The sequence below is a fragment of the Acidiferrobacterales bacterium genome (genome assembly GCA_028820695.1).
Classification (GTDB): Bacteria; Pseudomonadota; Gammaproteobacteria; order Arenicellales; family JAJDZL01; genus JAJDZL01.
In genome coordinates, this window is sequence record JAPPIB010000054.1 from 1 (window position 1) to 57,671 (window position 57,671).

The following is a 57,671-nucleotide window of genomic DNA, read 5'->3' on the forward strand; positions in this document are numbered from 1 at the left end:
ACAACCTTTTTTAAAATTCAAAAATTCCACCAACAAATTGGCCTTTGGCCCCCCCCCCCCAATTTTGAGGCGTTTCAAGCTTTCAGTTTCTTCCTCTGCCCAAGACCAAGTATCTTTAAAAGCCATTGCTGGCTTAGCATCTTTCTTGTACTGACCTTTAAATGGCAGGTTGTAATCGCTTTTTGAATTGAAAGGCGGATCAAGATAGATTAAGTCAATGCTCTCATCCGGTAAAGCGTGTGGGTCATTCAGGACTTCAAGACAATCCTTCGCGTAAATAGTTCGATTCATTCATGTCTCCTCCAATGTGTGGTTGCTATGAAGTTAAGTCTTCATAAGACAGGAATTCGCCAACCATACCACACGCTAATTGCGACATTTGCGATTTTGTGTCCATCGGACTGGACATTGTACGTGCCACAATCAGGACACTTTGGACCATCCGGCCAAATCTGTTCTTCAAACCACTTTCTACCAGTGTCATTGTCCGGGAACATTTCGAACAATTCGATTGATGTTGAAACTGCCAACGCTGATCGAGCAAGTATCTGCCAAATTGGTGTTGTGCACGTTCGTGAAGGTAAAATCGTAGATCAGTGGCAGACACTGGTGAACCCGGAAATGTGGTTTGATCCGATGAATAGTTCGATTCATGGAATTGAACCATTGGAGCAACCAACCTGAGTTTCCCTTTGGAAACGTATGAGCCAATTTCCTGTTCAATTGACACTAAAGTCAATTCTTTGAGAATCTGCAAGTAAAGATTTGTTTTCGATAGACAAACAAATCAGAATTAGACTCGATTCCTGTGTTCTGTACCATAAATTGGTTTGCAGTAGGTTTTCGATCACACTGACTTTATTGCCATCGGTTGCCGTTCCCTTCCATAGTACTCCAGATTGTTTCCCGATGGACTGTCGGCAGGGTCCGTGCTGGCTGATACCTATTAATCACATGGGTTGTGCTGTTAAAATACTCACCTCAATTCGCAGAGCGGTTTCGATTGTATCCCCCTATTCCCCGAGCACAGTCAGGTGCTATACAAACTGGTCATTCGGGTAGCTGAGGACCGATCGACTTCGCCTTTGGTGTTCTCAAAGATTTCCGATTTCTAAATTCACATGCTGATTCTTGGACTGCACACAGGGCACAATGCAACCGCCGCGTTGTATGAAGATTACAGAATGATTGCCGCAGTCCACCTGGAGAGACTCACCCGAAAGAAGATAGACGGCGGCAAGGTCCCAGAGGAATCAATCGACGAGTGCCTCAATATCGCAGGCGCTCAACGCGCCGATATCGATGTGGTTGCAATGGGGCGAGGCAAGTTTCCTTCCCGGTGGTACACGCATTTCGGGCCGCATAAGCGCTTTTACGATCAAAAGGTGTATCGGTTGATCCGCGGCAGTGAGAAACGTCGATGGATGCCGACAGAACTGAATCGAGCAGGTCTCGTCAACTCATTGGAAATATTCGATACGCAACAATTCAAAAAGGCATTCGGACTGGCGGAAAAAACTGACATTCAATTCTACAATCATCACTTTGCCCACGCGTTACCCACCCTATTCCACACCAACTGGGATGAAGCACTGCTCTATACATCTGATGGCGGTGGAGACTGCGTCCAGTACAGCCACCGTGTGTTTCGCGACGAAACTATTGAAACTATCTATGGTGGAGATGAGTGCTTGCTTCAAAAACCCAGGGTCGACAGTCTGGGCCTGGCCTATGGATATGCAACCAAGGCACTGGGCTACAAGATCAACCGGCATGAGGGCAAGCTCACAGGACTCGCAGCCTGGGGAGGAGCACGAGGCGAACAAATTCACGATCTTCTCGCAAGTCATTTCTCAGTCAATGAGAAAGGCGAAGTAGTTAGCGACTTCAAGAGCCGAAGGGCGATGAGGCAATACATCTTCAAGATTTCAGACAATGAGGCAAAGGAAGAAGTTGCGGCAGCGGTTCAACAATTACTCGAGTTGAACACCCTGTCGTCGATCCGCAAGTTACTGCACCACTACCCTGCCCGCCGTATCGGACTCGCAGGCGGAGTATTCGGGAATGTACGCCTCAATCAACGAATCGCTGAGGAATGCGACGTTGACGAAGTTTTCGTCTATCCTGCAATGGACGACGGGGGCCTGGCCGCAGGTGGCGTCCTGCACTATCTTCTGCAGCGCGATGGCCTGCGGCACTGGCTCAAGCAGCGTGAAATCATGGAAACGCTGTATCTGGGGCGAGACTATGGTGACCGCGCAGATCTGGAATTTGAACGGGACGATCGTTTGGTCAAAGTCTCAGATCAACCAGTCGGAAAAGCCGCTGAACTGATTGAGCACGGCTCAGTGGTTGCGATTTATACCAATCGTATGGAATATGGTCCCAGAGCTTTGGGCGCCCGCAGTATCATGGCGTCACCGACAGATGCTTCGATCAACGATGAATTGAACCGACGCTTGTCACGCACAGAGTTCATGCCTTTTGCCCCGGTCGTCAACGAAGACGATGCATCCAGGGTGTTCGAACTTTCCGCACTGAATCTGTATGCAGCACGTTTCATGACCATTACCTGCTCAGTTCGTCCGCAATGGCGTGAGCGCATTCCAGCTGTCGTGCATGTGGACAACACCGCTCGACCTCAGGTGATCAGACGCGAATGGAATCCGCTTTATTCTGATATCCTGAATTGCTACAAACGCAATACCGGGATTCCTGTCCTGATCAATACAAGTTTCAACATTCACGAAGAACCCATCATCAACAGTCCTTGCGAGTGTGCCGATGCACTGGCAGACAATCGTGTAGACTATGTTGTCACAGACAACGCTGTTTATGGGCAAGCCAATAGTAATAATTTCTAAAACAATATATTGAAAGCTAATATTGAAGTTATTTCTACTCTATTTTCTACTTCGTTGATTTGTCCGAATTCATACTGTCCGCTATGAGACACAGAATTTCGAACATGATCGAATTGGCAACCAATGATGTGATCTGATTCGGATGATCCTTGGTCGGCATGATGCAAACCACATCCCCTCCGATCACGTTCTTGCCGCGAATACAACGGATCAGGTCCATCACCTGATTGATGTAGAACCCCTCTATTCCGGCTTCCAGATTCGCAACACCCGGCGCTACTGTCGGATCAAGGCAATCGAGATCAAATGTCACGTAAACCGGCCGATCTCCAATCCGTTTGTTGATGATCTCCTTACAAGCATCAGCTCCAAGTTCGTGATACCTTTCGATCGTGATGACCTCATAGCCGAGGTCGTAACTCGGCTCAAGCCAGTCAAGAGTCCGCACATTGCCGCGAATGCCAACCTGAACTGAATGTTCAGGATCAACGTGCCCATCCCTGACCAGATAGCTGGCCCAGTGCGCCGCTGACTTCACTGCACCGAGAAAGTGATCCAAGTTGTGGTAGGCATCAGTGTGGGCGTCAAAATGCAGGAGAACCGCTTTTTCTCCATTCGTCAAGTTGGCGCCTTCCCCGGCAATAGCCTGCAGTATGCCGCCGGTGATGGAATGATCGCCGCCGATCGATACCGGTTTTGCGCCAGCGGTATCAATGTTCCGGTAAAAGTCACAGATGTCTTCGATACACCTTTCGTTGTTGTTGGCTTCAGGCAGTGGCACGTCGCCTAGATCCGCTATCCGGTAATCCGACCATGGATCCAAATGAAATTCCTTGTGGCAGCGTCTTCCAAGTGCCGAAACATTCCTTACGGCCCGTGGCCCGAGATGCTGGTCCCGTTCAGTCGTACCATTTCCAGTTGAGTGCGGGACTCCGACAAGCGCAATGTCACATTCAGTCGGGTCCTGAATGGCAGGACAACGAAAAAAAGTAGGGATGCCCCACCAGTAGAGGCTGTCGATCATCGAATTATGGCGCCGCATGCGCTTTTCGGTATTATTGGATTGGGTAGTCAACGCAGTATCTCCTTAGTATCTGTAATGCCGTGCAATGTTGCATCTTTCGTACCTCGATAAAGATGACGAGCACTTTACGACACCAATTATGTATCAATTTTCTCGCATCAGGCACACCCTGTCCGGGAACGCTGGATGTTGGTTTTTCTTCCCTGATCGCACAGCCGGAATCGACCATTATCAAATTTCAACCAAACGACGCCTGTCTTTCCTATATAAATTGGATTGTCTCAAATTTGGAAAGTTCCAGACCGGTCGTGTTCGTTGACTGTTCGGCCGTATATCAGAAAGTCGAAGTTTCCAGTGTAAGTCCAACATGAAGTGAATGATAAAAATGTCTGAATTGAAACAATATTTGATGCTCATCGATGGTGAATGGGTCGAAGCCTCTGACGGTGGAACTTTTGAAAGTGTCAATCCGACGACGGGGCGTCCGTGGGCTGTTGTTCCGGAAGCGACCGCAGAGGATGTCGACAAGGCGGTTCGCGCCGCATATAGGGCATACAGCACCGGACCTTGGGCTTCGATGTCACCAACCGATCGCGGTCATTGCTTGCGCCGCCTGGCTGAATTGCTGATTGAGAGATCCGAGGAGATTGGCAGCATAGAATGCAAGGATACGGGAAAAATGTTCAAGGAGACCGGATGGCAGGCGAAGTACGTCGCACAGTACTACACCTTCTATGCGGGATGCGCTGACAAGGTCCATGGTGATACCTTGCCGATCGACAAGCCCGACATGTTTGTGTTTACACGACGTGAACCCTTGGGTGTGGTGGCTGGCGTGGTTCCGTGGAACTCCCAATTGTTTCTCAGTTCAATCAAGATCGGCCCTGCCCTCGCAGCAGGAAATGCCATCGTTCTAAAGTTATCCGAATTCGCACCCGCAGCTTTACTGGAATTCGGGAAACTCATAGCGGAGGCCGGAATCCCTCCAGGTGTCGTCAATCTGATCACCGGACACGGGAAACCGTGCGGCAAGTCGCTGACATCGCACCCGCTGGTTTCCCGGATTGCTTTCACTGGCGGCCCGGCAGCTGCACATCAGGTTGTAAGGAATTCCGCGAACAACTTTGCCGAACTATCGCTTGAACTCGGTGGAAAGTCACCGGTTATCGTTTTTGACGATGCGGATTTCGAAAGTGCTGTCAATGGATCGCTTAGTGCCATATTCGGCGCGTCCGGGCAAAGTTGTGTTGCAGGTTCACGCCTGTATCTGCAAAACGGCATCGCCGATAGATTTCTGGAACGCATGGCGACCGAGGCCGAAAATATACTGATCGGCGACCCGATGAATGATGAGACCCAAATGGGACCTTTGTGCACCGTGAATCAATTGGAAAACTGTGAGCGGGAAGTTGCGTACGCCCAGATCCAAGGCGGCCGATTGATCTGTGGTGGCAAACAGCCACAAGGGCTGAGAGGTTATTTCTATGAACCCACCATAATTGACTGTCCTCGCCAGGACCTGAGGATTGTCGACACCGAGCTGTTCGGTCCGGTGCTCAGTGTGCTTCGGTTTGAAAGTGAGGAGGAGGCGATTGAGATGGCGAACGATACCAAGTATGGACTTGCGGCAGGGATATTCACCCAGGACAGCGCTCGCTCACTGCGCATGGCGAATCAGATTAAGGCAGGCATCATCTGGGTCAATACGTATCGCGCAATTTCGCCGATTGTAGAGTGCGGAGGAATGAAATATTCAGGCTACGGGCGCGAAGGTGGTTTTCAGGCCATATACGACTATACCCGGCCCAAGGCGATTTGGATGAATACGTCCAAACAGTCGCTCGGAAGTCAGTTTGTTTCACGATAGACAAGGTTTAACCGGTCGGGAAAATCAGGGCATCGGCTCATAGGTTGGTACTTATCTCATATTTTTCACATGGTAATATTCAATAGAGTAGAATTAAACTGAAACTTACAAGAAAATGATGGAGGACCAGTAGTTTGTCAGAAGTAGTAATTGAACTAAATGATGTTTGGAAGATATTCGGCGAGCGTGCTGATGAGGCAATGGTCGCAATCAAGGAGGAAGGTTTAGGCAAACCTGAGGTCCTTGAAAAATACGGTTGTGTTGTGGGTGTTGCAGATTGTACATTCACAGTCAGCCGAGGCGAGATCTTCTGCGTAATGGGATTGTCTGGCTCAGGTAAGTCGACGATGGTTCGTCATCTGAACCGACTTCTCGAACCAACTGCCGGTGAGATTAAGGTTCTCGGTGTGGACGTGATGGGACTCAGTGATGAGGAATTGCGAAAACTCAGAGCGGCACACATCGGGATGGTTTTTCAACACATGGCATTGTTTCCGCACTTCACAGTACGGGACAATGTGGCATTCCCGTTGCAGGTGCAAGGAGAAGCCCAAAAGAAACGTTGGGATGTCTCTCAAGATTGTCTGCATAAGGTCAATCTGGATGGTTTTGAAGACCGGTTTCCCAGCGAACTATCCGGAGGAATGCAGCAGCGAGTCGGACTGGCGCGAGCTTTGGCGTCTGATCCCGAAGTGTTGCTGATGGACGAGCCGTTCTCCGCACTTGACCCGTTAATTCGACGTCAGTTGCAACAGCAGTTCATGGCATTGTCTACAGACCTCGATAAGACAACGGTGTTCATCACCCATGATCTGGATGAAGCGATTCGTATCGGCAATCGTATCGCGATCATGAAGGATGGCGTCATTGTTCAAATCGGGACTCCGGAAGAAATTGTGACCAACCCGATCGATCAGTACGTGACGGACTTCGTCGAGGGAATTTCTACACTCAAACTGATTTTTGCACATACGATTATGCAAAAAATCGATGAGTATGAGGTGCAACCATATGAGGATTTGTCCTTAGCGCCTCGTACATCACATGAAACCGACCTAAGTGGCCTGATCGACATTTCAGCAGGAACATCTCAACCGGTTGTGATTACAGATGACGGAAAAGATGTCGGTGTAGTGAACAAAGCTACACTGCTGAGAGGAATCAAAGGGGGTAAAGAGTAATGCAAGAAACAGAAAACAATCCACTGAGCAGTTCAGTCGCCGAATTTGCTGGTCAAAATTCAGATTACTATGCCGCTGAATTTGACAAGATTCAGTCGACTACAAAATTCCCATATTCCTGGAATACCATGGCCGCAATCTTTGGTCCGTTCTGGGCGGCTTCGCGCGGCTTATGGGGCTACTTTTGGACATTCACAGTGCTTGAGCTGCTGGCTCTGGTGCAGATCGGCAAGGGCCTGTGGGGCGAGCTCGGTGCTGAGCAACTCGCTCGAATGGAGAAAATGAGGCCAAAGATCGAGGAGTTCATGTCCCAGTATGTGAATACCTTATCGACCAATCCTGAGGAGGCTGCAGGTTTTCTGACTCGTGCAGAAAATCTACAGAAGGTCGCTGACCGGTTGCAGGCTGAGGCGGCAGCTGCGGCTCAGGAATCTCTTTTCTTTCTGATTGTCGGGATCATTGTCTTTGTCGCTTTGCGTGCTTTGCAAGGATTCTATGCCAACATGAGATACGAAAAACAGTATCTGCAGTGGAGAGCAGAACCGGAAAAAACGGTCACGGGAATGACTTGGAACCGGGTGATGTTTTCCATTCTTCTATGGGCGGCCATCGTGCCATTGACACTTTATCGCTTTACGGTTGCGAAAATTGCAGAGGGACTTGAAGCCTATACCTTGGGGTTTCCTGTGGCTAAGAGAGATTATTTCTCACCTACAGCGAACACCATGGAAAAGGGATTTGATTGGCTATCTGTAGCAGGAGCCGACGCCTTCGACAGTGTTGTTTTCAGCATCCGTACCGTTCTCGATGGACTTGAAACGGTGTTCGTCGATACACCTTGGCCTGTCGTCATGACAGTCATTGTCGTGTTGGCGTGGCGTCTGGCAGGTCCGAGAGTGGCAATTTTTACAGTCGCATCCCTGGCCTATCTGGCATTTTTGGGTATGTGGGAAACCAGCATGATCACAGTCGCCTTGTTGGGTGCTGCGGCATTTCTGTGTCTGCTGTTTGGTATTCCACTTGGCGTGTGGTTCGGCAAGAACCAGAAAGCCTATAACGCAGCGTTGCCAGTTCTAGACTTTATGCAGACCATGCCGGCATTTGTGTATCTGATACCCATCATTGCATTTTTTGGTACCGGAAAGCCGCCGGGGGTTCTGGCTACACTTGTTTTCGGTATGCCACCGGTTATCCGCCTTACCGCACTGGGTATTCGCGGTGTGCCTGAAACGACCAAAGAAGCTGCCAGAGCATTCGGTTGTACCAGATGGACTTTGTTGAAAGACATTGAAATTCCTCTGGCGTTGCCGTCCATCATGACCGGTATCAATCAGACAATCCTGATGTGTTTGTCCATGGTTGTGATCGCATCACTGATCGGAGCGAAGGGGCTGGGTCAGGATGTATTGGACGCTCTGCAGTACGCTGCCAAGGGTCAAGGAGTTTTGGCGGGTCTTGCTATTCTGTTCTGTGCGATGGTTATTGATAGAATCATTCAGGGACACTATAAGCAGAAGACTCAGCGCTATTCGAAATAAGTTTGAGATAGCGACACTCGTCTACCTGGCGCGTAGCGAGTTCAACTTCCGCACCAACCGCTCCAGGAATTCACGAATGGATTCCTGGAGCGGTTCTGCGTCGTTCCCCCGAGTTCCCCGGAACCATGTTTGGCGAACATGCTCGCGCCGTGCATTGATTTGATGCGTCTCAAACAGCAGTGACGAGTCGACCTCCAACTCGGATTGCATCGCGGCAAGATGAGTACATAAGAAAGGTGATGTTTCGCAACATCACCTTTCTTGTTATTGATTGAATCGATTCAATCTGATTCGCCCGGTTACCTCAACCAGCTTTCAACGAGATCGGAATGGCCTTCGACCCACTCAACGGCATACTCTGACATATCCCGCTTTTCAACAATGACAGCATAAGTCATTTCGGTCACCAGACCCGTGTCCAATTTCACTTTGGAAAGAAAATTGGCAACTTCCGGTTGGTCCTTTTCGAGATCAGACGCATACATGATGTGAAGTCTGGCAACAGTCCAGGCAACAGGTGCGGACGATTTTTCCAACCAATCCGGATCATCGGTAGGTTGCAGGACGTTCCACTTCGCCGGATCATGCTTCGGCTCGATTAATGGAATCAATTCATGCAACGCAAACATGTGATGGGGTGTATAGCAGAAGAAAACGATATTATCACCCCTGGTTACAGCGGCATCCACCTGTGCCATCGCAAGGGATTCATCCATGACATCGAGATTCATCGTTTCATCATAACCATAACTTTTCGCCCGAACCCGCTCGACATTTGTGGAAGCCCAACCGGCCGCACCGATCCAGATATTTCCCTTGCCATCACCGTCAGTATCAAACAGTGCTGCCGTTTCAGGATCGCTCAGAGACACAAGGTCGGTGATACCAGTTCGTTCTGCTGTGTCCTTGGTGACGCACATACCCTGGAATGCGACAACACCATTCGGATTCATAGTGACCGAACGTTTTTCTGTGACATAAGTATCGTGTAAATTCTGTTGGTTCGGCATCCACACTTCAGGATGGACATGCATGCTGCCTGAGTCCATCGCTTCAAACACAATCGGATTGGTAGCATTCTGAATCTCGACTTCCACACCCAGATTTTCCTCAATGATGTGTTTGAGAATTTCGCCAGTCGCTTTTACGGATGGCCAGTTTGGAACGCCGAGTACCAAGTCCGCAGCGCCAGCGATGCCAGATATTCCGATGCTTGCTGCAAGAATTGAACCCACTATGGTTTTTTTCGTGTTCATAGACTTTATTACTCCACTTCAGATTTGAATTACGAAAACAGTATATAACAACAAAATTGAGGGTTGACTCCAGACTACGCAAACTTGACAGATTTCGTTGCTCCACCCTGTCTGAGTCAAGGTGCCTGTTTCGGACGTCAGGGATTTCTGGAAGTGATTGCGCGACACGCGGAATTTACGAATTCATTCTGTGATGAGATTGCCTCTGAATGGATGCACTGGTCGCTGAAGGTGGAATCGGCAACAGTCAAGGAAATCCAGAAAGATGTGCGATGACAGTTATCAGATTGAGTCATCGCAGCAGCCTGTACAATCCGGTCACCCGCCTCAGGGTCTGTATCACCTCGGTCTGTCTGAAGATGTCTCGTGCCGAATCCTGGTAAGACCGACAAGAAAATTGTGATGTCATATCTTTGCCGACTGCACCCGCCTTCTGACCAATCTGGCGCGTCCGCTCTATACTCCGAAGACCAGCGGACAGGATGTTCAGGAAACTAGATTCGCGCTTGTTTCAATAGCGACACTGACGCAACTGTTTTTGGACTTCGGACACCAGTGTGGACGAATCCAATTCCACAGTGCCGATTCAATCCTGAGAGTGATTGCTGAAGGCAACGCAATGAATACACGGCAAAAAAAGAAGGGTGGTATTTTGCAATACCACCCTTCATTTCAAATATTAGGTATCGTGAAAAACGACTTCGTTTCTACAGCCAGCTTTCCACAAGATCTGAATATTTTTCTGCCCACTCTTTCGCATACTCTGCCGTGTCTACCTTGTCCACGACTATTGCGAAGGTGATTTCGGACACCAGATCCGTTGTGAACTTGACGTTGGACAGAAAGGCAGCAACTTCGGGCTGCTCGTCTACCAGATTCGCCGCATACATGATGTGCAGATGGGCGACGTCCCATGCGATCGGTGCCGAAGACTTGTCCAGCCAGTCCGGATCATCGGTAGGTTGGACAATAACCCACTTATCGGGATCGTAGGCAGGTTCATTAAGAACCACTAATTCATGCAAACCAAACATATGGTGGGGTGTATAGCAGAAGAAAACGATATTTTCATCCTTTGTGACAGCGGAGTCCACATTTGCCATTGCAAGAGTTTCATCCATGACATCAAGATTCATCGTTTCATCATAGCCATAGCTTTTCGCTCGAATTTTCTCGATATTGGTTGACGCCCAACCAGGAGCTCCGATCCAGATATTTCCCTTGCCATCTCCGTCAGTGTCGAACTGCTCGGCATACGAAGGGTCTGCCAACTGCCCCAGGTCTACAATACCGGTACGATCAGATGTACCCTTGGTGACACACATTCCTTGGAATGCGGGGACGCCATGCTCATTTGCGATTACCGATCCTTTGCCTGCTACATATGTGTCATACAAGTTTTGCTGGTTCGGCATCCAAACTTCAGGATGGACATGCATGCTGCCTGAGTCCATTGCTTCAAACACGATCGGATTTGTTCCGTTCTGGAGTTCAACTTCAACTCCATAATTTTCTTCAATGATGTGTTTGAGTATTTCAACAGTCCCTTTGGCAGATGGCCAATTCAGAACGCCAAACACCATATCTGCTGCCGAAGCGGTACCAGATACGCCGATGCTTGCTGCAAGAATTGAACCGATTATGGCTTTCTTCATTTGCATTTTTAATAACTCCGTGTAAGGTTAAATAGATTGAAAAGAGTATATAACAAAAAGATCCGATGCGACTAACCAGACGGACCCGTTTTATCGGTCATTGCCAACGCTGTGAAAGGCCAGACCGAAACTCCACATGAGCGCATATCGGGGATCTCCACTCTCAGTGAATCTTGAACAACTGTAAGAAATTGGCGGTGGTTTTCTCCGCAAATTCCTCAATCTGCATTCCTTTCAGATTCGAAAGAAACTCGGCAGTATGACGCACAAAGGCAGGCTGGTTCTCTTTTCCCCGTTTGGGTACTGGTGCGAGATAAGGTGAGTCAGTCTCAATCAGCATCCGCTCAATCGGAATTTTTCTTGCCACGTCCGCAAGATCCGCCGCGTTCTTGAAGGTGACTATGCCCGAGAATGAAATATAAAACCCAAGGTCCATGGCAGATTTCGCCATTTCATAATCACCGGTAAAGCAGTGCATTACGCCACCAGCTTCACCCGCATCACATTCCTTCATGATTCTGATCGTATCATCCGGAGCATCACGGCTGTGCACGATGATGGGTTTGTCGAGGATTTTCCCGGCTTCGATGTGTCTTGCAAACCGATCCCGTTGCCAGTCCAGCTCACCAGAACTTCTAAAGTAATCCAAGCCAGTTTCGCCGATGGCCACGACATTGGGATCACTGCCCAGTTCAGTCAAACGTGTCACGTCGGGGTCTTCAGCATCGACGGTATTTGGGTGAACACCCATTGACGCATATATCTCGTCGTACTTGTAACTCATCGCCAGAATCCTGGGAAAGTCTTCAATATTGACGGACACGCAGAGCAAGTATCCGACGTCCATATTTCTTGCTTCAGTCAATATCGAGTCGAATTTGTCATCGAATTGCGGAAAATCTATATGACAATGGCTGTCAGCCAGTAACATGATCTTTCAACCTAAAATTTAGAAAAACGAAGTAAATGATTGAATATTGGAGGTTATCCTGTTCGAGCTAAATTTCCAAAACCCAGCAGAACATCCTCTATAGCCAATGTCCGATCCAACGACCCGTCTCGCAGTTCCTGCCTGACCTTGCCGATGTGATCGTACAGGGCCAGCACCTTTCGTACATCAAGCGACTTTGCAATCGACTCAAACTCTGAACTTTCACCCATAGGTTCAGACGCGCGGGTCATGTTGGCCTTTACCAAGCGGACGATCGATCGCTGCAACGTCAACAGACTCTCGCCCTCCCCTACTTCAACGGCATGTGCGACCAGGGACAGCATATCCACCGATCCGCCCGGCCGCAGTGCACTGATCGCAAATCGATCCAATTCTTCTACCTTTTTCAGAACATCATTGTTGATCATTCGGATTCCAACAAGCGGATTTTTTCGAGCCAGAACAATTGACCTGACTTCCTCGCTCGACAACCCCTGAGCCGCAAGCCATTGGCTGGCTTGAGTCTCATCCGGGTCGCCGAGGTGGAACGCCTGGCATCGGCTGGATATAGTGGGCAACAAGTTCTGGATGTTCTCCGTAATCAGAAAGAAAAAGTTGTCTTGTGAAGGTTCTTCAAGGACTTTCAGCAGTGAATTGGACGCGCTGTCAGTCATTGCGTCGATCGGTGCGATCACAAATACCTTGTTCTTTGAGATATGCGATGCGGTATTGGCTTGCTCGATCAACGCCCGGACTTGTGATATCAAGATATTGGAACGTACGGTCTTCCTCTTTTGACGGGCGCTTTCGTCGTCGAGAAAACGATTCGAGTAAGCCTGCATTGGAGGTGAGATACTTTCCAGCATCAACTCGGACGTGATCACATGCAGGTCGGGATGGGTTTCCGCCGCAAACAAGTGACATCCTCTGCAGCTTCCACAGGGCTTGCTCTCGCTGCTGTCACATAAAAGCGCCATCGCCAGTCGAGAGGCAAACTGGAATTTTCCGACACCCTGATTCCCGGTCAGGAGCGTTGCATGGGCAAGACGGTCCAATGAATTGGTAAATGTGCGCCACGCATTGGTGTGCCAGGGCAGCAGCTCAGGAATTTCAACCATGATTCGCCACAAGGAATTCGTCCATCAGTTCGCGGGCGATCTCGCTCACTTCACTTTCAGTCAGGTTGGCGTCGATCATCTTGACCCTGTCCGGTTCCCTTCGGGCAATATCCCGGAACGTCTCCCGGACCCGCTCATGAAAATCCATTTCCTCCAACTCAAACCGGTCCAAAGGTCCATTGCCGCCATGGAGCCGCGATTGTCCTGTTTCGGCCGCCGCGTCCAGCAGTAACGTCAGATCCGGACGGAAGTCACCTTGTGTCCACTGTTCTATGGCGCCGATTCGCTCATGATCGCAATGGCGACCGCCACCTTGGTATGCATAGGTGGAGTCGGTGAATCGATCGCAAAGCACCCACTTGCCAGTACGCAGTTCGGGCAAGATGAGTTGATGGAGATGCTGCGCACGAGCGGCAAAGATGGTAAGAATTTCCGCATCTGCACAAAATTCAGTGCCTGGAGTCAGAATCAGTTTGCGCAATTGCTCGCCCAAAGAAGTACCGCCGGGTTCCCGAGTCGTAACTATGCTGATGCCGGCAGACCTGATTGTCGACACTACGGTCGAAACCAGCGCAGTCTTGCCCGCACCGTCGATTCCTTCAACTGTGATGAACTTACCTTTGACTTTCTGCTTCAAGAATCCAGCTCAAATGTCGGATACACAAATCAGTATCCGAAAGTCTATCGCACCTTTATCTTCTCGCGATACTCGCGAACCGCCTTGATATGTTCGTCAATCGTATCAGAAAACTTGTGCGTTCCGTCCCCTTGAGCGACAAAATACAAGGCACTGGTATCGGCGGGATTCGCCGCCGCACGCAACGCATCCAGTCCTGGCATGGCAATCGGTGTCGGTGGCAGACCGTACCGTGTATAGGTATTGTACGGGGTATCGGTTTCCAAGTGGGATTTTCTCAGAACACCGTTGAACTCGGCCAGCCCATAGATCACAGTCGGATCCATTTGCAATCGCATTCGCTTACGCAGACGATTGACAATTACACCTGCAATAATCGGGTATTCCGATATGACACTGGACTCTTTCTGAATGATGGATGCCACAATCAATCCCTCGTATGCCGTCTTGTAGGGCAGGTCCGGATGTCTATTCTCCCATTCGGTTTCGAGATTTTGCCTCATGTTTTCATAGGCGGTATCGAGAATCACCGCGTCCGATTGGCCGGAATTGTAATTGTAGGTATCAGGAAAAAACCAACCTTCGGGGTTGTCCTGGGTAATCTGCAAAGTATCCAGAATCGCCTCATAGGGTGCATCAGCAAGAGTATGGTCGATGTTGGGTGTCGACCTTATCTTTTCCAGAAAATCTTCAAACGTCCAGCCTTCGATAAATTGAATTGAGTGGACGACGGATTTTCCATTTACGATGTCGTCAAGCACGTCCAGTAAGTTGTCATCCGAACTGAAGCGATACTCGCCAGCCTTGAATTTCCGGTCAATCCTTCCCAGCCGCGCGGTCCATAACACCAACTTGTTGTTCCTCACGTAGCCGTCTTCGGCCAGTCGACGGGCAAAATCCGCGACGTTCTGTCCTTGTTCAAGCGCGTAGACTCTGTCGTCTGGGATATGAAGAGGACGGGTGATTTCATAACCTGCAAATAATGCAAGACAGAAAATGAGCAGCGAGACCAATTGAACCAGTCTCAGCAGCGGTCGGGATTTTCTCTTTCTTCCAGCCAATGCTTGTCTGATCTCATTCCGGGAGGTTGGAGTTCAACGTCGAAGCTGAATTTGTGATGAACCAAGGTCTCAGCTGAATTTGCTGAAAACGACTGTTCCGTTTGTTCCTCCAAAACCGAATGAATTGGAGAGCGCGGTATTGATTTCCATTTCCCGCGCACCATCTGGAATGTAGTCCAGATCACATTCGGGATCTGGATCGTCAAGGTTGATTGTCGGCGGCGCCACCTGATGATGAATGGCGAGAACGGAGAACACCGCCTCAACGCCACCAGCTGCGCCAAGCAGGTGACCGACCATCGACTTGGACGAGCTCATCGCCAACTTGTATGCATGTTTCCCGAACAGTTCCTTGACGGCAATGGTCTCTGCGATATCGCCCAAGGGAGTTGAGGTTCCATGCGCGTTGATGTAGTCAACCTCATCGACATTCACTCCGCCATTGCGCAACGCATTCATCATACACCGTTTGGCACCATGTCCATCCGGTGACGGACTGGTCATGTGGTGGGCATCGCCGCTCAATCCGAATCCGGTGAGTTCCGCGTAGATTCTGGCACCTCTTTTTCTCGCAAACTCCAATTCTTCCAGAACCACGACTCCGGCGCCCTCGCCCATTACAAAACCATCACGTCCCAGATCCCAGGGGCGACTCGCCGCCTGCGGATCGTCATTTCGTCTGCTCAATGCCTTGGCACTGGCAAATCCGCCAACAGAAGTCGGTGTCAACGCGGCCTCGGTTCCACCTGCAACCATAGCGTCGGCGTCCCCAAAACTGATCAGACGTGCGGCATCGCCGATTGCATGCGTTCCGGTCGAACATGCGGTGGTTACCGCCAGGTTCGGCCCTCGAAACCCATACCGGATGGAAAGATTTCCTGCCGCCATGTTGATAATGGACATTGGAATGTAGAAGGGGGAGATACGACGAACCCCCCTTTCTTGGGTTTTCAGGGTGGTGGCTTCGATCGTGGTAACACCGCCAATCCCTGCACCGATATAGACACCGATCCTGTCGGCATTTTCCTCGGTAACCTCCAGATCAGCGTCCCTGACAGCCTCATTGCTCGCCACCATGCTGAACTGAATGAATCTGTCCATGTGACGGGCATCCTTTCCCGGCAAGTGATCCGAGGCAATGAAGTCCTTGACCTCACCCGCTATCCTGACCGGAAAATCGCTGGCGTCAAATAAAGATAGATTGCCGATACCACTGTTCCCAGCGGTAACGTTTCCCCAGTTTTCCTCAACGCCAAGGCCGATTGGTGAAATGATGCCCAGCCCTGTGACTACAACGCGACGACGATTCATCATCAGCCATTCAATACGCGTTTATGAAAGATAGGATTTCCAGTTGACGAAAATCAGCAGGTTCTGTCGGGTACGATGTCGGTTAGGATGCGTTTTCGATGTAATCTATTGCCTCGCCGACCGTGGTGATGGTCTCAGCGACTTCATCAGCGATTTCAAGATCAAACTCCTCCTCAAGCGCCATCACCAATTCAACGGTATCCAGCGAGTCCGCAGCAAGATCATTGATGAAAGAAGTATCCCGGGTGATTTCCGGTGTAGGGTCCTGGTCACTGCACAATTGATCGATCACAAGCTGAACGACTCGATCCTCAATTGCTCCCGCTCCATTGTCACTCATATGTTTATGTCCTCCGATGTGGAATGAAAATAACGCTCTAATGTTATCACTAAAACCGAATTATATTGACCGCGGATTCAAGTTTGCATGACCGGACGAATCTAATGCCTGGTCATCCCGCCGTCAACGCATAAGGTCGTCCCGGTAATATATGAACTCGCCGGTGAGGCGAGAAATGCGACTGCTTCTGCAATTTCCTGCACAGTTCCCATCCGTCCGGCCGGGACTTGCGCGAGCAGATGATCTTTTACTTTCTGGTCCAGTTCCGCGGTCATGTCGGTCTCAATGAAGCCCGGAGCAATCACGTTTACCGTTATATTCCTCGAAGCAGTCTCCATCGCGAGCGATTTGGAGAATCCTGACAACCCCGCCTTTGCGGCCGAGTAATGTGCCTGGCCGATGTTTCCCACCATGCCGACGACCGAGGAGACATTGATGATGCGACCCTCGCGTTTTTTGACCATGCCGCGAATGAATGTTCGGCACAGTCGGTAGACCGAATTGAGATTGGTATCGATCACGTCGTCCCATTCGGCGTCCTTTATCCGCATCAGGAGGTTGTTTCGGGATATTCCGGCGTTGTTCACCAGCACCGTTACGGCTCCGTAGTTTTTTTCGATGAACTGGGCGGTCGCATTGATGCTTTCCATATTCGTCACATCAAGTCTGACACCTTCACCTGCGGCGTTGGCATTTCTGAGATATTTCGTGATGGACTCGGCACCGCTGTCTGTGGTACCGGTACCGATCACAGTACCGCCCATCATGGCAAGTTTTTCAGACACGGCTCGACCGATGCCCCGTGTTGCGCCGGTGACGAGACAGATTCTATTTTCCAAAATACCAGAACTCATCTTCTCAATATGTCAGATAGGCGGCACCCCAGGTAAATCCGCCACCGAACCCCTCGATCAGAACCCGGTCACCGGGTTTGATTCGACCGTCGCGCACCGCGACGTCGAATGCAAGTGGAATGGAGGCAGCGGAGGTGTTGCCGTGCTGATCAACGGTCACTATGACCTTGTCCATCGATATGCCCAGACGCTTGGCGGTCGCCGTGATGATGCGCATATTGGCCTGATGCGGAATCATCCAATCAACACTGTCAACATGGGCCCCGTTGGCTTCAAGGGCTTCTTCAGCGACTTTTTCCATGCATTTCACTGCAATCCTGAACACCTCGCCGCCCTGCATCTGGGTGAATGCACTGCCGTTGACCACCTTGTTGAAATTCTTCGATACGCCAACCGGTACGCTGAGCAGATCCTTGTACTGACCATCCGCATGCAGATGGGTGGAATGGATTCCGGGCGTGTCAGATGCCTCAACAATTATTGCGCCGGCACCGTCACCGAAAAGTACACATGTTGACCGGTCGTTCCAGTCAATGATTCTCGAAAATGTCTCCGCACCGATCACGAGCGCTCTGGTGGCGCTTTCCGTCCGAACGAATTTCTCAGCGATGTCGAGCGCATACATGAACCCGGCACAGACCGCCTGAACATCAAATGCGGGGAACCCCTTGATCCCGAGCCGATCCTGCAACAGACAGGCGCTGCTGGGGAAGACCTGGTCCGCGGTCGTTGTAGCCATGACAATCAAATCAATGCTGTCAGCATCCAGGTCGGCAGCCTCCAATGCTGCGAGCGCAGCTTTTTCGGCAAGATCACAGGTTGATTCACTCTCATCGGCAATATGTCTGTTCTCAATACCGGTTCGCGACATGATCCATTCATGACTGGTATCGACCATCTTTTCCAGGTCGTAATTGGACATGCGATGTGCCGGCAGATAACTCCCGGTCGAGATGACTCTGGCGTACGTCATGGCGACACCTCGGCAGCGGCACTGATCTGCTGATTGATTTGCGACGGAACGTCGTTCGAGATTTCAATCAGTGCCTTTCGCAATGCATATGAAAATGCCAGTTGATCGGCACCTCCATGACTCTTGATTACGGTACCCTGAAGTCCGATCAATGCTGCACCGTTATAGACTCTGGGATCAATCCTCGCCTTTACGCCTTTCATGACCGGTGTTGCAACCAGACCGGAAATCCTCCTCAGCAGATTTTTCTGAAATTCGGTTCGCAGCGCATGCTGGATGAACTTTGAAACACCCTCACTTGCCTTCAGCGCGACGTTGCCGGCGAATCCATCACAAACTATCACGTCAACATTACCCTCGAATATCGCGTCACCTTCCACGAACCCCTGATAATTCAAGTCACTCGATTGAAAAAGTTCAGCCGCTTGCTTGATGATCTGATTTCCCTTTATGTTCTCCACCCCGATGTTCAACAATGCAACACGGGGGTTGTCAATCTGTTCGGTGCATTTGACGAATGTTGACCCCATTATGCCAAATTGAAGCAGGTCTCGGGATGAACAATCCACATTGGCGCCCAAGTCGAGCAGGTTGACGTGTCCGTTCACGGTCGGGATGGAGGAAATTATCGCCGGTCGGTGAATGCCAGGAAACGTCCGCAGGACGAAGTGCGAAATGGCCATTAGTGCGCCTGTATTGCCTGCACTGACACAAGCGTTGGCCGTTCCGTCTTTGACCAGGTCGATGGCGACTCGCAGTGATGAGTTCTTTTTCTTGCGCAGTGCGTGTACAGGAGGCTCGTCCATTTCCACGACTTCCGAGGTATGGCACACCTCTATGCGTGATGCACTGCTCGCGCGTGCTTTCTTGAGGTGCCGATGGATCTCATCCTGGTCGCCGGTCAGCACAAACTTCAGTTGTGAGGCGCCCTCCAGGACAGAAAGTGCTGCGGGCACCGTTACTTCGGGCCCGAAATCACCTCCCATCGCGTCAATGGCAATGGAGTGCACCATGAATATCAGGTGGATTGGGTTGAGCTGGACGCATCGCGCTGTGGTTCACAATACGCGGTGACTCGCGGTCAGGACTCGTCTTCGTCCTCACGCACAACTTCGGGAACTACACGCCGCCCTCGATAGAATCCATCACCGGATACGTGATGACGTCGATGCAGTTCTCCTGTTTCGGGTTCAATCGAAAGAGTTGGCGAACTGAGCGAATCATGGGATCTTCGCATGTTGCGCCGGGATTTGGACTTTTTTCTTTGCTGTACAGCCACGTCACCGCCTCACGGTCAAGGTGTCAAACTTGGAATTTGGTTTCAATTAAAATAATCGGGAGCCGACTACTGTCTTGCATTCGGCGACAGAAGTTGATCGACATTTCGGTCAAGGCACGATACAAACTGCCGTAACAGCAAAATTTTACTAAATTTTCCGGAACCTGATGAGAGTTCCGATGAAATTCAGACCCATGTCGGGTATTGATCAGTTGGAAGCTGATTAGTATCTGTAAGGACTTTTCCGTGATTTCCAAAGATAAAAGACTGCGACTTGTATTGGCATCTTCATCTGCGGCGAGACACGCGGTCCTGTCCAAGCTCAAACTGGATTTTGAGACTCTGGCCCCGTCAATTGATGAGACCCGGCTTGCGCAAGAGCCCCCTGTCGATCTGGTGAAACGGCTGTCATGGCAGAAAGCCAAATCGGTTTCAGATCGATTTGACCGTCATCTGATTATCGGTTCTGATCAGGTTGCGGTCGTCGATGGCGAAGTTACAGGCAAGCCGGCGGACCGTGATGATGCGATCCGGCAACTGAAAAGAGCGTCAGGCCGAAACGTGACACTCTATACCGGCCTTGCACTTTTCAACTCCGAGTCAGATCGCCTGCAGGTCGACGTATTGCCCTATCGAGTGCGATTTCGTGAATTGACAGAATCGATGATTCTTCACTACATCGACAAGGACCAGCCTTTTGACTGCGGAGGAAGTTTGCGATCAGAGGGACTGGGTGTCGCACTCCTTGAGGAGTTCGACGGCAATGACCCGAACATCCTGCTGGGATTGCCCCTGATCCGCCTGATCGATATGCTTGCGGTCGAACACGTGCACCCGCTCTGAATCCGGGTGCCATTCAAGCCATCACCTGTCTTCGACCAAGGTATGGCAATCGTCATCAATCATGACTAAACCATCGGATTCAACGACCTGAATGGGCTCCAATGAAGCGCCGAAGCATGGCCCGCTGACGCACTCACCGCTATCAGGCTCAAACAGGGCGCCGTGATTGGAACAGACGATGTAGTCTGCGGAAAGATCGAAGAACTCGCCTTCCTCATAATCCATCGAAAGAAACAGGTGGGGGCAGCGATTCAGATAGCTGTAGACCTTGCCTCGGTACCGAAGAACAAAAGTCTCAAGTGTTTCGCCGTCGCGGTCTACGACGAATCTGTATCCCGTGCCTTCCGATTCAAGTCTTGACGAGTCGCAGATGACCCGATTGCATTTTTCGACCTTGGTCATGTTGATCTGCAGGATTGTTTCAGGTTGTCCAGCACATCAATCAGTTCCTGGGGCAGTTTACACTCAAGAGAGATTGATTCACCGTTAGCCGGGTGGCTGAAGGTGAGGCTGTATGCATGGAGGAACAACCGGTTCAACCCATAGTTGCGCATTTCTGTGTTGAACTGCCGAATGCCGTATGTCTGATCTCCTGCGATCGGATGCCCTGCCGTTACGGCATGTCGCCGGGCCTGGTGAGTTTTTCCGGTATGAAGGGTGATGTCGACCAAACTGCATGCGGCGAACCTTTCAGTCGGTCGAAACGTGCTGAAGGTCAACTTCCTCGCCGTCTTTCCCGACTTCAAACGGGATGCGGAATCGAGATCAGAAGTTTTGATTTCCCTCTCGCCGCCACGCCAGATTCCCTTTACCAGCGCAAGATATTTTTTGGTTATCGCATGGTCCTCATGGCCATCGCGTCTCAACATCGAGTGCAGCTCGCGCAAGACCCGCTTGTTTTTTGCCAGCAGGAGAATTCCGGATGTGTGCTTGTCGAGGCGATGAACCAATTCGACATATTCCAGGTCGGGGCGCTCCACTCGCATTGCCTCGATGAGTCCAAGTCGATGGTTGGTACCGGAGTGGACGGCAATGCCTGCGGCCTTGTCGACAGCGATCAGGCTCTCGTCCTCGAAAATGATCTGATGAATCGCCCTTTTCAGGTTCGGATTCACGTTCGTCGGAATCGTTCTGTCGGCGATTCGAACCGGTGGAATCCTGACACGGTCGCCAGCTTTCAGCCGATGGTGGACTTTCGCACGCTTGCTGTTCACCCTTACCTGTCCGGTCCGAATGAGAGAATATACGTGGCTGCGCGGCACGCCGGGCAGCTCGGTGATCATGAAGTTGTCGAGTCGACGGTCTTCACAGTCCAGCGTGACTTCCACAGTCGTAGCACCTCGAGATTTTGCAGTCTGTTCGGAATTCAAGGGAATCAGAGTTGTAGTTGCACAGGGTGTCTCCATGCGAATTGCCAACAATCCACATCGAATTCACACTATTCAGTATAATATGTTTTGTTATCCGGCCGAACAGTCGGGCGGATGTAGAGTTTCCCGTAGATTGGCGGTTCGAGCGGGCAGCAACAGACTTGCTGCAGATGCCGAAGAATTCAGCCGAACAGAATCCAGTCTCACATAGCCGGGAACACCCGAAAATTACGGAATTTCGTGCCATAAATGTGAATTTTGGCACCTCAACATAAATTTAACTGCATCACTCAAGAGATATCATGTTCGAGATGGCATATCCCTTTCATTCCGATCATACAGGACCGATACCGGACTTATCAGTCGGTTTCGTTGTGATGCAATTCGGAGAATCAGATAATGAAACGAATGTTGTTCAACGCAACCCACTCAGAAGAGCTTCGGGTTGCCATCGTCGAGGGTCAGACGCTTGTTGATCTGGATATTGAATTTGCCAATAACGAAAACAAAAGAGGTAATATCTATAAGGGAATAGTAACGAAAGTTGAACCAAGTCTTGAAGCCGTTTTTGTAGATTACGGCACCAAACGACAAGGTTTTCTCTCCTTGAAAGACATATCAAGGAGTTACTTTTCCAGCCGCTCTTCGCCCTCCGTCTCGGCAGGGCAACAAGTCCGCATACAGGATGTCATCAGTGTCGGTGACAGCATGATCGTTCAGGTCGAGAAAAATGAAAGAGGTACCAAAGGCGCCGCCCTGACAACCTTTATCAGTCTCGCCGGTCGCTATCTTGTACTGTTGCCCAATAACCCGCGAGGCGGCGGAATATCACGGCAGATTGAAGGTGGGGATCGATATGAGCTGAAGGAAATCATGTCGCAACTCGAGGTGCCGGAGGAACACTCTGTTATCGCACGGACAGCCGGAATCGGACAGACGCTTGAGAACTTCCAGGCAGACCTTGGGATTTTGCTCAATCTATGGAAAATCATCGAGTCGACTGCCGATTCAAAGAAAGCGGCATTTCCAATCTATCAGGAGAGCAGCCTCGTTGCCCGTGCCTTACGCGATTATCTGCGCGAGGATATCGATCAGATCCTGATTGACGATGAGGACCTGTACGAGGAGACCCGCAAGTTTGTCAATGAGGTATTGCCTTCGGCAAAAGTGCAGGTTCAGCACTACACCGACACGGTTCCGCTGTTTTCACGCTACCAGGTTGAACATCAGATCAAGGATGCCTTTGAACGAAACGTGAAACTCCCAAACGGCGGTGTGATTGTCATCGAACAGACTGAGGCGTTGGTCACAATTGATGTCAACTCAGCGAGGTCTACCAAGGGAGCCGATATCGAAGAGACTGCGTTGCAGACGAATCTTGAGGCAGTGGATCAGATTGCCAAGCAACTTCGGGTGCGCGATGTTGGCGGACTCATCGTGATCGACCTGATCGACATGGTCAACAAAAGAAACCGAAGGACTGTGGAAAAGCGATTCAATGAGGCGGTTGAATCTGATCGCGCCCGCACTCGAATTGGCAGGATCTCCAGTTTCGGCCTGCTGGAGATGTCCAGACAGCGCTTGCGTTCCTCAATTGAGGAGTCCAGTCACGATGTATGTCCCCGCTGCAAGGGACATGGATTCATCCGCAGCGCCACTTCCAGTGCCCTGAGCATCCTTCGGATCATCGAAGAAGAGGCGCTTAAGGAAAGTACCGAACTGATTCACGCACATCTGCCGGTCGAGGCCGCAACATTTCTGGTGAATGAGAAGCGCCATGAGCTGAACATGATCGAATCGAGAATGGGTACGAGAATCGTGATTGTTCCGACAAGCTCGATGCTGACGCCGGATCATCAGCTCGTCAAGTTCACTTCTGCCGAGCTGGAAGACAAGGAGGCTTCGATCAGCTACACATTGCAGTTGCCCAACCGTGCCCCCGAGGTCTACAACTTCCTCCGAGCCGGCAGCAACGAAAAACCTGCCGCGGTCCAACAGTCCGACGTGCTCGGCATATCCGACAAGAGCAAGACCTCAGGTCCACTGCTCAAGCGGGTTGTGAAGAGTCTGTTCGGGCCCGGACGGAATGATGCGGCTCCAGCCGGTCCATCGAAAGTCGACGAGCCCCCGTCCAAGGGCAAATCGCCAGCGAAAAGGACTGCGAAAGGCTCATCAACTACCAGGAGACCAAGAAGGAAGCCTCAGGGCGGTGAGCGAACGGCAACACAGGGGCGACGAAATACAACGTCCAAACCGAAACGTTCACGAACAAGACCTTCGGGCAACTCCATTCATTACGAGCAGAGCAAGTCTGGGCAAGGCAACTCGACGGAGCGTGCGAAATCAGCTGGCGGCCATTCCAATAACCGGGGAAACAGAAAACCGCGTTCGCAAAGATCAAGGAGTCGGGAGGTTCAGCACAGTCATGACGATGCCACATAGACCTTGTGGCATCCGATCAATTGTTCGGCTTCCAGGCACTCAAGAATTGCTGAAACAGACCAGCATCCGATTCGGATAACCAGTTCCTGACAAGCTGCAGTTCGTTTTCGTAGCGCTGCTCAGTGTAGATGCCTCGAATCAGTTCGAATCTGAGATAGACAAGGAATGTAGTCAGCGCGTCGATCTCGCAGTAATCCCTGATCCCCTGGAGATCTCCCTCGAGATAGGCATCAAAAACGTTGCTGCCCCCTACCCCGAGTTTCCCTGGCAGTCCGATCAGCTTGCAGATGTCGCCCAAAGGCGCACATGCTCTTGGCTGATATCGCGAAAGGATATCCATCAGGTCAACGTGGCGGTTATGGTAGCGACTTTGGTAATTGCTCCATTTGAAGTCGCTGTTGAATTTGCCGGTATCCCAGTAAGTGACACTGGGGATGGAGTGAATCATTGCCCGATACTGCAGCACAGGCAAATCAAAGCCGTTACCGTTCCACGAAATGAGCGTGGGCGACTTTTCGACGATATTGAAAAACTTCTGGACGATCTCCTTTTCGTCGGATTCAATATCTCCGAGTGTTCGGACTCCGAATTGATCCTTGCCCCATCGAGCGGCTAACGAAATCGCGACGACCCGATGTTGGTGCAATGGGAGAAAATCCGCATTCGCTACCTTTTCCCGCCGGGCGGCGAGCATTGCCTTGGCAGTTTCCTTGTCGTCAATTCCATCCAGGTCGAACAGTTTCCGGCCCCCTTCAAGGTCCGGAATCGTTTCGATATCGAAAGCAATCAGCATCAGAGCATCCGAATTTTCAAACTACGATTTTACGATCAGCGATATGAGCGCGGTCATGCGGGTTGTCAGTCAGAGCCGACTCCAGAACTGGACTATGGTCTACAGAACGCGAATCTCTCTTGAGGTATGCACACGATACCACAACCGCCGGGTTGGGTTGGGTTGAAAATCCCCTGCTGCCGACAGATGTGCGCGCGATTGCGTTTTGTTATTGACTTAGCTGCTGGACAATCAGCTGCGGCTTTTTTCTTCCTCTGAACTCGTTCACTTCCAACCGATAGATCATTGTGTACGTGGACAGGTCCGGCGGCTGGTGATGAGTTTGAAAGTATCTGAAGAAAATCGCATCAACTGTCTTGGAGTGTTTCAATGACCGGACAGTCATTTTCAAGTGTATTTCCTTAACCACGGCATATTGAACGATCTCAAACCGCCCATCAAACAATGGAGTCTCAAATGCCTGACCCCATGGACCGCCATTGCGAATTGCCTCAGCCGTGTCGAGGTCGAGCGATTCGATTTCGCCGTCAGTCAGAATTCGATCTTCCGCCGGTTGGTGTTCCTGATATCGGGCAATGACGTCTTCAAAGCGATCACTGAATTCCTCGAACGACTCTTCAGCAATCGTCAGACCAGCGGCCATGGCATGGCCACCGAACTGAACAACAAGCTGTGGATTCAGATTCGAAACGTCTGCGATTGCATCGCGAATATTGACATTCCAGACGGATCGCCCGGAGCCTCGCAGGTTGCCGTCATTATCGGGTGCGAATACGATTGTCGGCCGACCGGTATGCTCGCGAACACGAGACGCAATCAGGCCGACAATTCCAGAGTGCCAGTCTTGGTTCACCAGACAATTCGAATACTTGCTCACGTCCAGATTGTTCTCTAGCCGCTCGACCTGGCTCATTGCCTGAGTTGCCATTTTGTGTTCCTGATCGCGTCGGCGCTGATTGAAGTTCTCGATTTTCTCCAGCAGTCCGAACACTTCAGAACGGTCATTGCTGGTGAGACACTTGACTCCGTATCTGATGTCGTCAAGTCGGCCAGCAGCGTTTAGTCTCGGACCTGCTGAGAACGCCAGATCTTCAGAGCTGATCTTGCCGATTGTTCGACGATCAGATTCAAGCAATCCCCGGATGCCGACACGACAGTTTTCGGAATTGATTCGCCTCAATCCCTGTGCGACCAGAATCCGATTGTTTCTGTCCAGTGGCACGACGTCTGCTATGGTGCCGAGAGCGACCAGGTCCAGATAGTCAGCCATAACCGGCACCTTGATTCCCTCATCAGCAAACCAGTTGGCTTCGGCCAGGCGGGTTTTCAGTGTTGAGAGCACGTAAAAGATTACGCCGACACCGGCGAGATTCTTACTTTCAAACTGATCTTTCGGCAACCGCGGATTGACGATCGCGTCAGCTTCGGGCAAACTATCGCCAGGCAGGTGATGGTCAGTGACAACTACGGTAATCCCATATTCCTTCGCCAGCTTGACTCCGGCGATACTGGAAATGCCATTGTCAACGGTGATCAGCACGTCCGGCTGTGTTGTCGACAGATAATTGACAAACTTTTCCGAAAGTCCATATCCGAATCGCACGCGATCCGGGCATGCATAACTGACGCATCTGGCACCGAATGCTTTCAATGCCAAGTAGGCCAGTGCGCAGCTTGTCGCGCCATCGGCATCGTAGTCTCCGGCAATCAGGATTAGCGCATCCGCCTGGACCGCATCAAAAATAATCTGGACTGCATCGTCCAGATTTGCGAGTCCCGCAGGATGGAGTAAGTTGGTCAGAGAATAATCCAGTTCTTTCGGGTCCTTTACACCCCGATTTCTGTATACCCTGTCCAATACGGGATGAATTCCCTCTAGCGGTGTTTCACGAACCGGAACTCTTTCAACAACTTTCTTTTTCGACGCTGAGTTTGGTGCAGACATGAAAATCGGATCAGGCCAGGCTTTCGATTCTGATTCTGGTAATGGACTCTCGCACCGATTCCAATGACTCCAACTGTGCGATTGCACGCAGCATGTTTGACTCCACGGTTTCCTGGGTGATGATCACGACCGGAAGAACGTCCTCATGAGCACCGGTTCCTTTCTGTAGAATCGACTCAATACTGATTCCCTGATCACCAAGAATCCTGGTCACTTCAGCGAGCACGCCTGCCTGATTGTCGACAGTCAGGCGCAGATAGTTTGCTGTTGAGAAGTCATCAATGGACAGCATCGGCAACGGCGTGATGGAATTGGGTTGGAATGCGAGATGCGGAACACGATTCTCCGGGTCACTGGTCATCACACGGACCACATCGACAAGATCAGCAACCACTGCGGAAGCGGTCGGCTCAGCCCCTGCTCCAGCTCCGTAAAACAAAGTTCTGCCAACCGCGTCACCAGTGACCAGGATTGCATTCATGACCCCATTGACATTGGCAATCAGTCGACGATTGGAGACAAGTGCAGGATGAACTCTGGTTTCCACGCCATTCTCACCTCGTTTTGCAATTGCCAATGGCTTGATGCTGAATCCAAGCTCATCCGCGTAAGCGATATCGTCGTAGGTGATGGACTCAATTCCGATCCGGTGTACATCACGAATCTCCTGCAAGGGTACACCGAAAGCGATGGATGCCAGTATGATCAGCTTGTGAACTGCATCGATTCCGGAAACGTCAAAAGTCGGGTCTGCTTCCGCATAACCCAGTCTCTGAGCATCATCAAGCATTTCATTGAAAGAACAGTGTTTTTCCTTCATTCCTGTCAGGATATAGTTACTCGTTCCATTGATGATTCCAATCAGTGATTCAATCCGATTGCCGGCAAGACCTTCCCGAATTGCCTTGATGATCGAGATCCCGCCTCCGACAGCAGCTTCGAATGCAATGACGAGTGATTGATTCTGTGCTGTCTGGAACAGTTCCTTTCCTCGCACCGCGAGCAATTCCTTGTTCGCCGTGACGACATGCTTGCCATTGCGCAGTGCCTGGGTAACGTAGTCGTGTGCCGGCTCTACACCACCGATCAGCTCAACGACAATGTCGATGTCCGCAGACTCCAATATTCGACCCGGGTCGTCGGTCAACGCCACTGTGTCCACAATGGGGTCTCTTGATTTGTTGAGATCATTGACCGCGCACATGGCAACTTCTATTTCGCGTCCGGCGCGACGTGATATTTCCTGTGAATTGCGTCGGAGGACAGTCAGCGTACCGCATCCGACAGTGCCCAAACCGATTATTCCAATTTTGACTGGTTTCATCGAAGTTAAATCAAATCGTGAATATTTGGAAAAGATAGATTCATGAAACTGCTATATTTGTTGCTCCAACCAGCTCTCACAACCTGTTATGGAACTTAGCAGATCAGACTTACCCGGGGCTAACCTGATCAAACAATACACATCCGGCGAGTTTCTTGTAAACGGTGTATTGTATACACAGAGCATCATTGTGACGGCTGATAATGTCCTGACCGACTGGGCACCAAGGACTGTCAGTGAACTGGATGTCCCGGATTTCGAAAGATTTGCCAGATTCGATGCGGAAATCGTCATTCTCGGGACCGGGCGGGAACTTGTTTTCCCTGATCTGAAATTGCTGCAGCCTCTCATTGATCAACGATGCGGCTATGAAATCATGAATTCCCGAGCCGCATGCAACACTTTCAATATTCTGATCGGAGATGATCGGAAAGTCATTGCCGCCTTACTGTCAGGATAAAGACCGGATCCATTCAGGGGAATGGCTATGGTCGCAGCCGCGGCGTATGACGGTCGGTATTCCCATATTGGCCGGCAGATCAGACGAACTTCCGAGAAGCAGTCACTGCATCGAGTGAGAATCGCAGTTCGCGTGGATTTATCGGACTGCGCGTGAAATGAGTTGCGTGGTCGGAACTGCGCGAAACTCAGCGTGCGGCATCAACCCTTGGGCAGATAATGCGTCGGGTCGACAGGTGTACCATTCTTTCTTATCTCAAAATGGAGTTTGACTCTATCTGCGTCAGTACTCCCCATTTCCGCTATTTTCTGACCCTGGGCAACGGTTTCGCCCTCCTTGACGATTACCCGCGAGTTATGTGCATAGACGCTGAGGAACTGTGGCGAGTGCTTGACGATGATAATTCTGCCGTAACCGATCAGTCCGGTGCCGGAGTAGACCACTTTCCCATCAGCGCTTGCCTTGACCGGAGCACCGCTGTCCCCCGCAATCTGAATCCCATTTTGTCGGGTTGACTTGGAGAAACTGCTGATAATGTCACCCTGGGCTGGCCAAATCCATTCAGACGGACCTGACGTCACGGTCGGTACGGTTTTTGGAGGCGAAGCGTGTTTGCTGCTTGTACTCTCGGTCGTTGATACCGGCTGCGGCGGAGGATCTTCAACGGCTTGTTGATACCCTGAGAACTCTTTGCCCTCTGGCGGATAGAGCTTGATCTCCTGACCTGGATAGATCGTCTGTTCAGGATCGGCCATGCCGTTCCAATCCGCCACGTCGCGATAATCATATCCAGCAGCAAAGGAAATCGAATACAGGTTGTCGCCTGCCTGTACAATCGAAGTTCTGCCCGTATAGGTTGTATCGGCCGCGGACTGCGTGACCTGGATGTTCATGTTGATTATGGGCGTGCTCCCATCGTTCTTCACGGACCCGCAACCACTTGCGACGAGCGCGGCGCCGGTCAGAAGAAACAACCCCAGTTTATTGTAGTGTCCAGTAAACAATTAAGATCACAACCAATACTGTCAAAACCCACCCTATCGGAGTGGCATATCTTCTCATTATGCTATGAACCGCATCACCAGCCCAATAGCAGATCAACGATACAGCGAAGAATCTAGCGCCGCGACCGATGACAGAACCAATGACAAACGGAAGGATTGCCATCGCAAAGACTCCTGACGCTATTGTAAACACTTTGTAAGGAATCGGAAGAAAACCCGAAATCAGCACCATCCAGATTCCATACTCTTCATACCAGGTGCCCAAGACTTGAAAGTATTCTTCCAAGCCATAGAGTTCCATCAACCATAATCCGACAGAATCGTAAAGAAAAATACCGATCAGATAACCTGCGAGACCTCCGAGAACCGAACTGATTGTAGTCAGCGCAGCGAAATACCATGCTCTCGACTTTTGTGCCAATACCATTGGAATCAGCAAAAAATCCGGAGGTATGGGCAAGATCACAGCTTCCGTGAAACTCAGCCCACCGAGATAGGCTGGGGCATGTCGGCTGGAAGCCAATTCGAGCGACCGGTCGTAAATTCGCTGCGAAAACTTCAACTTCAATCAACCTTGAACTTCATTTGCTGCCTAACTGCGTATCTGGGTTCCCGGTACCTGATTTGGAAAATAATCCACACACTCGCCTACCCGGCGGACGTCTGCAGTTGCGCAATGCAACCCGCCCCCAAATGCATAGGCGTATCTGAAAGGGATCGGTATCACCTCGAACCCCAACGAATCCAATTGTTCCGCCTGATTGACTTCTGAGTCTTCTACGCAGACCGTCTTGTGATCCAGTATCAGGACATTCATTGACAACCAGACGCTGGAGTAGCAAAGCGCAGGCGGCTTGTCGTGCGCCGGTAACGCAGCATCAACAATTTCCCAGTCATTGGCCTCGAATATTTTCCGTTGATCCTCAGGCAGTTTGCGAACCGGATTGTTGATGATCAGTCCGGGCCGCAATGGAACAAACGTTGCATCAATATGAATCGGGTTCGGGTCATCAGGAAAATTGATACAGTGAACTCTGTGATCGGGGAAATGTCGCTGAAGCCATTGTGCCGCCTTTCGGTTGGTGGTGACACCATGTTGACAGAACAAGTCCTTGCCGAGACGCAACACATCCGCCGCATCAAACAGTGGCTCGTGTTCAGTGGTGACAAAATCCAACCGCCGAGTCTTGTCCAAGAGCACATCGTATGTTGCATCCTGAAAGTAATCCGTCTGGTATGCTTCATCAGTGAGTCTCGGGCGAGGTGCCTGCTCCCACTTGAACAACGGGTCCTCATCGAAGTAACGTAGCATCAGTGGGTGATATGCAAGATATTCAAAGTACCTGCATCTCATCATCATGGCCGCGCTGAGAATCTCTCGTCCCACTGTCAGCAGAACATCTCGGGGCGGCATACAGCCAAAAAGTGTTCTTGTTGAGAAATCCGGCGTGTGGGCTGTCTGATTCCATTGGAGCGGGGTTGGACGGTCTACCCGAATCCCCCGAGAACTGAGAACATGTGCAAAATAGTCCAGCTCTTGTGCAGCTTTTTCGACCGTATCGAGCGGCCTGGGACCCCAAATGCCCCACATATCACTGTTCTTGTCGATTTTTGCTTCCAGGGCTGGTTCCCATGCTGGAATACAGGTGTTCTCAGCCCTGCCGACGATAATGTGTTTCAGCGGATCAAAGTCATTCCAGGAGGAGACTACTGTTTTGGTCATCAAAGGATCCCTTGTTCAAGGCAGATATAGGAAAAATCTCCAGTTTCATTTGAATGGTCGGGGCGAGAGGATTTGAACCTCCGGCCTCTTGCGCCCCATGCAAGTGCGCTACCAGGCTGCGCTACGCCCCGAATCAGTGATTGGTTGACTCGGTAGTCAGTATGTCGACCACCGTTTCAAGTTGTGCGATTGTCTGATTGATCTGATCTGCATGAGCGTAGGGATTTTCCGTATTATCCTGATTATCCTGTTTCAACTGATTTTTTGCTCCTTCGATCGTATAGCCCTTATCGTAAAGCAGGTCCATGATCTTTTGGATCAGCTGAATCTCACGTCTGGAATAATAACGTCGTTTGCCTCGTCGACGGACTGGTTCGAGATCGGGAAACATCTGTTCCCAATAACGCAGCACATGTGTTTCGACCGAGCAAAGCTTGCTCACCTCTCCGATCGTAAAGTAATGCTTGTTAGGTATGGGTTGGATTTGAGGCATGGACGAAATGCGTCATTATCAAATGCAAACCTGATACTATTCGCCGGAATCGGTGGGAAATGAGTAATTTGCGACACGTCGTCGTAGATTGTTGCTCGCTCTGAATGTGACAACCCAGCGTTCTGTAATGGTGACTGCATCCTTGGTCCTTGGATTGCGACCGGGTCTCGGAAACTTATGGCGTATCCCATAACTTCCAAATCCGGAAAGTTTCACTTCCTCGTGTCTTTCCAGTGTGGCGCGAATCTGCTCGAAGAAATTCTCGACAAATTCTTTGGATTCTCGTTGATTCAATCCAAGATGCTCGTGGATTTCCGCAACCAGATCCGATTTTACAATTACACTATCTCCCATCTGATCATTCCGCCTGTTCTCTTAACTGTGCACCGAACTTCGCATTCAATGTACTCAGGATCGACTTTAAACTGGCATTGACTTCGTTGTCAGTCAATGTCTGCTCGTGAGATCGAAATGTCAATCGATATGCGACGCTCTTGGAATTTGTATCAATGCCTTGTCCACAATATACATCAAAAAGCGTGATGTTTTCCAGATACGGCTGATCGCATCTGTCGATTTCATCTGAAATATCTGCAACTGGAATGTCGGCGCCCACCACGATCGAAATATCCCGCACCAAGGGTGGAAAGCGAGAAATCGAACTATACTGATTCAGACGCCTGTGTCCGATCACATCAAGTTCAAGTTCAAATACAAAAACTTTATCTTCTTCGTTGATTTCATTAAATATATCTGGATGAATTTGTCCTATGGAACCACATTTTCGCTGATTGTGGTAGATGCTGGCACTGCATCCCGGGTGGAGACCTTCGTTCGGTTGCGCCCTGATTTCGAATTGATCCGTCTTTCCTGTCAGGTCCAAGATTGAAAACAGGTCGCCCTTGATATCGAAAAAGTCAATCATGCGCTCGTCCAAGCCCCACTGCTGAGGATTCGCCATTCCATAACAAAGACCGCCGATCATATCGACTTCCTGATCAGGCAGAAACACCCGGCCGACTTCATATAGGCGGATACGGTCCTTGTTTCGACGGTAGTTTTCCAAAAATGCGCCCAATAGCCCCGGCCAAAGACTGGTTCGCATTGCTGACATGTTTTCAGACAGCGGATTTGCCAGTAACTTCGCACGGTATTCCGGTTTGAACTTACCTTGGAGATCAGGATCAACGAAACTATAGGTGATCGCTTCGAAGTAGCCCTGACCATGCATCGTTTCCCTGATGGACTGCTCGGTTATGGTTGTTTCACGTACACTGCCCGACGTGTGTATCCCGACATGCATCGTGCTTGGAATCTGGTCATAGCCGTATATCCTGGCAACTTCCTCAATCTGATCATGTTCCAATTCCAAATCAAATCTATAGTCGGGCGGTACAACTTCCCAGCTATTGTCCAGCGTTGTCACGCGATCGTTGACAGATCGCAGGATCGATTCGATTCGTTCTTCGGGAATCGTCACACCGAGAATGCGTTCGATTCGGGACTTGCGTACCGTGCAGGACTGCTTTTTGGGAACATATTGTTTGCTGGTCACTTCCTGAAGGGGCCCTGCAACACCACCTGTAACTTCCAGTATCAATTGTGTTGCACGCTGCATTGCCTCCGCCTGCTGCAGCGGATGAACACCTCGCTCAAATCGATGTGAGGCATCGGTATGTTTGCCGAATCGAGATACCGAGCGTCGAACTGCGAGTGGAGAAAAGAATGCCGCCTCTAGGAAAACATTCCTGGTTTCGGGACGAATACCACTCGATTCACCTCCCATTACACCTGCCAGGCCGTTCGGTCCGTCTCGGTCGGCAATGAGCAATATCCCATCACCCAGATCAATTTCATCTCCATCGAGAAGCGTGAGTCTTTCCCCTGCTTTGGAACGTCGGACGATGATTCCCGAAGAGTCGAAAATATCAGTATCGAACGCATGCATCGGCTGACCCAGTTCCATCATGACATAGTTTGTGATGTCAACAATCGGATGGATGCAGCGCAAGCCGATGCGCTCCAGCCGAGTTGCCATCCAGTCCGGTGTTCTGGCTTCGGAATTGATATTCTCGATCACTCGTCCGCAATAATTGGGGCAGTCTTCCGGGTCGAGCACGGTGACCGGGATTGAGGTTGAGGTTTGTGCTGCAACGGACTGAACTGGCGTCGATTCGAGCTGCTGATTGGCAATGATCGCGACTTCCCTGGCGACACCCCGGATACTCAGGCAATCCGCTCGGTTCGGGGTCAGTTCGATATCCATAATGGTGTCCGGCAAATTCAGGTACCGGTTCAATGAGCAACCGACTGGAGCGGTTGAATCCAGTTCCATCAACGTATCGAACATTGTCCCCAGTCCGAGTTCACCGGCTGAACAGAGCATTCCAGATGATGTCTCGCCATGAATGGACCGTGAATCAATTACGATCTCCCCGACTTTGCTTCCCACCGGAGCGATCGGGTATTTCGCACCCTCTTTCACAACCGGCGCGCCGCAGACAACCTGAATCTCGCGGTCTCCTCCGGCATCCACCATGCACACTGCAAGGTGATTGCGGGTTGGATGCGGTCTGATTGCATGAACTGATCCGACGACCACCCGGTCATCACAGTCCGTTACCGAGGTGACTGTGCCCACTTCGAGTCCAGCCATTGTCAGCCGGCCCGATAATTCCGCATTGCTCAGATTGAAGTCAACCCATTTCCCGAGCCAGTTGGTGGAGACGATCATCGACTACGGATCTCCATCTGACTTATTGGAACTGGCCCAGCATTTCCAGATCATTTTTGAAAAAGAACCGAAGGTCATCGACACCGTATCGGAGCATGGTGAATCGCTCCACGCCCAATCCGAACGCGTATCCCGCATAGCGTTCGGCATCAATTTCAACATTTGAGTATAAGGCCGGATGCACCATGCCACAGCCGAGCACCTCCAGCCAGCCACTTTTCTTGCAGACATTGCATCCATCGCTTTCACAAAATACACAACTGATATCGACTTCTGCGGAAGGTTCTGTAAACGGAAAGTAGGATGGACGAAAACGCAGTTTCAGGTTCTGTTCGAAGAATTCCTGAACGAAGAATTCCAATATGCCCTTGAGGTCTGCGAATGTTGTTGATTCGTCTACTACCAGTCCTTCAAGCTGATGGAACATGGGTGTGTGAGTGATATCCGAATCACAGCGATATACCCGGCCGGGTGCTACGACCCGAATCGGCGGGCTATTGTTCTCCATATACCGTATCTGAACCGGAGATGTGTGGGTACGCAACAGCAGGTCGTCATGAAAGTAAAACGTATCCTGCATCGCGCGGGCTGGATGTTCCGCAGGGATGTTCAAAGCCTCGAAGTTATGGTAGTCGTCCTCGATTTCAGGACCGACCGCGATGTCGAACCCGGCTCTGGAGAAAATTTCTTGCATCCGGAACATTGTCCTGGAGAGCGGGTGCGGACCGCCGGTCGCGTTTCTTCGCCCTGGCAAGGTGACATCAATCTTTTCGCTGGCGAGGCGCGCAAGTCTGATTTGCTTGCGCAGATGTTCGCGTTTATCTTCGAGACTCGACTGCAGCTGGTTTCTTGCGTCCGACAGTTTCTTTCCGGCAGCAGGTCTGTCCTCATCGGGAAGTTTACCGATGGATTTGATCAACGTTGTGATCCGTCCTTTCTTCCCGAAGTATTCGACCCGAAGCGCTTCAAGCGCTTCAAGCGAATCGGCTGACTGGATTTTGGTTTTCGCCTCAGCTACAACAGTATCCAGCTGTGAATATGCCTCCATTTCCGGCATCGCCCAGATACGTTAGCGAGCAATCAGGTGCTGATGTGTGGGTTGTGTGGGTTGGACAGATAGAGCTGCGAATACGTTTTAAGCGCTGCTTAACTCAACCTTCGCCTTCTCAGCGAGTCTGGAAAAGGTCTCGCTGTCATGGACAGCGATGGAAGCGAGGGATTTGCGATCGAGCTCGATGCTGGCCAGTGACAACCCTCGCATGAAACTGCTGTAGTTCATGCCACATTCGCGAGCGGCTGCGTTGATGCGCATGATCCAAAGAGATCTGAAATCCCTTTTCTTGCGTCGACGATCGCGATATGCATATTGTCCGGCCTTGATAACAGCCTGCTTGGCAACGCGAAACACATTCTTTCGGGCTCCTCGATAGCCTTTCGCCTGTTTCAATACTTTCTTGTGCCGCGCTCTTGCGGTCACACTGCGTTTTACCCTTGGCATTGCAAATTCCTCGTCTACGCGTAAGGCAACATTTTCTGAACTTTCGACGTATCGGCCGAATGCACGAGCGTACTCTTGCGCAAGCCGCGCTTACGTTTGGTTGACTTCTTGGTAAAGATATGGGAAGCGTGGGAGTGACCACGCTTGAATTTTCCGGTTGCAGTGCGCTTGAAGCGCTTCGCTGCCCCCTTGTTCGTTTTCATTTTAGGCATTGAAAAATCCTAAATAAGTTTATTCCATCAGGTTCTCACAGGCGCCAGTAACATAATCATCTGTCGCCCTTCCAATACAGGCTCCTGCTCAACAACTGCCAGTTCCGCCAAGTCGTTTTTCACACGCTCAAGCATTTCAAGTCCCAACTTCGGATGTGTGACTTCCCGCCCGCGAAACCTCATCGTCACGCGAGTCTTGTTGCCCTCTTCCAGAAACTTTCTCAAGCGGTTCAGTTTGACATCGTAGTCACCAATATCCGTACCTGGACGGAATTTGATTTCCTTGACAACAATCTGTTTCTGTTTTCGTCTCGCATCGTGTTGTTTCTTGCTTGTCAGATATCTAAATTTTCCATAGTCCATGACCCGACACACGGGTGGATTGGAAGTAGGTGAGATTTCAACAAGATCAAGGTCCGCTTCCAGTGCGTAGCTTTTTGCTTCGGCCAGAGGTACCACTCCGATCTGCTTGCCATCCTCACTGACCAATCGAACCGTTGTCGCTTCGATCTGCGAATTGATGCGGTGTAATTTGTCAGTAGCCGTTTCGTTGCCTCCTTATTTCAAATTCAGTTCAAATTGCTTGCTTCGTGAATCATCTTGATTACAGATGCAATCGACTGCGGGCCGAAATCCTCCCCGGACAAGGCCCGAACTGCAATTTGTTCGTTTTCCACTTCGCGATTGCCGATCACCAGAAGATACGGAACTTTATTCAGAGTCTGTTCCCTGATCTTGAATCCGATTTTCTCGTTTCTCAAATCCAGAGCTACTCGGATACCGGCTTTCTTCAGCGAATCAGATATTTTAAACGAATATTCTTTCTGTGCTTCAGAAATATTCATCACAACCGCCTGAACCGGCGCAAGCCAGACGGGAAACTTTCCAGCATGTTCCTCAATCAGGATTCCGATGAACCGTTCGACAGAGCCGAGAATCGCACGGTGAATCATGACCGGTGTTCTTTTTGTACTGTCGGAGTCCACGTATTGAGCGCCGAGTCGTCCCGGCATTGAGAAGTCGAGCTGGATTGTGCCGCACTGCCATTTTCTTCCCATGCTGTCGTTCAGTACGAAATCAATCTTGGGACCGTAGAACGCACCCTCTCCCGGATACATGGTGTAGTCCATGCCGCGCTGTTCCAAGACCGCCTGCAGCGCATTTTCGGCAGAATTCCACAACTCGTCGCTTCCGACCCGCTTTTCCGGACGGGTCGACAATCCGATCGAAATTTCATTGAATCCAAAATCTGAGTAGACGCGCAATGCGATTTCAATCAGGGTCTCCACTTCCGTCTGTATCTGCTCTTCGGTGCAAAAAACGTGTGCATCGTCCTGGGTGAAGCGTCTGACACGCATGAGTCCATGCAATGTACCAGACGGCTCATATCGATGAACAATTCCGAACTCCGAAATTCGAAGCGGGAGGTCGCGAAAACTGCGCAATCCCTGATTGAATACCTGGACGTGTCCCGGGCAGTTCATCGGCTTGAGCGCATAGGATTTGTTCTCAATTTCTGTTGTGAACATGTTCTCCTGGAACGTTTCCCAGTGTCCGGACCGCTCCCACAACGAACGGTCAATCAACTGGGGCGTATGCACTTCGGTATAGTTGTAGTCCTTCAGAAGGTCGCGCATGTAGGATTCCACCAGTCGGAACAGAGTCCATCCCTTCTCGTGCCAGAACGCCATACCCGGAGCCTCTTCCTGAAAATGGAACAGGTCCAGTTCAGCGCCCAACTTGCGATGGTCGCGCAACATCGCCTCTTGTTGTTGCTTCAGATATGTATCGAGATCACTCTTGGAGCTGAAGGCGGTTCCGTAGATTCGCTGAAGCATTTCATTGCTTGAGTCTCCCCGCCAATAAGCGCCGGCGACTTTCGTCAGCTTGAACGCCTTGAGAAAACTGGTGTCCGGCACATGCGGACCGCGGCAAAGGTCGACAAAATCACCTTGTTCATAGAGCGTTATCTGCTCGTTTTCCGGGAGGTCATGGATAATCTGTGCCTTATATTCCTCGCCCATGTCGCGAAACAGGGAAACAGCATCATCCCGCCCAATGACTTTTCGGTTCATCAGGAGTTTCTCGGCGGCGATTTCACGCATGCAGTTTTCGATCTTCTCGAGATCCTCATTGGTAAACCCGCGTTCGAATGCAAAGTCATAGTAAAACCCGTCTTCAATGACCGGACCAATGGTGACCTGTGCTGACGGATAGAGTCGCTTGACCGCCTGGGCGAGAAGATGTGCTGTGGAGTGGCGAATGATCTGCAGTCCCTCATCATCCCGGCCGGTGATGATTCTTAGTCGTCCATCGGACTGGATTTCACGTGAAGTGTCGAGCAGATTGCCGGCGAATTCGCCAGCGATCGCGGCCCGATGCAATCCAGATCCAATGTCCGCGGCGACCTGATCGACTGTCGGATTGGACGCGTAATGTCTCTCCGACCCATCGGGCAATGAAATTATTGGCATAACACTTATATAACGTATGGAAACAATCGCACCGCAGAAAGCCTTGACGGTGCTCCGGAAGCGTGCATATTATAAGCCGAATAATCAGGCAGGAAAACATCTGTTCTTGATCAACATATGTGGATGGAGAACATCGACATAGCGATTAGAATTTGTTTATCATTTTGCGGACGGATACCCAACGTATTGATAAGTCTGCGTGACCGGCCAGCCGTCCGGAACTCTGACTATGACAGTCACATGAAAGTATCCAATTCTTCATGAGTCAACTGGAATGATTCCGTATGGAACGAAATAATCTATATGCGGCACTATTTGCCGAATGGCTGGGAACCGCCCTGCTTCTTGCCACTGTAATCGGGTCAGGAATCATGGCCGAAACCTTGGCTGGCGGAAACGTCGCCATTGCACTGCTGGCCAATACAATTGCCACAGGTGCCATTCTGGTGGTACTGATCACGATGCTTGGACCTGTATCCGGCGCGCACTTCAACCCCGCCGTTTCGCTGGTTTTCGCGCTTAAGCGGGATATCAGCTGGACTGTCTTTGGTGCCTATGTCGCATTGCAGATACTTGGGGGCATTGCGGGCATGCTCGCAGCTCACCTGATGTTTGAAGAGCCGATATTCCAGCTGTCCGAAAAAGTCAGAACTGGCGGGTCACAATGGTTTTCCGAAGGAGTCGCCACCTTCGGACTGGTGCTTGCCATACTGGCAACGCTGCGGGCCCGACCGTCTGCCGTACCCATGGCTGTAGGACTGTACATCACCGCAGCGTACTGGTTTACCGCATCGACGTCTTTTGCAAACCCCGCAGTTACAATAGCGCGCAGTCTGACTGACACGTTTTCTGGAATCTACCCTCCGCACGCCCCGATGTTCATCGCTGCCCAACTGGTTGGCGCAGTTGTTGCGCTATTTGCGTGCAACAAGCTTTACGGAAAGACGAGTCCGCAATCCGAGAGTTGAAGCGCCTCGGTTTGCAAGTCAGTTTCGGATGTTCCAAAAAGCCTGCTGTCCGATACGGTCCGTTTATTAGTCACTGTCTGGAAAGCGGTGCGTCCGAGTTTTTGGTGTTACAACCATTTCAGCTTGCCCGCAGGCTACAGGAAAAGTCTGCAGTGGTTGCAGGCGATACCGATTCGGACCGGTTTGCCGGTTTTTGTACAGTGTCCACAACCGAACTTGCTGAAAAATGACAGAGCGGGGTCGAGTCCTGCACAAGTATTGCTGAACCCTTCAGGAGCTTCGAAATCGGCAGTTGATATGGCACTTTTCCAGACCGACTGTATGTATTCTGCATCCTTGTTCGAGTCCAGATTGCTTTTCTTTGACATGCCCAGATTGTCGGTTGCCTTGCTGACAAATGAATCAACATTCACCGGCAAACGATCCAGATGCGAGATTTTCGCACCACCAGGATTCACCAGCATGCGCAGCCAGATGGAACTTGCTTTCGCCCCACTGAGAATCGGAAAACGATTTTCACCCTCCTCGCTGCGCGTGCTCAGATCGTCCAGCAGATTCTTGACGTCTACAGAATTACCGTAGATGAGTCGGCTGACAGGACAATGACTCTCAAGTGTTATTGTCTGAGCGATTCGCAGCCAGACCTGGGCCTGTGCATGATCTCCCTCTGAAAGACCGGTTTCGTGCAGGATAGAACCTAGATCATCGACTGAAATGTTCAACAGTGCCAGCGGGTCGAATACCTCCGGATGTTCCTCAAACAGTTCTAATCCATTCCACCAGACCTTCTCGGAATCCCTGCAACGATCTACCGCGGCAAGGAACGTGATAAACAGCAGGACGGTCAGATCACTCGCGCTTGAATCGCGTAAATATTTGACGCATTCAACATGAGGCATCGAGGCCCACGATGATGCGGATGAGACAGACGGCCGGTTCGACAGGTCGAATCGGCCCATATAAAAGTCCTCGGCGATCAAACCTGCTATTTTTGAATAATCGGTCACTTGGCTGTGGATTTCCGGTACTTCTTTATGGAATAGGCTGGATTGAGATTTTACGTCTCTCGCTTGGGGTCAGGACTCGTTGCAGACGTAGTCTGAGAGTTCAGCCCGGTGCGGCAAGTCCGCACCGCGTCTTCGGCACGTGACGCGTGCGGCCTGAACCGCGAAATTCAGCAGGTTCTCAAGACCCTTGCTGCCGAGTGATTCCACAGCCTTTTTCGGATTGCCATTTCCATCTTCGGACAATTTCACAAGTAGAGCAGCCTGAAAGCTGTCACCGGCGCCAACCGTATCGACAACCGGTGTTGCGGGCGGCGTCACACGAACGACATGATCGTTGTGAGTCCAGGCTGAGACGGTCCTTCCTCCATCGGTTATCACGACAAGCTTGACACCCGCCTCAAGCAGCATCTCAGCGATTTTGTCACCTTCAACATCCGGATAAATTATCTCCAGATCTTCTTTGCTGAACTTCATCAGATCAGCGCTTGAAGCGTATTCGTTCAGGCGTTGCCGCCATATATCCGTATTCGGTTCCACCATGGTTCTGACGTTGGGATCAACAGAAATAAACCGATTCGTATTTTTCGTTGCAAGCGTCGAAAATGCGTCGGCTATCGGCTGCACCGCAATCGAGTAAGAGCCAAAATGCAGTCCTCTCACCTCAGGGCCGATTGAAGGAATGAGTTCGGATGTCACGCTGCAGTCTGCCGATCCCAGTCCATAAAATTCGTAGTCCGGTTGCCCCAAATCGTCTACGCCGACGAGGCTGAGTGTTGTGCGCCTGCCAGAGCGGACCAGATACTGTGTCGAAACAGATTCCCGTTTCAAGGTTCGCACAAGATGTTCGCCTAATGTTCCTCTGGACATTCCAGTCAGCAAAGCCGCCCTGCCCCCGAGCCGCGCGATGCCTATTGAAACATTGAAGGGCGATCCCCCGGGATGGGCTTCAAGACGCAGCCTGCCTGCATTATTGTTTTCGCCGTCGATAAATACGTCAAACAGCGCTTCGCCGCATACCAGATACATTACTCAGTTGATGTCCGATGTCGATCATGATGTTCATATTACACGACACTGATGCCAGGCCGTATCGTGAAGACCACGGATGTGCCAAACTCCCTTAACCCACGTCCAGTCATGGTCGGAAAATCCCCTGGTCGATTTATCTGATGGTGACTGTCACCCCAGTGTAATGGGAATGCAATTTACAAGTGGTCTGGCACGGTTGACCAATTTGACAATTCATTGGATTCCCGCCAATATAATAAATTAGGTTGATTTATTATTTTTGGAATTTCAAATGCATCCGTCTGAAACGTTTACACGGACAGGTGTCGGCTAACGGAGAGTCAGAAATTTATGAGAGGCGGGGATTCAATAGGAATAAGAGCCTACAACGAGCGCTTGATGATTACAGCCATACGCCAGGCTGGTGCCTTGTCAAAGGCGGAAATCGCCCGCACTACCGGGCTCAGCGGTCAGGCAGCGACAGTCATTGTCAACGCATTGATTGAGGAAGGTCTTCTGATCAAGCTTAAGCGTGTGCGCGGCCACGTAGGCAAACCTTTCACCCCGATCGCTCTCAACCCAAAAGGTGCCTTTTCAGTCGGTGTAAAGATCGGCCGTCGCAGTCTGGAGACGATACTGGTAAATTTTCATGGCAATGTGATCGCATCACGCACCGAGCGTTACGACGCACCACTACCGGTACCGACCATGACCGCGGCGATCAAGGCTTCAGAGGAACTGATCAAATCGGTCGAATCACGATTGCAAAGACGAATTGTAGGTTTGGGCGTGGCGATGCCATGGGACCTGCACGAGTGGTCGGATGTATTGGGGTTGCAATCGACATTACTTGAAAACTGGCGCAATATCGATGTCGTGGATCAGTTCGAGAGTTCGACCGGTCTTGCGGTTTCGCTTTTCAATGACGCAACCGCGGCCTGCGCGGCGGAGATGATTGCCGGAGATCGGATTCGCCAGCGCAGCGCGATGTATTTTTTCCTGGGTACTTTCGTCGGTGGCGGCGTTGTGATCGAAGCTCGGCTGTTTCGCGGCGATCAGATCAACGCTGGAGCCGTCGGTTCCATGCCGATGTCCGGCACCGACTCTGAAGGTCGGCCCAGTCAGCTGATCCATCTGTCATCGGCAATTGAACTTGAACGCTCGCTTGCCTCGGCTGGAATTGACGTTTCGGACTTGTTCAACTTTACACCCGATGACGCGGCGGAAACTATTTTTGAACAATGGATGCACCGCATGGCGCCGGCCCTGGCACATGCCATCATTTCCGCAACGAGTGTGATCGATTTTCAGGAAGTGGTCATAGACGGAATATTGTGTCCCGCATGGCGCAAGCGTATTGTCGAAACCGTTTCGGCCGAGTGCGCGAAGTTCAATCATGCGGGACTGTCGCCCTTCGAGATTTCGATTGGAACGATCGGGCCATCCGCGCGGGTCTTGGGTGCGGCACTGATGCCGCTTATGCGAAGATTCTCACCCGACACCGATCTGCTGACAAAGACCGGCAGAACACTGCGCACACCTGAAGCTGCCTTGACAGCTGAACCCCAGTCTCTGAGCGCCGCCATGTCCGGACAAGAGTGACAGCAGCGAAGACCTGAGTGCCGGATTATCGGTATCGCCGTGCGACCTGCTCTGGATTCGGTTCACCTGGATATCCTCATTGCCCTGCAGACTGAGTAAAGGCAATCGCTTCAGGCCAATTCTTGGTCCGACCGCAATTTGACCCAAAACGCAAATATTCGGCTTGACTCACTGGTCAAAATTCTATATTAATTATCCGCGATATCAAATTTAATAAATCACATTGATAAATTAAAATTTTTTCTTTCTAGGAGAATTTCATCATGCGTATGAAATCAACAGCAATTGCAGCCAGTGCGCTTGCGATTACAGTTACGTTTGGGGCGGTTATGCAGTCGCATGCCGCGAGCGTAGTATCCATAGCAACCGTAAATAACGGCGATATGATCCGAATGCAGGGACTTACGGATGACTTTACGTCGAAAAATCCGGACATCACCCTTGAATGGGTAACTTTGGAAGAGAATGTGCTGCGTCAGCGCGTCACTCAGGATATTGCGACCAAGGGCGGTCAGTTTGATGTCCTCACCATCGGAACCTATGAAGTGCCGATCTGGGGCAACAATGGCTGGCTGGTGTCTTTGAACGATCTCCCGTCGGCGTGGGATGCGGACGATCTGCTGCCCGCAATGCGGAACGGACTCACAGTGAATGGCGAGCTTTACGCAGCGCCCTTCTACGGTGAAAGTTCCATGGTCATGTACAGAACCGATCTGATGGCAAAAGCCGGCATGGAAATGCCCATGGCGCCGACTTGGGATTTCATCAGGGATGCGGCTAAGGCAATGACCGACAACGACAACGGTATCTATGGCATTTGCCTTCGCGGCAAAGCCGGTTGGGGCGAGAATATGGCTTTTTTGACCGCAACCGCAAACTCATTCGGCGCGCGCTGGTTCGACGAGAACTGGAAACCCCAGTTTGACGGCGATGCGTGGGCGGCGACACTCAATTTCTACGTCGACCTGATGAACAACTACGGCCCTCCGGGCGCCTCGACAAATGGATTCAACGAAAACCTTTCGTTATTCCAGCAAGGCAAGTGCGGCATGTGGATTGATGCTACAGTAGCAGCTTCATTTGTCACCAATCCGAACGATTCGACTGTAGCCGACAGCGTCGGATTCGCGCTGGCACCAGACAACGGGCTTGGCAAACGAGGCAATTGGCTGTGGGCCTGGTCACTTGCGATTCCAGCCGGTTCAGATGCGACAGACGCAGCGAAGAAGTTCATCGCTTGGGCAACCAGCAAGGAATACACTGAACTGGTAGCTTCCAAGGAAGGCTGGGCTAATGTCCCGCCCGGAACCCGCATGTCACTCTATGCGAATCCGGAGTACGCGGCAGCTGCACCCTTTGCTGAAATGACGCTGAACTCAATCAATGCAGCCGATCCGACCAACCCAACTGTTGATCCTGTGCCCTATACTGGCGTGCAGTTCGTGGCAATTCCCGAATTCGCGGGCATCGCTTCGCAGGTTGGCCAGGAATTTTCCGCCGCATTGGCTGGCCAGCAATCTGTTGCTGAAGCGCTTGCAAAGGCCCAGGCACTGACAGCTGACGAGATGGAGGCCGCCGGTTACTGACGGTCTGACCAAAGATAGGTTTAGGAACACAGTTGTGGTTGCCTAGGACAGTCTATTTGCGATAGGCTTGCAATCACCTTAGTTCAAAATCGAAAATGCCAGGGGATTCAGGGTTTCTAATGGAAATGCAATCCCTTGGCATTTTTTTACGTCCTTTCAGCAATCGATAGTGCGACAGTACCTGTGGTCGTTCCATTGCCTCGGCGATGCCCTCTGATATTATCATGTAGTCCTCTGTGACAATAAACGGCAGACGCAACGGCTATGCAGCAAGCAAGATCCATTCCCCGGATGATGATGGCACCCGCAGTTTTTCTGTTGCTGGTCTGGATGCTGGTGCCGTTGTCAATGACGATATTTTTCTCGTTCAAGAAATACCTGCCACTGCGAGGCGGTGATCTTGGCTGGATCGGATTTGAGAACTACATCCGATTTGTCACTTCCAGTTCATTCTGGCCGAGCGTTCAGGCAACGCTCACAATCGTCGGCGGTGTGCTGTTGATCACAGTGATTCTGGGCATATTGCTGGCAATTCTGCTGGACCAGCCGATGTGGGGCCAGGGATTTGTCCGAATTTTAGTTATCGCGCCGTTTTTCGTCATGCCGACCGTTTCCGCACTGGTCTGGAAAAACATGTTCATGGATCCTGTGAACGGACTTTTCGCACATTTGTGGAAGTTTTTCGGTCTTGCACCGATTGAGTGGCTGAGTCAGGCTTCGCTTTTTTCAGTGACCCTGATTGTTTCTTGGCAGTGGCTGCCTTTTGCAACACTCATTTTGCTGACTGCCATCCAGTCGCTTGACCGGGAACAGCTTGAAGCAGCGGAGATTGATGGTGCGCCTGCGCTGGCGAAGTTCTTTTACATCATACTGCCCCACCTCGGTCAGGCCATCACCATCGTCATCCTGATCCAGACTATATTTCTGTTGTCAATTTTTGCAGAGATTTTTGTGACAACCCAAGGCTCCTTCGGAACCAAGACTCTGACTTATCTCATATTCCAGCGCGTCCTGGAAAGTCAGAATGTAGGCCTTGGCTCAGCCGGCGGAGTCTACGCCATTATTCTCGCCAATATCGTTGCCATTTTCCTGATGCGCATTGTTGGCAGGAACCTTGACAAGTAGCACGTGCGAACCATGGCCATCACCACCTCAACAAGACGTCAGGTGATCAACACGATTCTCGCGTGGGGAGTCGGTCTTGTTATCTTTTTTCCGGTTCTGTGGACAGTGCTGACGAGCTTCAAATCAGAAGCCCAGGCGATTGCTGACCCGCCGCTTTTTCTTTTCTTCGATTGGACTTTGGAAAACTATTCGATTGTGCAGGAACGTTCGGACTACATGCGATTTTTGTGGAACTCGGTGATTATTGCCGGGTCCTCCACATTGCTCGGCATATTGGTTGCGGTACCCGCGGCATGGTCGATGGCGTTCGCCCCGTCGCGCCGCACAAAGGATATTCTCCTTTGGATGCTCTCAACCAAGATGCTGCCGGCAGTCGGTGTCCTCTACCCCATCTACCTGCTGTTCATTCAGTTCGAACTGCTTGATACTCACATCGGTCTGATCGCTGTTGTCATGATGATCAACCTGCCCATCATCGTGTGGATGCTGTACACCTATTTCAGGGAGATTCCAAAAGAGATACTGGAAGCCGCAAGGATCGATGGCGCGTCATTGCGGTCGGAAATTCTTTATGTGCTGACCCCTATGGCCGTACCGGGGATTGCGTCGACTATTTTGCTGAACTTCATTCTAGCCTGGAATGAGGCATTTTGGACCTTGAATCTCACTGCAGCGAAAGCTGGACCTCTGACCGCTTTCATTGCCAGCTATTCAAGTCCTGAGGGACTTTTCTACGCAAAACTCAGTGCTGCCTCGACCATGGCCATCGCTCCAATTCTGATATTGGGTTGGTTCAGTCAGAAGCAACTTGTTCGAGGGCTGACTTTCGGTGCGGTGAAGTGAAATTTGATGAAAGAGTTGCGACGAAATGCGTGATATATACTGAAATGTGCTCACCTGCCCCTGATTATGACAACGAGAACGGTCACGACTGCGTGTCGTGCGGACGATCGTCTTCGCCAATCCGGTTCAGTTTCGCGGGCACATGATACGCTTGGAAAAATCGACATGGCACATATCGTACTGGAAAAAGTAGAAAAGAAATTTGGCGCGGTTACCGTCATTCCGCCGCTCGATCTTGAGATTGAGGACGGAGAGTTCGTTGTATTCGTCGGCCCCTCCTGTTGCGGGAAGTCAACGCTGCTCAGATTGATTGCCGGACTCGAAGAGGTAACAGATGGAACAATCCGCATTGACGGAAAGGACTCGACATCGATTCCGCCTGCCAAACGCGGACTTGCCATGGTCTTTCAGTCCTACGCGCTGTATCCTCACATGACGGTGCGCAAGAACATCAGTTTTCCGCTTCGAATGGCGAAACTGGAAAAGTCCGAGCAGGCGCGGCGCGTAGAACAGGCAGCTTCGGTATTGAATCTTACGGAGTATCTAGACCGACGCCCCGGTCAGCTTTCCGGTGGTCAGCGCCAGCGAGTTGCGATCGGCCGTGCCATCGTGCGGGAACCCGCGGCGTTCCTGTTTGATGAACCGCTGTCAAATCTGGATGCGGCATTACGCGTCGGTATGAGGCTTGAGATCAGCGGTCTGCACAAGCGGCTCGAGACAACAATGATCTACGTCACCCACGATCAGGTGGAGGCCATGACAATGGCTGACAAAATCGTTGTGCTGCACGATGGGAAGATTGAGCAGGTCGGTTCGCCTTTGGAACTTTACCGCACGCCTCACAATCTCTTCGTTGCCGGATTTATCGGTTCACCCAAAATGAACTTCATTGACGGTGCCAAGGCAAAAGACTTTGATGCTCACACGATAGGTGTTCGTTCGGAACACTTTGTCCCTTCTCACACTGAGGGACTCTGGAGGGGTCAGGTGGGATTGTCTGAACATCTTGGTTCCGATACCTTTCTTCATGTCCACATGGAAAACCGCAGCGATCCGATCACGGTTCGATCTGGTGGTGATGTAGACTTCCATCACGGCGACGCGATCTACCTTACGCCGGACTCAAATTACATCTATCGATTTGACGATCAGGGGTTGCGGATTTCTTGAAGTCGCTGTTTGATCAGTTCGTGATGATCACAGATGCGACGCGTGGTGTCGGACCGAATTTCGCCGAGTCCTATGCTGTCGCAGGTTTGCGGGTCGCAGTTAAACTCGAATCGGCAGGTCAGGAGGTGAGATCCGCCAGCCACCGTGCAACTCAGCTGTGATTCTTCTTTCGCAAGCGGCACTGGGTGATCTGCCTGTTTCGGTCAGGTGTCCACATTACTCCAGAACTGCCCTGCGACCCGGCATTGTCCACATCGGTCTCGGCAATTTCCAACGGGCACATCAAGCCTGGTATCTGCAACAGCTGCTCAATATGGGATTGAACCATGATTGGGCGATCGTTGGAGCCGGCGTCCGCCCGTACGATGCAGAGCAACGAGAGAAATTCCTTAAGCAGGACTTTCTGTCAACATTGATTGAACTGTCACCCAACGGAAAAAAGGCAGAAGTCATTGGATCAATGATCGACTACATTCCAGTTGAAGACGGACATTCGGCACTCATTCGAGGTATGGCAACCGAATCAACCCGAATCGTTACCTTGACGGTAACGGAAGGCGGTTATTACGTCGATCCGTCGACAGGAGACTTTGATTTATCCCATCCTGATATCCAGCACGATATTGTCAATGCGAATCATCCCACCACGGCATTCGGTGCGATTGTCGCGGCGTTGAAAAGACGGCGTGACCGTGGCTTTGGGCCTTTTACCTGTCAAAGTTGTGACAATCTTCAAGGCAATGGCAAGATTCTGCGTAGAAACGTAGTTACGCTTGCACGGGAAACAGATTTGGAGTTGGCTGACTGGATCGAGATCAACTGCACCTTTCCGTGTTCGATGGTTGATTGCATCGTACCTGCGACCGGTCCGGCTGAACTTGCATTGAGTCAGAAGTTTGGTATCTGCGACTTGGTGCCCGTGACCCACGAGAATTTCCGTCAGTGGGTCGTCGAAGACGAGTTTTGCGCCGGGCGGCCGGATTGGAATGAGGTCGGCGTAACTTTTACAGACAGTGTTCAGGATTACGAGGCGATGAAGATTCGAATGCTCAACGCAGGCCACCAAATCGTGGCCAATCCAGGCGAGCTATTGTCCATCGATACCATCGCTGAGTGCATGACACATCCTTTGATATTCGCCATGTTCCAAAAAGTGCAGCGAGAGGAAGTCATACCACACGTCAAACCGGTTCCTGACGTGACGCCTGAACAATACCTGCAGCTGATCGTGCAACGCCTGTCCAATTCAGCACTTGGTGATACTACCAGACGGGTATGCTTCAACGGGTCATCCCTGCATGCAGGTTTCATTCTGCCTACCGTCCGAAAGGGGCTATATTCCGGCACTCCGACAAATGGGTTGGCATTGGTTGAGGCCATGTGGGCACGAATGTGTGAGGGCACTCGAGAGGATGGGTCCACAATTGAACCGAATGATCCGTTGTCAAGTGAACTTCAAGGAGTTGCACAGATGGCCAGGGAACACCCGAAGGCCTGGTTGGAACAACGCGGAATCTACGGCGACATTGCTGATGCGACTGAGTTCGTCAAGAACTTCGAAACCTGGCTGGATAGAATATGGGCGGTCGGATGCGAGTCAGTGTTGAAGGAATACACAGCCACTTGAGATAATCGCGAGCACCGCGGTACGTCAAAATACCATGCTGGGACGACCGGTGTCTTGTCGCGCATTTGGGATAGCGTTCGTTTCGAGCAACTCGAAGACCTGCGTGCGAGATTCTGCCAAAATGGGTTGATTCGAGGGTATTTGCTGCATTTTGATGGAAATCGGCTTGATCAGGGAAATCTTCGACGCCGACAGTTCGCTTCAACGTCTTTGTATGTATTGAGTATTGATGCTCAAGAATCAACCAGCCGCGGCCATTCGGACTTGGTTTTGGCGATTGACAGGCAGATTTTCATATTTGAGTGCAAAATGCTCAGTGAAGGCGATGATGGGAATCAAAGGGTTTCAGAAGCCATTGCGCAGATCAAAAGTCGCGGTTATGCAGACAAGTATCGTGATGGAGTCAATTCAATTTACTTCATCGGTGCGGTATTTGACGGTAAGACAAGAAACCTCTCAAAGCTGGAAATCGTTCCTGATTGAATGGCTTCGTAGTTGAGTGCAGTTCTCAAAGAAAACCGAAAGGCCAAGACACCCCCATCTCCACGAATAATTTGGATAGCGGGCGGGTCCGTCAATTTATCTGATCACGTTGACGGAACCACTGCCTGGAATAATGATTGGACAATGGCTCGTCAACATTCAATTGGTGGGCGCACCTGGGATTGAACCAGGGACCTCTTGCATGTCAAGCAAGTGCTCTCCCCCTGAGCTATGCGCCCCAACAACAGTTTCAAGGTGAGCAAGATTTTACTCTACCATACTCGTTTGTTGAACCAAAGTTTCCCATGACCACATGAAACTCCCGCATGTCAATCCGGGTCTCCTTTATGAGTTCTAGGAATTCGTCTGCTGTAACTGAACTATTTGTCATTGAAGCACCGGAACAAAATGATGGTTTTTCGGAGAGTAATCCTACCCGACCAAGTCATCCGGACTCACAAAGTTGAAACTTTAGACCGGAATAAATGTAAGGTGTTACTGGAAGTGAAAATAGCACAAGACTCACCAGTGAATTATCGATAAAGCCGATTCACTGCAGTTCCAAATTGATCAGCAAATTCTTGAATTTAATTCTAGCCTTGCGCCCCAGCGATTCAATAATCCATGAAATTTACCGATGAGATAGCAAATTTCAATCAGTTTGGTTCATTTACCCAAATTGAACGGGACGATGATGTGGATTACTTCATCAATTGCTATTGGACTGCACGACAAAGGCAAGCCAACCGTATACACGAAGTCAGCTATCGGGCTTGCTTCAAGCCGCAACTTCCCGCCTTTTTTATCAATAGGCTCACGCAGATAAATGATGTTGTCTACGACCCATTCATGGGACGCGGCACAACACCGATCGAATCCGCTTTGCTCGGTCGCATACCCTACGGAAACGATGTCAATCCAGTCAGTATTGCGATTACTGAACCGCGCATCAATCCACCGGATCCATTTTCGATCCAAAAACGTTTGACGGAAATTCCCTGGGACAGTTTCAAGGATGTCGAAAATCAAGATCTGCTCGTGTTCTATCACCCGGATACGCTGGCAAAGCTGGAAGGATTGAGGAAGTGGCTCATTCAACGAGCAACAAGCGGGGCGCTCGACCCTGCTGACAAATGGATTCGAATGGTGGCAATCAATCGACTGACCGGCCATTCGCCAGGATTCTTCTCGGTCTACACAATGCCACCCAATCAAGCAGTGTCCATCAAAAGTCAACACCGGATCAACGAACGCAGAAATCAGATACCGCCAGTGCGTGACGTTCCCCTTCTGATCTGGAAAAAGTCCAAACGGCTGCTGTCACAACCCGTTGTGCGGGCGGCAAACTATCTTCTTCTGAATGAGCGTTCGGATCACACCGCACAAATTCCAGATGACAGCGTTGATCTGGTAGTCACATCACCACCGTTTCTCGATATAGTCGACTACGAGGCTGATAACTGGTTGCGTTGCTGGTTTCTATGCATTGACCCCCATTCGGTGGACATCACGATGGTCAAGTCGATCCACACTTGGCGACAGTTCACCCATCGGACATTGCTTGAGCTGTCACGAATCGTCAAACCGGGAGGTCATGCCGCATATGAGGTCGGAGAAGTCAGAAGTGCGAAAGTCCATCTTGAAACCGAAGTGATCGCTGCAGCTGAGGGTACCGGATTGGAGGTTCTCGGTGTGCTGATCAATCAGCAGGAATTCACCAAAACCGCGAACTGCTGGGGTGTTGACAATAACCGCAGGGGTACGAATACCAACCGCATCGTACTGATGCGCAACACAAGGTAGTCTTGCATGCCCTATCCGTCCAGAAATGCGACTTCCCTGAGTTCGTTGATCTGATCCTGGACCAGTGCCGCGTTCTCAAATTCAAGCTTTGACGCAAAGTCATCCATCTGCTTTTCGAGTCGGCGAAGCTCTTGCGCAACTTGCTTGGGATCCTGAAGGTCGACTTCACTGACAGATGCTGCCGTGTCAATCGCCGAATCCCGGTCGCCTTTACGGCGTTTGTTTCTTCGGCGGCCGTGCACTCCCTCAATGATGTCTTTGACTTCTTTTGCCACCCCTTCGGGAACGATACCGTTGACTTCATTATGCTGCCGCTGCTTTGTCCGTCTTCTGTCGGTTTCGTCGATGGCTGCCTGCATCGAGTCAGTCACGTAGTCGGCATACAGAATTGCGGTGCCGCTGAGATGGCGCGCAGCACGGCCGATAGTCTGGATCAATGAGGAAGTCGACCTCAGAAACCCTTGCTTGTCAGCATCCAGTACCGCAACCAGAGATACCTCCGGCAAGTCAAGACCTTCCCTCAGGAGGTTGATTCCGACCAATACATCAAAAACTCCAGCTCGAAGATCGCGGATGATTTCCACACGCTCAACCGTGTCAATGTCCGAATGAAGGTAGCGAACCCTTATGTTCTGTTCGCCCAGATAATCAGTCAGATCCTCTGCCATTCGCTTGGTCAGGGTGGTAACCAGCGTACGCTCGTCCAACGCGACCCGTCTGTTGATTTCCGACATCAAATCATCAACCTGGGTTCTTACCTCGCGAACTTCAACAACAGGATCAACCAAGCCAGTCGGTCGAACAACCTGATCGACAAAAACCGGATTCATCTGTCTTTCGTAGGGTCCGGGTGTCGCGGACATGCAGATCACCACATTCACCTTGTTTTCGAACTCCTCGAACATCAGTGGACGGTTGTCCAGTGCCGACGGCAGCCGAAATCCAAAGTTAACCAGCGTAGTCTTTCGCGAGCGATCACCTCGATACATGGCCCTCAACTGCGGAATGGTCACGTGACTCTCGTCAATGAAAATCAGCGCGTCCTTGGGCAGATAATCAATCAGGGTATCAGGCGGGTCGCCGGTCGCCCTGTTGGAAAGGTGCAGTGAGTAGTTTTCGATACCATTGCAGTATCCCAACTGTTCCAGCATTTCCAGGTCATAGGTTGTCCGCTGTGCCAGTCGTTGAGCCTCGACCAGCATGTTTTCCCTGTGAAGATGCTGAAGCCGGTTTTCAAGTTCTTTCTTGATTCGTATCACCGCTTTGTCAATGGTGCTCTGGGCGGTCACGTAATGGGACTTCGGAAATACCGTAAATCGTATGATCTGATCGTTGATCACTTCACCCGTCAGTGGATCAAACAGGTGGAGTCGATCGATTTCGTCACCGAACAGCTCGACGCGGACAACCGCTCGGTCAGAGTCTGCGGGATAGATGTCAATGACATCACCCCTGACCCTGAAAGTGCCTCTTTTCAGTGCGGCATCGTTACGGGTGTATTGAAGCTCCGCCAATGTCCTTAGGATTTTTCTCTGATCGATCTGGGCACCCTTTCGCAGATGAAGAATCATCTTGTTGTATTCATTCGGATTACCCAGACCGAAGATCGCCGATACTGTCGCTACGATGATCGTATCACGGCGCATAAGCAACGCATTGGTGGCAGAAAGACGCATTTGGTCAATGTGCTCGTTGATCGAGGCGTCTTTCTCGATATAGGTATCGGAACTCGGAACATAGGCCTCTGGCTGGTAGTAGTCGTAGTAGGAAACAAAATACTCAACGGCATTGTTCGGGAAAAAGTCCCGCAACTCCGAGTAAAGCTGTGCGGCCAATGTCTTGTTGTGAGCCAGTACCAGCGCTGGCTTGCCCGTTTGGGCAATCACATTGGCCATGGTGAATGTCTTGCCGCTGCCGGTCGCGCCCAATAGCGTCTGAAAAGGCGTTCCAGACTCTAGGCCTGTGATCAGCTCCCTGATCGCGGCAGGCTGGTCGCCCGACGGGCTGTAGTCCGAAGTCAACTCAAACTGCTGCAAGATTTTGTCTCCGTATATATCCGTTCGGCTATACTTTTAGCGATATTCCCTAAGCCAACCTGAGTCCATCGACAATGAGTACAAACGCCCTGTCCGACCGAGTCAATTCCATTAAACCTTCAGCTACAATCGCTGTATCTACCCTCGCCCGGGAACTGCGGGCAGCAGGACGGGATGTAATTGGACTTGGTGCCGGAGAACCTGACTTCGATACACCGGAGAATGTCAAACAGGCAGCGTTTGAAGCGATTACCAATGGCCTCACAAAGTATACACCAGCCGATGGAACTGCCGAGCTGAAGCAAGCCGTTGTTGACAAGTTCGAACGCGAGAACCAATTGACATACAGTCCTGCGAATATTATTGTTTCCACCGGTGCCAAGCAAAGTATTATCAACGTAATGACAGCACTTCTTAATGAGGGAGATGAAGTCATTATCGTTGCACCCTACTGGGTATCCTATACCGATATGACTGTTCTTTCAGGCGGCAAGGCGGTGGTGATTGATGCTGACATCGAGCAGGATTTCAAGCTGCAGCCTGAACAGTTGCGGGAAGCAATTTCAGATCGGACCAAATTGTTGATGCTGAACAGCCCGAGCAATCCGACCGGAGTTGCCTATAGCCGGCAAGAACTGGAACAGCTGGCGCAGGTTTTGCTGGAATACCCGCAGGTTCACATCCTGACAGACGACATTTATGAACACATCCAGTGGAGCGGCAGCCCGTTTTGCAATATTGTCAATGCATGTCCTGAACTCTTTGAGCGAACCATTGTGGTGAACGGAGTATCCAAGGCCTATGCGATGACAGGATGGCGAATCGGATTTGCCGCGTCCAATGAGACATTGACTGCAGCGATGCGCAAGATTCAGTCGCAAACCACCTCGAATCCAAATTCGATTGCGCAAGCCGCAGCCGTGGAGGCGCTCAATGGACCACAGGACGCAATCACGGTCATGGTTGAGCAATTCAAGAAAAGACACGATTTCATTGTCGCCGCCTTGAACGAAATCGATGGCATCAAATGTCTTGCCGGGGACGGTGCGTTTTACGCATTTCCCGATTGCCGGGAACTGATTGAAAGATTGGAAGGTGTGGATTCTGATGTGGCCTTGTCTCAGCATATTCTGAACGAGGCTGAGGTGGCGGTCGTTCCAGGAAGTGCTTTTGGAGGGCCCGGTTACATCAGACTTTCATTTGCGACAAGTATGGATAATCTTGAACAGGCGATGCAGCGAATGCAGCGTATTTTCTGACTCGTGCAAGTTTTTGCAGTTTTCGGATTGATCAAGATGGTTTGCCGGATTGAAGCCCGTCAACACCATGAATCACACTGAGACCGCATTGACCGATTCCGCCAATCGAAGTTCGAAGCGCTCGCTGACTTTGAGCACAAAACAGATTTGCCCAACTAGCGACACATTATTTTCGCCCCATTGATTGAGGAGACACTTAAACATGCTGAACCCTGAATGGAACGATGAAAGAATCGAAGACTATCTCAAGTCCCTGGATTGCTGGCAAGGTGACATCATTATCGAGCCACTTGTCGGAGGCCTGTGCAACAAGAGTTTTGTGGTCACCGATGGCGACGTAAGGTCGGTCGCCAGAATCGGTTCTGACATACCTGTACACGGCATCATGCAGACTTCGGTTCAAGCTTCGATGCAGGCTGCGGCAGATATCGGAGTCAGCCCGAAAGTTCACTATACCGAAAGGTCACTCGTCATTCTGGATTTTCTGCCAGGTGGAAGCCTGCGACCGGAGGACATGGAGGGAAACCCTGCGAACTGCGAAAAAATCGTGCGTGTTTTGAAACGGCTGCATGAGGGGTCGGATCATGTACACGGTGCCCTCACCTATTTCTGGCCGTTTCAGGTCATCCGCAATTATGTGGAAATCGGCACTCGGAAGAATTCCCGGCTGACCGATCAGTTTTCCGAGTTGGTTCGGGTCAACAATCTTCTGGAAGGCAATATTCGAAGTTACCTGCCGGTTCTGACACATAACGATGCGGTTCCACAAAACTTCATGTTTGACGAATCCAGTGAGGTCTGGCTGATCGACTGGGATTACGGTGGCTATGGACATCCGATGTTCGATCTCGTCGGTGTCAGTTGTAATGCGGACATGAGCGAGGGTTCGGAGCGTGAGCTGTTCGAAATGTACTATGGCACGATCGATGAGGACTTGGACCGACAGCTTGTGGCATTCAAATTGGTACTGAATCTTCGCGAGTACATGTGGGGAATGGTTCAGGAAGTGACATCCGATCTCGACAGCGACAATGTTGCTGCATCCATGACCGATCTGTATCCGGACCAGGAAGCCGGTTATGAGGGATATACAAACATGAACAGGGATCGTTTTGAAAGCAATTGGAAACGGTACTGCCACATATTCGAATGATGGTGAAACGAATTCATTTACCGGAAATTCTCACGCGGTAATGTTCCCGCTTGCATTTGCTAAAATGTAATTTCGGACTGTATGCGCAAGTCAGCATGCGGTTGCTGGAAAAACTTAATTTGCGATCCGAAAGGATGGAGGTATCCAACATGCAAAAGTACATTTGTAATGCTTTAGTAGCTTGTTTTGCTGTGGTCTTATCCTATGTTCCAATCGCTTCGGCCGAGGTCGAATCGACAGACCCGATAAAGATTACCTGGCACGACTGGACCGGGCAGTTTATCACCGCTACGATGGTCGGTGAGATTCTCAAATCAATGGGATACAGCGTAGAGTATGTACCCGCCGATTACATCGCACAGTTCGTCGGACTTGAATCCGGCGATCTTCATGTCGCGGTGGAGATCTGGGAGACCACGGGAAAGGATGCCCTTGAAGCTTCACTTGCAACCGGCAAGACCGTTGATCTTGGCGAGACAGGCATGGATGCGATTGAAGAATGGTGGTATCCCTTGTATATGAAGGAAAAGTGCCCTGGATTGCCTGACTGGACAGCCTTGAATGGTTGTGCCGAGGCATTCTCGACACCTGAAACCCATCCCCGCGGTCGATATCTTGGCGGGCCCGTGACTTGGAGCGGCTATGACGACGAGCGGGCTGAGTCACTTGGACTGGATTACGACGTAGTCCATGCCGGCACAGATGCAGCTCTGTTTGCAGAGATTGAATCGGCTTACCAGCGAGGAGCGCCGATCTTGGCCTGGGTCTATGCCCCACACTGGGCACCGGCAAAATAC

General features: G+C 50.8%; 52 protein-coding genes, 2 tRNA genes and 2 pseudogenes (1 of these 56 running past the window's edge). 21 read left to right on the forward strand and 35 right to left on the reverse strand.

Going from position 1 to position 57,671, the window contains the following annotated elements; all coding sequences use genetic code 11:
- Nucleotides 1-291, reverse strand: a 291-nt coding sequence (locus tag OXI60_10420) for a hypothetical protein (GenBank protein ID MDE0310228.1), incomplete at its 3' end; no start/stop codon positions are given.
- 830 nt (nt 292-1,121) lie between these two features.
- On the opposite strand from OXI60_10420, the gene OXI60_10425 reads away from it, so the two are divergent.
- Nucleotides 1,122-2,864, forward strand: a complete 1,743-nt coding sequence (locus OXI60_10425; protein MDE0310229.1) for a hypothetical protein — start codon at nt 1,122-1,124, stop codon at nt 2,862-2,864.
- 46 nt (nt 2,865-2,910) lie between these two features.
- Here the strand turns inward: OXI60_10425 and OXI60_10430 are convergent, their stop codons facing one another.
- Nucleotides 2,911-3,906: an arginase family protein gene (locus OXI60_10430; protein MDE0310230.1), complete on the reverse strand. Its 996-nt coding sequence runs from the start codon at nt 3,904-3,906 to the stop codon at nt 2,911-2,913.
- 367 nt (nt 3,907-4,273) lie between these two features.
- Here OXI60_10430 and OXI60_10435 point away from each other — a divergent pair, with 367 nt between their 5' ends.
- From OXI60_10435 to OXI60_10445, 3 genes are all read left to right on the forward strand, one after another.
- Entirely contained in the window at nt 4,274-5,755 is a 1,482-nt protein-coding gene (locus OXI60_10435; GenBank protein ID MDE0310231.1) for an aldehyde dehydrogenase, read from the forward strand.
- A gap of 134 nt (nt 5,756-5,889) precedes the next feature.
- Nucleotides 5,890-6,936 (forward strand): betaine/proline/choline family ABC transporter ATP-binding protein, encoded by a 1,047-nt coding sequence (locus OXI60_10440; GenBank protein MDE0310232.1) that lies wholly within the window; start codon nt 5,890-5,892, stop codon nt 6,934-6,936.
- A complete protein-coding gene (locus tag OXI60_10445) occupies nt 6,936-8,474 on the forward strand; it encodes an ABC transporter permease subunit (GenBank protein MDE0310233.1) in 1,539 nt (512 codons plus the stop codon). Before OXI60_10440 ends, OXI60_10445 begins: the two co-directional genes overlap by 1 nt.
- 299 nt (nt 8,475-8,773) lie before the next feature.
- Here OXI60_10445 and OXI60_10450 read toward each other — a convergent pair whose 3' ends face one another.
- Nucleotides 8,774-9,730, reverse strand: coding sequence for a hypothetical protein (locus OXI60_10450; GenBank protein MDE0310234.1), 957 nt, complete (start codon nt 9,728-9,730; stop codon nt 8,774-8,776).
- Nucleotides 9,731-9,814: 84 nt separating this feature from the next.
- Here OXI60_10450 and OXI60_10455 point away from each other — a divergent pair, with 84 nt between their 5' ends.
- Nucleotides 9,815-10,006 carry a hypothetical protein gene (locus OXI60_10455; protein ID MDE0310235.1) on the forward strand — a complete coding sequence of 64 codons (192 nt, stop codon included), beginning with the start codon at nt 9,815-9,817 and terminating at the stop codon, nt 10,004-10,006.
- A gap of 431 nt (nt 10,007-10,437) precedes the next feature.
- Here OXI60_10455 and OXI60_10460 read toward each other — a convergent pair whose 3' ends face one another.
- The 11 genes from OXI60_10460 to rpmF form a co-directional block, all read right to left on the reverse strand.
- Nucleotides 10,438-11,391, reverse strand: coding sequence for a hypothetical protein (locus OXI60_10460; GenBank protein MDE0310236.1), 954 nt, complete (start codon nt 11,389-11,391; stop codon nt 10,438-10,440).
- A 157-nt stretch (nt 11,392-11,548) separates the two neighbouring features.
- Nucleotides 11,549-12,316: a TatD family hydrolase gene (locus OXI60_10465; GenBank protein ID MDE0310237.1), complete on the reverse strand. Its 768-nt coding sequence runs from the start codon at nt 12,314-12,316 to the stop codon at nt 11,549-11,551.
- Nucleotides 12,317-12,369: 53 nt separating this feature from the next.
- A complete protein-coding gene (holB, locus tag OXI60_10470) occupies nt 12,370-13,434 on the reverse strand; it encodes a DNA polymerase III subunit delta' (protein MDE0310238.1) in 1,065 nt (354 codons plus the stop codon).
- Nucleotides 13,427-14,071: a dTMP kinase gene (gene tmk / locus OXI60_10475; protein ID MDE0310239.1), complete on the reverse strand. Its 645-nt coding sequence runs from the start codon at nt 14,069-14,071 to the stop codon at nt 13,427-13,429. The genes holB and tmk overlap by 8 nt, the downstream gene beginning before the upstream one ends.
- 44 nt (nt 14,072-14,115) lie before the next feature.
- Nucleotides 14,116-15,132, reverse strand: coding sequence for an endolytic transglycosylase MltG (mltG, locus tag OXI60_10480; GenBank protein MDE0310240.1), 1,017 nt, complete (start codon nt 15,130-15,132; stop codon nt 14,116-14,118).
- Between the two features lie 69 nt (nt 15,133-15,201).
- Nucleotides 15,202-16,446: a beta-ketoacyl-ACP synthase II gene (gene fabF / locus OXI60_10485; protein MDE0310241.1), complete on the reverse strand. Its 1,245-nt coding sequence runs from the start codon at nt 16,444-16,446 to the stop codon at nt 15,202-15,204.
- A 79-nt stretch (nt 16,447-16,525) separates the two neighbouring features.
- A complete protein-coding gene (gene acpP / locus OXI60_10490; GenBank protein MDE0310242.1) occupies nt 16,526-16,783 on the reverse strand; it encodes an acyl carrier protein in 258 nt (85 codons plus the stop codon).
- A gap of 101 nt (nt 16,784-16,884) precedes the next feature.
- Nucleotides 16,885-17,637: a 3-oxoacyl-ACP reductase FabG gene (fabG, locus tag OXI60_10495; protein ID MDE0310243.1), complete on the reverse strand. Its 753-nt coding sequence runs from the start codon at nt 17,635-17,637 to the stop codon at nt 16,885-16,887.
- 4 nt (nt 17,638-17,641) lie between these two features.
- Nucleotides 17,642-18,610: a ketoacyl-ACP synthase III gene (locus tag OXI60_10500; GenBank protein MDE0310244.1), complete on the reverse strand. Its 969-nt coding sequence runs from the start codon at nt 18,608-18,610 to the stop codon at nt 17,642-17,644.
- Nucleotides 18,607-19,623: a phosphate acyltransferase PlsX gene (gene plsX / locus OXI60_10505; GenBank protein MDE0310245.1), complete on the reverse strand. Its 1,017-nt coding sequence runs from the start codon at nt 19,621-19,623 to the stop codon at nt 18,607-18,609. The genes OXI60_10500 and plsX overlap by 4 nt, the downstream gene beginning before the upstream one ends.
- Nucleotides 19,624-19,691: 68 nt before the next feature.
- The gene (rpmF, locus tag OXI60_10510; protein ID MDE0310246.1) at nt 19,692-19,889 is read right to left on the reverse strand and encodes a 50S ribosomal protein L32; all 198 of its coding nucleotides are present in this window, start codon (nt 19,887-19,889) and stop codon (nt 19,692-19,694) included.
- Nucleotides 19,890-20,135: 246 nt separating this feature from the next.
- On the opposite strand from rpmF, the gene OXI60_10515 reads away from it, so the two are divergent.
- Nucleotides 20,136-20,732: a Maf family protein gene (locus OXI60_10515; protein ID MDE0310247.1), complete on the forward strand. Its 597-nt coding sequence runs from the start codon at nt 20,136-20,138 to the stop codon at nt 20,730-20,732.
- Between the two features lie 21 nt (nt 20,733-20,753).
- Here OXI60_10515 and OXI60_10520 read toward each other — a convergent pair whose 3' ends face one another.
- Together OXI60_10520 and OXI60_10525 are read right to left on the reverse strand one after the other, a co-directional pair.
- Nucleotides 20,754-21,134, reverse strand: coding sequence for a Rieske 2Fe-2S domain-containing protein (locus OXI60_10520; protein ID MDE0310248.1), 381 nt, complete (start codon nt 21,132-21,134; stop codon nt 20,754-20,756).
- Nucleotides 21,131-22,138 (reverse strand): RluA family pseudouridine synthase, encoded by a 1,008-nt coding sequence (locus tag OXI60_10525; GenBank protein ID MDE0310249.1) that lies wholly within the window; start codon nt 22,136-22,138, stop codon nt 21,131-21,133. The genes OXI60_10520 and OXI60_10525 overlap by 4 nt, the downstream gene beginning before the upstream one ends.
- A 363-nt stretch (nt 22,139-22,501) precedes the next feature.
- On the opposite strand from OXI60_10525, the gene OXI60_10530 reads away from it, so the two are divergent.
- On the forward strand, nt 22,502-24,544 hold the full coding sequence (locus OXI60_10530) for an Rne/Rng family ribonuclease (GenBank protein ID MDE0310250.1): 2,043 nt from the start codon (nt 22,502-22,504) through the stop codon (nt 24,542-24,544).
- A 16-nt stretch (nt 24,545-24,560) separates the two neighbouring features.
- Here OXI60_10530 and OXI60_10535 read toward each other — a convergent pair whose 3' ends face one another.
- From OXI60_10535 to OXI60_10545, 3 genes are all read right to left on the reverse strand, one after another.
- A complete protein-coding gene (locus OXI60_10535) occupies nt 24,561-25,337 on the reverse strand; it encodes a 3'-5' exonuclease (GenBank protein ID MDE0310251.1) in 777 nt (258 codons plus the stop codon).
- 208 nt (nt 25,338-25,545) lie between these two features.
- Nucleotides 25,546-27,282, reverse strand: coding sequence for a single-stranded-DNA-specific exonuclease RecJ (gene recJ, locus OXI60_10540; protein MDE0310252.1), 1,737 nt, complete (start codon nt 27,280-27,282; stop codon nt 25,546-25,548).
- 10 nt (nt 27,283-27,292) lie between these two features.
- Nucleotides 27,293-28,606, reverse strand: a complete 1,314-nt coding sequence (locus OXI60_10545; GenBank protein MDE0310253.1) for a homoserine dehydrogenase — start codon at nt 28,604-28,606, stop codon at nt 27,293-27,295.
- Nucleotides 28,607-28,694: 88 nt separating this feature from the next.
- Between OXI60_10545 and OXI60_10550 the strand changes: the two genes are divergently transcribed.
- Complete coding sequence (locus tag OXI60_10550; GenBank protein ID MDE0310254.1) at nt 28,695-29,066, forward strand: MTH938/NDUFAF3 family protein; 372 nt, start codon at nt 28,695-28,697, stop codon at nt 29,064-29,066.
- 200 nt (nt 29,067-29,266) lie between these two features.
- On the opposite strand, the gene OXI60_10555 is transcribed toward OXI60_10550, so the two are convergent.
- The 12 genes and pseudogenes from OXI60_10555 to thrS all read right to left on the reverse strand — a co-directional run bounded on the left by OXI60_10555 (nt 29,267) and on the right by thrS (nt 39,204).
- Nucleotides 29,267-30,070 carry a peptidoglycan DD-metalloendopeptidase family protein gene (locus OXI60_10555; protein MDE0310255.1) on the reverse strand — a complete coding sequence of 268 codons (804 nt, stop codon included), beginning with the start codon at nt 30,068-30,070 and terminating at the stop codon, nt 29,267-29,269.
- On the reverse strand, nt 30,048-30,638 hold the full coding sequence (locus tag OXI60_10560) for a DedA family protein (GenBank protein MDE0310256.1): 591 nt from the start codon (nt 30,636-30,638) through the stop codon (nt 30,048-30,050). Before OXI60_10560 ends, OXI60_10555 begins: the two co-directional genes overlap by 23 nt.
- A gap of 24 nt (nt 30,639-30,662) precedes the next feature.
- Nucleotides 30,663-31,793, reverse strand: a complete 1,131-nt coding sequence (locus OXI60_10565; GenBank protein MDE0310257.1) for a serine/threonine protein kinase — start codon at nt 31,791-31,793, stop codon at nt 30,663-30,665.
- A gap of 54 nt (nt 31,794-31,847) precedes the next feature.
- Nucleotides 31,848-31,924, reverse strand: a tRNA-Pro gene (locus OXI60_10570).
- A gap of 2 nt (nt 31,925-31,926) precedes the next feature.
- A complete protein-coding gene (locus OXI60_10575; protein MDE0310258.1) occupies nt 31,927-32,286 on the reverse strand; it encodes a MerR family transcriptional regulator in 360 nt (119 codons plus the stop codon).
- A 36-nt stretch (nt 32,287-32,322) separates the two neighbouring features.
- Nucleotides 32,323-32,640, reverse strand: coding sequence for an integration host factor subunit alpha (locus OXI60_10580; GenBank protein ID MDE0310259.1), 318 nt, complete (start codon nt 32,638-32,640; stop codon nt 32,323-32,325).
- A gap of 4 nt (nt 32,641-32,644) precedes the next feature.
- Nucleotides 32,645-35,020 (reverse strand): phenylalanine--tRNA ligase subunit beta, encoded by a 2,376-nt coding sequence (gene pheT / locus OXI60_10585; GenBank protein ID MDE0310260.1) that lies wholly within the window; start codon nt 35,018-35,020, stop codon nt 32,645-32,647.
- 22 nt (nt 35,021-35,042) lie between these two features.
- Nucleotides 35,043-36,068, reverse strand: a complete 1,026-nt coding sequence (gene pheS, locus OXI60_10590; GenBank protein MDE0310261.1) for a phenylalanine--tRNA ligase subunit alpha — start codon at nt 36,066-36,068, stop codon at nt 35,043-35,045.
- An 87-nt stretch (nt 36,069-36,155) separates the two neighbouring features.
- Entirely contained in the window at nt 36,156-36,518 is a 363-nt protein-coding gene (gene rplT / locus OXI60_10595; GenBank protein MDE0310262.1) for a 50S ribosomal protein L20, read from the reverse strand.
- A 14-nt stretch (nt 36,519-36,532) separates the two neighbouring features.
- Nucleotides 36,533-36,730, reverse strand: a complete 198-nt coding sequence (gene rpmI / locus OXI60_10600) for a 50S ribosomal protein L35 (GenBank protein MDE0310263.1) — start codon at nt 36,728-36,730, stop codon at nt 36,533-36,535.
- A 27-nt stretch (nt 36,731-36,757) separates the two neighbouring features.
- Nucleotides 36,758-37,255 (reverse strand): annotated as a pseudogene (infC, locus tag OXI60_10605) (translation initiation factor IF-3).
- A 44-nt stretch (nt 37,256-37,299) separates the two neighbouring features.
- Nucleotides 37,300-39,204: a threonine--tRNA ligase gene (gene thrS / locus OXI60_10610; protein ID MDE0310264.1), complete on the reverse strand. Its 1,905-nt coding sequence runs from the start codon at nt 39,202-39,204 to the stop codon at nt 37,300-37,302.
- A 284-nt stretch (nt 39,205-39,488) separates the two neighbouring features.
- Between thrS and OXI60_10615 the strand changes: the two genes are divergently transcribed.
- Nucleotides 39,489-40,172: an aquaporin family protein gene (locus OXI60_10615; protein MDE0310265.1), complete on the forward strand. Its 684-nt coding sequence runs from the start codon at nt 39,489-39,491 to the stop codon at nt 40,170-40,172.
- 134 nt (nt 40,173-40,306) lie between these two features.
- Here the strand turns inward: OXI60_10615 and OXI60_10620 are convergent, their stop codons facing one another.
- Nucleotides 40,307-41,179, reverse strand: a complete 873-nt coding sequence (locus OXI60_10620; protein ID MDE0310266.1) for a hypothetical protein — start codon at nt 41,177-41,179, stop codon at nt 40,307-40,309.
- A gap of 69 nt (nt 41,180-41,248) precedes the next feature.
- A complete protein-coding gene (locus tag OXI60_10625; protein MDE0310267.1) occupies nt 41,249-42,205 on the reverse strand; it encodes a carbohydrate kinase in 957 nt (318 codons plus the stop codon).
- 381 nt (nt 42,206-42,586) lie between these two features.
- Here OXI60_10625 and OXI60_10630 point away from each other — a divergent pair, with 381 nt between their 5' ends.
- From OXI60_10630 to OXI60_10665, 8 genes and pseudogenes are all read left to right on the forward strand, one after another.
- On the forward strand, nt 42,587-43,789 hold the full coding sequence (locus tag OXI60_10630; GenBank protein ID MDE0310268.1) for an ROK family transcriptional regulator: 1,203 nt from the start codon (nt 42,587-42,589) through the stop codon (nt 43,787-43,789).
- Nucleotides 43,790-44,058: 269 nt separating this feature from the next.
- Complete coding sequence (locus tag OXI60_10635) at nt 44,059-45,375, forward strand: sugar ABC transporter substrate-binding protein (protein MDE0310269.1); 1,317 nt, start codon at nt 44,059-44,061, stop codon at nt 45,373-45,375.
- Nucleotides 45,376-45,639: 264 nt separating this feature from the next.
- On the forward strand, nt 45,640-46,500 hold the full coding sequence (locus tag OXI60_10640) for a sugar ABC transporter permease (protein ID MDE0310270.1): 861 nt from the start codon (nt 45,640-45,642) through the stop codon (nt 46,498-46,500).
- Nucleotides 46,501-46,512: 12 nt separating this feature from the next.
- Complete coding sequence (locus OXI60_10645) at nt 46,513-47,343, forward strand: carbohydrate ABC transporter permease (GenBank protein ID MDE0310271.1); 831 nt, start codon at nt 46,513-46,515, stop codon at nt 47,341-47,343.
- A gap of 165 nt (nt 47,344-47,508) precedes the next feature.
- Nucleotides 47,509-48,237, forward strand: a pseudogene (locus OXI60_10650) (ABC transporter ATP-binding protein).
- 272 nt (nt 48,238-48,509) lie between these two features.
- Nucleotides 48,510-48,674, forward strand: coding sequence for a hypothetical protein (locus OXI60_10655; GenBank protein MDE0310272.1), 165 nt, complete (start codon nt 48,510-48,512; stop codon nt 48,672-48,674).
- Nucleotides 48,671-50,140 carry a mannitol dehydrogenase family protein gene (locus OXI60_10660; GenBank protein MDE0310273.1) on the forward strand — a complete coding sequence of 490 codons (1,470 nt, stop codon included), beginning with the start codon at nt 48,671-48,673 and terminating at the stop codon, nt 50,138-50,140. The genes OXI60_10655 and OXI60_10660 overlap by 4 nt, the downstream gene beginning before the upstream one ends.
- 219 nt (nt 50,141-50,359) lie before the next feature.
- The gene (locus tag OXI60_10665) at nt 50,360-50,623 is read left to right on the forward strand and encodes a PD-(D/E)XK nuclease domain-containing protein (GenBank protein MDE0310274.1); all 264 of its coding nucleotides are present in this window, start codon (nt 50,360-50,362) and stop codon (nt 50,621-50,623) included.
- Nucleotides 50,624-50,787: 164 nt separating this feature from the next.
- Here the strand turns inward: OXI60_10665 and OXI60_10670 are convergent.
- Nucleotides 50,788-50,862, reverse strand: a tRNA-Val gene (locus OXI60_10670).
- Nucleotides 50,863-51,247: 385 nt separating this feature from the next.
- Here OXI60_10670 and OXI60_10675 point away from each other — a divergent pair.
- Complete coding sequence (locus OXI60_10675) at nt 51,248-52,426, forward strand: DNA methyltransferase (protein ID MDE0310275.1); 1,179 nt, start codon at nt 51,248-51,250, stop codon at nt 52,424-52,426.
- 11 nt (nt 52,427-52,437) lie between these two features.
- Here OXI60_10675 and uvrB read toward each other — a convergent pair whose 3' ends face one another.
- On the reverse strand, nt 52,438-54,465 hold the full coding sequence (gene uvrB / locus OXI60_10680) for an excinuclease ABC subunit UvrB (GenBank protein ID MDE0310276.1): 2,028 nt from the start codon (nt 54,463-54,465) through the stop codon (nt 52,438-52,440).
- Between the two features lie 71 nt (nt 54,466-54,536).
- On the opposite strand from uvrB, the gene OXI60_10685 reads away from it, so the two are divergent.
- The 3 genes from OXI60_10685 to OXI60_10695 all read left to right on the forward strand — a co-directional run.
- Complete coding sequence (locus tag OXI60_10685; GenBank protein ID MDE0310277.1) at nt 54,537-55,721, forward strand: pyridoxal phosphate-dependent aminotransferase; 1,185 nt, start codon at nt 54,537-54,539, stop codon at nt 55,719-55,721.
- A gap of 202 nt (nt 55,722-55,923) precedes the next feature.
- Nucleotides 55,924-56,874, forward strand: a complete 951-nt coding sequence (locus OXI60_10690) for a phosphotransferase family protein (protein ID MDE0310278.1) — start codon at nt 55,924-55,926, stop codon at nt 56,872-56,874.
- Nucleotides 56,875-57,023: 149 nt separating this feature from the next.
- Nucleotides 57,024-57,671 carry the 5' portion of an ABC transporter substrate-binding protein gene (locus tag OXI60_10695; GenBank protein MDE0310279.1) on the forward strand. The gene runs 303 nt beyond the window's last position, so the window shows 648 of its 951 coding nt (coding positions 1-648); the start codon lies at nt 57,024-57,026; its stop codon lies beyond the right edge, outside the window.

Bases quoted from the DNA above. Each gene is read 5' to 3' on its own strand.
- rpmI (MDE0310263.1), bottom strand. From the start codon at position 36,730: ATGCCTAAAATGAAAACGAACAAGGGGGCAGCGAAGCGCTTCAAGCGC.
- OXI60_10445 (MDE0310233.1), top strand. From the start codon at position 6,936: ATGCAAGAAACAGAAAACAATCCACTGAGCAGTTCAGTCGCCGAATTT.
- fabF (MDE0310241.1), bottom strand. From the start codon at position 16,446: ATGATGAATCGTCGTCGCGTTGTAGTCACAGGGCTGGGCATCATTTCA.
- OXI60_10465 (MDE0310237.1), bottom strand. From the start codon at position 12,316: ATGTTACTGGCTGACAGCCATTGTCATATAGATTTTCCGCAATTCGAT.
- OXI60_10530 (MDE0310250.1), top strand. From the start codon at position 22,502: ATGAAACGAATGTTGTTCAACGCAACCCACTCAGAAGAGCTTCGGGTT.
- OXI60_10625 (MDE0310267.1), bottom strand. From the start codon at position 42,205: ATGTATCTGGTATGCGGCGAAGCGCTGTTTGACGTATTTATCGACGGC.
- OXI60_10550 (MDE0310254.1), top strand. From the start codon at position 28,695: ATGGAACTTAGCAGATCAGACTTACCCGGGGCTAACCTGATCAAACAA.
- OXI60_10450 (MDE0310234.1), bottom strand. From the start codon at position 9,730: ATGAACACGAAAAAAACCATAGTGGGTTCAATTCTTGCAGCAAGCATC.
- OXI60_10565 (MDE0310257.1), bottom strand. From the start codon at position 31,793: ATGACCAAAACAGTAGTCTCCTCCTGGAATGACTTTGATCCGCTGAAA.
- OXI60_10675 (MDE0310275.1), top strand. From the start codon at position 51,248: ATGAAATTTACCGATGAGATAGCAAATTTCAATCAGTTTGGTTCATTT.
- OXI60_10425 (MDE0310229.1), top strand. From the start codon at position 1,122: ATGCTGATTCTTGGACTGCACACAGGGCACAATGCAACCGCCGCGTTG.
- OXI60_10460 (MDE0310236.1), bottom strand. From the start codon at position 11,391: ATGCAAATGAAGAAAGCCATAATCGGTTCAATTCTTGCAGCAAGCATC.
- pheS (MDE0310261.1), bottom strand. From the start codon at position 36,068: ATGGAGGCATATTCACAGCTGGATACTGTTGTAGCTGAGGCGAAAACC.
- OXI60_10545 (MDE0310253.1), bottom strand. From the start codon at position 28,606: ATGAAACCAGTCAAAATTGGAATAATCGGTTTGGGCACTGTCGGATGC.
- pheT (MDE0310260.1), bottom strand. From the start codon at position 35,020: ATGATCGTCTCCACCAACTGGCTCGGGAAATGGGTTGACTTCAATCTG.
- OXI60_10690 (MDE0310278.1), top strand. From the start codon at position 55,924: ATGCTGAACCCTGAATGGAACGATGAAAGAATCGAAGACTATCTCAAG.
- fabG (MDE0310243.1), bottom strand. From the start codon at position 17,637: ATGAGTTCTGGTATTTTGGAAAATAGAATCTGTCTCGTCACCGGCGCA.
- acpP (MDE0310242.1), bottom strand. From the start codon at position 16,783: ATGAGTGACAATGGAGCGGGAGCAATTGAGGATCGAGTCGTTCAGCTT.
- OXI60_10640 (MDE0310270.1), top strand. From the start codon at position 45,640: ATGCAGCAAGCAAGATCCATTCCCCGGATGATGATGGCACCCGCAGTT.
- OXI60_10500 (MDE0310244.1), bottom strand. From the start codon at position 18,610: ATGACGTACGCCAGAGTCATCTCGACCGGGAGTTATCTGCCGGCACAT.
- OXI60_10535 (MDE0310251.1), bottom strand. From the start codon at position 25,337: ATGCTGATTGCTTTCGATATCGAAACGATTCCGGACCTTGAAGGGGGC.
- OXI60_10580 (MDE0310259.1), bottom strand. From the start codon at position 32,640: ATGGGAGATAGTGTAATTGTAAAATCGGATCTGGTTGCGGAAATCCAC.
- OXI60_10430 (MDE0310230.1), bottom strand. From the start codon at position 3,906: ATGCGGCGCCATAATTCGATGATCGACAGCCTCTACTGGTGGGGCATC.
- OXI60_10685 (MDE0310277.1), top strand. From the start codon at position 54,537: ATGAGTACAAACGCCCTGTCCGACCGAGTCAATTCCATTAAACCTTCA.
- recJ (MDE0310252.1), bottom strand. From the start codon at position 27,282: ATGTCTGCACCAAACTCAGCGTCGAAAAAGAAAGTTGTTGAAAGAGTT.
- OXI60_10615 (MDE0310265.1), top strand. From the start codon at position 39,489: ATGGAACGAAATAATCTATATGCGGCACTATTTGCCGAATGGCTGGGA.
- thrS (MDE0310264.1), bottom strand. From the start codon at position 39,204: ATGCCAATAATTTCATTGCCCGATGGGTCGGAGAGACATTACGCGTCC.
- OXI60_10635 (MDE0310269.1), top strand. From the start codon at position 44,059: ATGAAATCAACAGCAATTGCAGCCAGTGCGCTTGCGATTACAGTTACG.
- OXI60_10630 (MDE0310268.1), top strand. From the start codon at position 42,587: ATGATTACAGCCATACGCCAGGCTGGTGCCTTGTCAAAGGCGGAAATC.
- plsX (MDE0310245.1), bottom strand. From the start codon at position 19,623: ATGGTGCACTCCATTGCCATTGACGCGATGGGAGGTGATTTCGGGCCC.
- OXI60_10645 (MDE0310271.1), top strand. From the start codon at position 46,513: ATGGCCATCACCACCTCAACAAGACGTCAGGTGATCAACACGATTCTC.
- rplT (MDE0310262.1), bottom strand. From the start codon at position 36,518: ATGCCAAGGGTAAAACGCAGTGTGACCGCAAGAGCGCGGCACAAGAAA.
- holB (MDE0310238.1), bottom strand. From the start codon at position 13,434: ATGGTTGAAATTCCTGAGCTGCTGCCCTGGCACACCAATGCGTGGCGC.
- OXI60_10435 (MDE0310231.1), top strand. From the start codon at position 4,274: ATGTCTGAATTGAAACAATATTTGATGCTCATCGATGGTGAATGGGTC.
- OXI60_10525 (MDE0310249.1), bottom strand. From the start codon at position 22,138: ATGGAGACACCCTGTGCAACTACAACTCTGATTCCCTTGAATTCCGAA.
- OXI60_10520 (MDE0310248.1), bottom strand. From the start codon at position 21,134: ATGACCAAGGTCGAAAAATGCAATCGGGTCATCTGCGACTCGTCAAGA.
- OXI60_10575 (MDE0310258.1), bottom strand. From the start codon at position 32,286: ATGCCTCAAATCCAACCCATACCTAACAAGCATTACTTTACGATCGGA.